45 protein-coding genes and 2 pseudogenes are annotated in these 52,228 nt (G+C 61.2%); 23 read left to right on the top strand and 24 right to left on the bottom strand.

Going from position 1 to position 52,228, the window contains the following annotated elements; all coding sequences use genetic code 11:
- The coding region (locus tag CGA21_RS27030) for an IS3 family transposase (RefSeq protein ID WP_188263828.1) at positions 1-93 on the top strand (93 nt) is incomplete at its 5' end.
- A gap of 143 nt (positions 94-236) precedes the next feature.
- Here CGA21_RS27030 and CGA21_RS30515 read toward each other — a convergent pair.
- From CGA21_RS30515 to CGA21_RS27045, 4 genes and pseudogenes are all read right to left on the bottom strand, one after another.
- Complete coding sequence (locus CGA21_RS30515) at positions 237-1,067, bottom strand: methyl-accepting chemotaxis protein (RefSeq protein WP_411157093.1); 831 nt, start codon at positions 1,065-1,067, stop codon at positions 237-239.
- Positions 1,068-1,091: 24 nt separating this feature from the next.
- Positions 1,092-2,363: pseudogene (locus CGA21_RS30520) on the bottom strand (HAMP domain-containing protein); the annotation flags it as partial.
- Between the two features lie 53 nt (positions 2,364-2,416).
- Entirely contained in the window at positions 2,417-3,739 is a 1,323-nt protein-coding gene (locus CGA21_RS27040; protein ID WP_110750629.1) for a hypothetical protein, read from the bottom strand.
- 206 nt (positions 3,740-3,945) lie between these two features.
- Positions 3,946-4,662: a glycosyltransferase family 25 protein gene (locus CGA21_RS27045; protein ID WP_110750627.1), complete on the bottom strand. Its 717-nt coding sequence runs from the start codon at positions 4,660-4,662 to the stop codon at positions 3,946-3,948.
- A 258-nt stretch (positions 4,663-4,920) separates the two neighbouring features.
- Between CGA21_RS27045 and CGA21_RS27050 the strand changes: the two genes are divergently transcribed.
- Positions 4,921-5,310, top strand: coding sequence for a c-type cytochrome (locus tag CGA21_RS27050; RefSeq protein WP_110750625.1), 390 nt, complete (start codon positions 4,921-4,923; stop codon positions 5,308-5,310).
- Between the two features lie 52 nt (positions 5,311-5,362).
- Positions 5,363-6,853 (top strand): aldehyde dehydrogenase family protein, encoded by a 1,491-nt coding sequence (locus CGA21_RS27055; protein WP_188265438.1) that lies wholly within the window; start codon positions 5,363-5,365, stop codon positions 6,851-6,853.
- 113 nt (positions 6,854-6,966) lie between these two features.
- Here CGA21_RS27055 and CGA21_RS27060 read toward each other — a convergent pair whose 3' ends face one another.
- The 3 genes from CGA21_RS27060 to CGA21_RS27070 all read right to left on the bottom strand — a co-directional run bounded on the left by CGA21_RS27060 (position 6,967) and on the right by CGA21_RS27070 (position 10,297).
- Positions 6,967-9,348 carry a DUF3772 domain-containing protein gene (locus CGA21_RS27060; protein ID WP_188265439.1) on the bottom strand — a complete coding sequence of 794 codons (2,382 nt, stop codon included), beginning with the start codon at positions 9,346-9,348 and terminating at the stop codon, positions 6,967-6,969.
- Between the two features lie 110 nt (positions 9,349-9,458).
- Positions 9,459-9,947, bottom strand: coding sequence for a DUF6644 family protein (locus CGA21_RS27065; RefSeq protein ID WP_188265440.1), 489 nt, complete (start codon positions 9,945-9,947; stop codon positions 9,459-9,461).
- Positions 9,947-10,297, bottom strand: a complete 351-nt coding sequence (locus CGA21_RS27070) for a DUF6152 family protein (RefSeq protein WP_188265441.1) — start codon at positions 10,295-10,297, stop codon at positions 9,947-9,949. The genes CGA21_RS27065 and CGA21_RS27070 overlap by 1 nt, the downstream gene beginning before the upstream one ends.
- A 202-nt stretch (positions 10,298-10,499) precedes the next feature.
- Here CGA21_RS27070 and CGA21_RS27075 point away from each other — a divergent pair, with 202 nt between their 5' ends.
- From CGA21_RS27075 to CGA21_RS27085, 3 genes are read left to right on the top strand one after another with little or no spacing between them, the layout of a single operon-like run.
- Positions 10,500-11,465 carry a tripartite tricarboxylate transporter substrate binding protein gene (locus CGA21_RS27075; RefSeq protein ID WP_188265442.1) on the top strand — a complete coding sequence of 322 codons (966 nt, stop codon included), beginning with the start codon at positions 10,500-10,502 and terminating at the stop codon, positions 11,463-11,465.
- 1 nt (position 11,466) lies between these two features.
- Positions 11,467-11,952, top strand: a complete 486-nt coding sequence (locus tag CGA21_RS27080; RefSeq protein ID WP_188265443.1) for a tripartite tricarboxylate transporter TctB family protein — start codon at positions 11,467-11,469, stop codon at positions 11,950-11,952.
- Between the two features lie 18 nt (positions 11,953-11,970).
- Entirely contained in the window at positions 11,971-13,479 is a 1,509-nt protein-coding gene (locus CGA21_RS27085; RefSeq protein ID WP_188265444.1) for a tripartite tricarboxylate transporter permease, read from the top strand.
- A 249-nt stretch (positions 13,480-13,728) separates the two neighbouring features.
- On the opposite strand, the gene grxC is transcribed toward CGA21_RS27085, so the two are convergent.
- On the bottom strand, positions 13,729-13,980 hold the full coding sequence (gene grxC / locus CGA21_RS27090; protein WP_188265445.1) for a glutaredoxin 3: 252 nt from the start codon (positions 13,978-13,980) through the stop codon (positions 13,729-13,731).
- A gap of 27 nt (positions 13,981-14,007) precedes the next feature.
- Entirely contained in the window at positions 14,008-14,526 is a 519-nt protein-coding gene (locus tag CGA21_RS27095; protein WP_110750607.1) for a carboxymuconolactone decarboxylase family protein, read from the bottom strand.
- A gap of 131 nt (positions 14,527-14,657) precedes the next feature.
- Here CGA21_RS27095 and CGA21_RS27100 point away from each other — a divergent pair, with 131 nt between their 5' ends.
- From CGA21_RS27100 to CGA21_RS27115, 4 genes are all read left to right on the top strand, one after another.
- Positions 14,658-15,470 (top strand): AraC family transcriptional regulator, encoded by an 813-nt coding sequence (locus CGA21_RS27100; RefSeq protein WP_188265446.1) that lies wholly within the window; start codon positions 14,658-14,660, stop codon positions 15,468-15,470.
- A gap of 138 nt (positions 15,471-15,608) precedes the next feature.
- Positions 15,609-18,419, top strand: a complete 2,811-nt coding sequence (locus tag CGA21_RS27105) for an amino acid adenylation domain-containing protein (RefSeq protein WP_188265447.1) — start codon at positions 15,609-15,611, stop codon at positions 18,417-18,419.
- Positions 18,420-18,516: 97 nt separating this feature from the next.
- Positions 18,517-18,897, top strand: coding sequence for a RidA family protein (locus CGA21_RS27110; RefSeq protein ID WP_033044524.1), 381 nt, complete (start codon positions 18,517-18,519; stop codon positions 18,895-18,897).
- A 1,261-nt stretch (positions 18,898-20,158) separates the two neighbouring features.
- Positions 20,159-22,156: a peptidase U32 family protein gene (locus tag CGA21_RS27115; protein WP_110750866.1), complete on the top strand. Its 1,998-nt coding sequence runs from the start codon at positions 20,159-20,161 to the stop codon at positions 22,154-22,156.
- A gap of 56 nt (positions 22,157-22,212) precedes the next feature.
- On the opposite strand, the gene katG is transcribed toward CGA21_RS27115, so the two are convergent.
- Positions 22,213-24,465 (bottom strand): catalase/peroxidase HPI, encoded by a 2,253-nt coding sequence (katG, locus tag CGA21_RS27120; protein ID WP_110750601.1) that lies wholly within the window; start codon positions 24,463-24,465, stop codon positions 22,213-22,215.
- A 492-nt stretch (positions 24,466-24,957) separates the two neighbouring features.
- On the opposite strand from katG, the gene CGA21_RS27125 reads away from it, so the two are divergent.
- Positions 24,958-25,497, top strand: a complete 540-nt coding sequence (locus tag CGA21_RS27125) for a hypothetical protein (protein ID WP_188265448.1) — start codon at positions 24,958-24,960, stop codon at positions 25,495-25,497.
- Positions 25,498-25,501: 4 nt separating this feature from the next.
- Here the strand turns inward: CGA21_RS27125 and msrA are convergent, their stop codons facing one another.
- The 3 genes from msrA to CGA21_RS27140 are packed head-to-tail and all read right to left on the bottom strand — an operon-like array spanning position 25,502 to position 27,155.
- On the bottom strand, positions 25,502-26,008 hold the full coding sequence (msrA, locus tag CGA21_RS27130; RefSeq protein ID WP_110750597.1) for a peptide-methionine (S)-S-oxide reductase MsrA: 507 nt from the start codon (positions 26,006-26,008) through the stop codon (positions 25,502-25,504).
- A gap of 53 nt (positions 26,009-26,061) precedes the next feature.
- On the bottom strand, positions 26,062-26,550 hold the full coding sequence (locus tag CGA21_RS27135; protein ID WP_110750596.1) for a copper chaperone PCu(A)C: 489 nt from the start codon (positions 26,548-26,550) through the stop codon (positions 26,062-26,064).
- The gene (locus CGA21_RS27140) at positions 26,550-27,155 is read right to left on the bottom strand and encodes an SCO family protein (RefSeq protein WP_020800942.1); all 606 of its coding nucleotides are present in this window, start codon (positions 27,153-27,155) and stop codon (positions 26,550-26,552) included. Before CGA21_RS27140 ends, CGA21_RS27135 begins: the two co-directional genes overlap by 1 nt.
- Before the next feature lie 240 nt (positions 27,156-27,395).
- Here CGA21_RS27140 and CGA21_RS27145 point away from each other — a divergent pair, with 240 nt between their 5' ends.
- Complete coding sequence (locus CGA21_RS27145; protein ID WP_110750864.1) at positions 27,396-27,596, top strand: YbdD/YjiX family protein; 201 nt, start codon at positions 27,396-27,398, stop codon at positions 27,594-27,596.
- A gap of 1,011 nt (positions 27,597-28,607) precedes the next feature.
- On the opposite strand, the gene CGA21_RS27150 is transcribed toward CGA21_RS27145, so the two are convergent.
- Complete coding sequence (locus CGA21_RS27150; RefSeq protein WP_188265449.1) at positions 28,608-28,880, bottom strand: hypothetical protein; 273 nt, start codon at positions 28,878-28,880, stop codon at positions 28,608-28,610.
- 318 nt (positions 28,881-29,198) lie between these two features.
- Between CGA21_RS27150 and nirB the strand changes: the two genes are divergently transcribed.
- The 6 genes and pseudogenes from nirB (at position 29,199) to CGA21_RS30530 (ending at position 35,247) form a co-directional block, all read left to right on the top strand.
- Complete coding sequence (gene nirB / locus CGA21_RS27155; protein WP_188265450.1) at positions 29,199-31,760, top strand: nitrite reductase large subunit NirB; 2,562 nt, start codon at positions 29,199-29,201, stop codon at positions 31,758-31,760.
- Entirely contained in the window at positions 31,760-32,134 is a 375-nt protein-coding gene (gene nirD, locus CGA21_RS27160; RefSeq protein ID WP_179056270.1) for a nitrite reductase small subunit NirD, read from the top strand. The genes nirB and nirD overlap by 1 nt, the downstream gene beginning before the upstream one ends.
- A 31-nt stretch (positions 32,135-32,165) precedes the next feature.
- Complete coding sequence (locus CGA21_RS27165; protein ID WP_083349299.1) at positions 32,166-32,606, top strand: CBS domain-containing protein; 441 nt, start codon at positions 32,166-32,168, stop codon at positions 32,604-32,606.
- 253 nt (positions 32,607-32,859) lie between these two features.
- The gene (locus CGA21_RS27170; RefSeq protein ID WP_110750862.1) at positions 32,860-33,534 is read left to right on the top strand and encodes a DUF2238 domain-containing protein; all 675 of its coding nucleotides are present in this window, start codon (positions 32,860-32,862) and stop codon (positions 33,532-33,534) included.
- A gap of 51 nt (positions 33,535-33,585) precedes the next feature.
- Positions 33,586-34,389: pseudogene (locus CGA21_RS30525) on the top strand (MCP four helix bundle domain-containing protein); the annotation flags it as partial.
- Between the two features lie 132 nt (positions 34,390-34,521).
- Positions 34,522-35,247 (top strand): methyl-accepting chemotaxis protein, encoded by a 726-nt coding sequence (locus CGA21_RS30530; protein WP_411157094.1) that lies wholly within the window; start codon positions 34,522-34,524, stop codon positions 35,245-35,247.
- Between the two features lie 134 nt (positions 35,248-35,381).
- Here CGA21_RS30530 and ilvD read toward each other — a convergent pair whose 3' ends face one another.
- Positions 35,382-37,064, bottom strand: coding sequence for a dihydroxy-acid dehydratase (ilvD, locus tag CGA21_RS27180; RefSeq protein ID WP_188265451.1), 1,683 nt, complete (start codon positions 37,062-37,064; stop codon positions 35,382-35,384).
- 376 nt (positions 37,065-37,440) lie between these two features.
- Between ilvD and mqo the strand changes: the two genes are divergently transcribed.
- Positions 37,441-39,084 carry a malate dehydrogenase (quinone) gene (gene mqo, locus CGA21_RS27185; RefSeq protein WP_188265452.1) on the top strand — a complete coding sequence of 548 codons (1,644 nt, stop codon included), beginning with the start codon at positions 37,441-37,443 and terminating at the stop codon, positions 39,082-39,084.
- A gap of 443 nt (positions 39,085-39,527) precedes the next feature.
- Here the strand turns inward: mqo and CGA21_RS27190 are convergent, their stop codons facing one another.
- A complete protein-coding gene (locus CGA21_RS27190; protein ID WP_188265453.1) occupies positions 39,528-39,980 on the bottom strand; it encodes a hypothetical protein in 453 nt (150 codons plus the stop codon).
- Between the two features lie 406 nt (positions 39,981-40,386).
- Between CGA21_RS27190 and CGA21_RS27195 the strand changes: the two genes are divergently transcribed.
- Positions 40,387-41,559: a DUF2252 domain-containing protein gene (locus CGA21_RS27195; protein ID WP_411157095.1), complete on the top strand. Its 1,173-nt coding sequence runs from the start codon at positions 40,387-40,389 to the stop codon at positions 41,557-41,559.
- Positions 41,560-41,575: 16 nt separating this feature from the next.
- Here CGA21_RS27195 and CGA21_RS27200 read toward each other — a convergent pair whose 3' ends face one another.
- From CGA21_RS27200 to CGA21_RS27215, 4 genes are all read right to left on the bottom strand, one after another.
- The gene (locus CGA21_RS27200; protein WP_110750578.1) at positions 41,576-42,070 is read right to left on the bottom strand and encodes a PaaI family thioesterase; all 495 of its coding nucleotides are present in this window, start codon (positions 42,068-42,070) and stop codon (positions 41,576-41,578) included.
- A 138-nt stretch (positions 42,071-42,208) separates the two neighbouring features.
- Positions 42,209-43,387, bottom strand: a complete 1,179-nt coding sequence (locus CGA21_RS27205) for a trans-sulfuration enzyme family protein (protein ID WP_110750576.1) — start codon at positions 43,385-43,387, stop codon at positions 42,209-42,211.
- Positions 43,384-44,760 carry a pyridoxal-phosphate dependent enzyme gene (locus CGA21_RS27210; protein ID WP_110750575.1) on the bottom strand — a complete coding sequence of 459 codons (1,377 nt, stop codon included), beginning with the start codon at positions 44,758-44,760 and terminating at the stop codon, positions 43,384-43,386. The genes CGA21_RS27205 and CGA21_RS27210 overlap by 4 nt, the downstream gene beginning before the upstream one ends.
- Before the next feature lie 346 nt (positions 44,761-45,106).
- Complete coding sequence (locus CGA21_RS27215; RefSeq protein WP_188265454.1) at positions 45,107-45,769, bottom strand: glutathione S-transferase family protein; 663 nt, start codon at positions 45,767-45,769, stop codon at positions 45,107-45,109.
- A gap of 361 nt (positions 45,770-46,130) precedes the next feature.
- On the opposite strand from CGA21_RS27215, the gene CGA21_RS27220 reads away from it, so the two are divergent.
- Positions 46,131-47,231 carry a polyamine ABC transporter substrate-binding protein gene (locus CGA21_RS27220; RefSeq protein ID WP_188265455.1) on the top strand — a complete coding sequence of 367 codons (1,101 nt, stop codon included), beginning with the start codon at positions 46,131-46,133 and terminating at the stop codon, positions 47,229-47,231.
- A gap of 111 nt (positions 47,232-47,342) precedes the next feature.
- Here CGA21_RS27220 and CGA21_RS27225 read toward each other — a convergent pair whose 3' ends face one another.
- The 4 genes from CGA21_RS27225 to CGA21_RS27240 form a co-directional block, all read right to left on the bottom strand.
- Positions 47,343-47,798, bottom strand: coding sequence for a MarR family winged helix-turn-helix transcriptional regulator (locus CGA21_RS27225; protein WP_110750567.1), 456 nt, complete (start codon positions 47,796-47,798; stop codon positions 47,343-47,345).
- 140 nt (positions 47,799-47,938) lie between these two features.
- Complete coding sequence (locus CGA21_RS27230) at positions 47,939-48,391, bottom strand: Ohr family peroxiredoxin (protein WP_110750565.1); 453 nt, start codon at positions 48,389-48,391, stop codon at positions 47,939-47,941.
- Positions 48,392-48,456: 65 nt separating this feature from the next.
- Positions 48,457-48,909 carry an Ohr family peroxiredoxin gene (locus tag CGA21_RS27235; protein WP_033044024.1) on the bottom strand — a complete coding sequence of 151 codons (453 nt, stop codon included), beginning with the start codon at positions 48,907-48,909 and terminating at the stop codon, positions 48,457-48,459.
- Between the two features lie 238 nt (positions 48,910-49,147).
- Complete coding sequence (locus CGA21_RS27240; protein ID WP_188265456.1) at positions 49,148-49,603, bottom strand: glycine zipper 2TM domain-containing protein; 456 nt, start codon at positions 49,601-49,603, stop codon at positions 49,148-49,150.
- 219 nt (positions 49,604-49,822) lie between these two features.
- On the opposite strand from CGA21_RS27240, the gene CGA21_RS27245 reads away from it, so the two are divergent.
- Positions 49,823-51,043 carry a helix-turn-helix domain-containing protein gene (locus tag CGA21_RS27245; protein WP_188265457.1) on the top strand — a complete coding sequence of 407 codons (1,221 nt, stop codon included), beginning with the start codon at positions 49,823-49,825 and terminating at the stop codon, positions 51,041-51,043.
- A gap of 35 nt (positions 51,044-51,078) precedes the next feature.
- The gene (locus tag CGA21_RS27250; RefSeq protein WP_110750559.1) at positions 51,079-51,708 is read left to right on the top strand and encodes a PQQ-binding-like beta-propeller repeat protein; all 630 of its coding nucleotides are present in this window, start codon (positions 51,079-51,081) and stop codon (positions 51,706-51,708) included.
- Positions 51,709-52,228: the final 520 nt, after the last annotated feature.

The following is a 52,228-nucleotide window of genomic DNA, read 5'->3' on the forward strand; positions in this document are numbered from 1 at the left end:
GACTACATCCACTATTACAATCACCAACGCATCAAACTGAAGCTAAACGGACTGAGCCCTGTTGAATACAGGGCTCGATCTGTTCAGGTATAGATTTACGATCGTCCAACATTTCGGGGTCAGTCCACTCTGCGTGGGAATGCCGCCAGGGACGCTCCGCGTTCCGCTTGTGGATGTGACGCAGAGCGTCACGGGATGCATTCCCACGCAGAGCGTGGGAACGATCGGTCAAAGGCTCAGATCCTGAAACTCCCCACCAATAGGTTAAGTCGCCCAGCCTGCTGTTCCAGCTCGGTACAAGCCCGCAACGTCGCCTGCAAGTTCTCCACCCCTTGCTGGTTCAGCGTGTTGATCCGAGTGATGTCGACGTTCAAGGCTTCCACCACGGCGGTCTGCTCTTCGGTAGCGGCGGCGACGGACTGGTTGACGTTGTCAATCTCGCCGATGCGTTGGGTCACGCTGCTCAATCGGCTGCCGGCGAGGTTGGCGATGCTGACGCTTTCTTCGCTGTGCTGTTGGCTTTCGGTCATGGTGGTGACCGAGTCGCGGGCACCCACTTGCAGCTCTTCGATCATCTGCTGGATCTCCAGCGCCGAAGACTGGGTGCGACCGGCCAGGCTGCGCACCTCGTCGGCGACCACGGCAAATCCGCGGCCGGCTTCACCGGCCCGGGCTGCTTCGATGGCGGCGTTGAGCGCCAGCAGGTTGGTCTGCTGGGAGATGCCCTTGATCACTTCGAGGATTTGCCCGATGTTCACGGTCTTGTCGTTGAGCACTTCGATGTTGGCGCACGACGTGCTGATTTTCCCAGACAGTTCGTGCATCACTTCAATGGTGCGTTGCACAACCTGGCGACCGTCCTCGGCCTGTTGCCGTGCACTGGAGGCCTGGTGCGAGGCATCGGAGGCGTTATGCGCGATCTCTTGCGCAGCGGCGCCCAACTGATTGATGGCGGCGGCGACACTGTTGGTGCGGCTCGATTGATCGTCGAAATTGCTCAGCGACGAATGGGAGGCCTCCAGCACCCGGCGGGCACCTTCGTTGACGCCCAGGGCTGCCGACGACACTTCGCGAATCGACTGGTGAATGCGCTCGACAAAGCGGTTGAACGCCGTGGCCAACTGGCCGATTTCATCCTGTGACTGCACTTGCAGGCGCCGGGTCAGGTCGCCTTCGCCAAGGGAGATATCCTCCATGACCCGGGTCAGCATCTGCAGCGGCCGGGTGATGCGTCGTGCCGTGTAGCCGATCAGCAACAGGCCCAGCAGGGCCGAGCCGCCACCGAGCAGCAGTTCCAGCGCAGTGCTTTGCACGGCTTGGGCGTCGAGTTGCTTTTGCAGGGTGGCGACCGGTGCCAGCAATACGTCTTGGGGCACGCCCACCAGCACGCCCCAGGGCGCAGCACCGGCAATCGGTGGCAGCGGTTCAAGGACGTTGATCTGCTGCGGGTCTTCAAACACTTTCGGCTGGCCCTGGCGCAAGGCCTCCATCACCTGGGCATTGTCCATCGGTTGCCCGAGGCGACTGACATCCTGGCTGTTGGCGGAGATCACGCCACGGGGGCTGACGATGCTGATCTGGCCATGGCCGTCGAACAGTTGCAGCGCGCTGGTTTCGCTGTTCTTTTGCAAGGCGGCGAGGTTGATGTCGAGCCCGACCACGGCGATGACCTTGCCGTTTTCCAGCAACGGGAAGGCGACGCTGGTCACCAGTTTGCGACTGCCGGACGCCTCGTCGAAGTAGGGCTCCAGCACGCAGGCCTGGCGGCTGTCGCGGGCGCAGGTATAGAAAGCGTTGTAGGGTGCGCCGCTGGGGCCTGGCTCGGTGTTGGCCAGCAGGCCTTCATCGCCGATCACCGCTTGCAGTTCGCCGGGTTTGCCTTGCACCCAGTACAGGGAGAAGCGTCCGGTCTCGTTGCTGCCCAGGTCCGGCTTGCCGGCGAAGCCTGAGTCGGCACCGTCCAGCGCGTCGGGTTCAAAAATGACATAAAGCCCGAGCAGGTCGGGCTTGTCGATCAGGGCCTGTTGAAGCTGGGTGCTCAGCTCCTGGCGCAATTGTTGGCGGGTCAGATTGCCCTGTTGCCGGAGTTGCCTGAGGTACAACAGATACCGCGACAATCCCTGGCCATATTCGTGGGTCTGCATGAAGGTGCGTTGCACTTGCATGGCCTGCACTTTACCCAGGGCCTGCATGTGTTCCCGGGCCGCGTCGGCGAGCATGTCGCTGCTGGCCCGGGCCACTTGCTGGCTGCTCTTGTGCGTCTGGTAAAGGGACAGGCCCATCAGCAAGCCCACCACCAGCACCAGGCAGAGGCCGGCGAGCAGGGCGATCTTGCTCTGGATCGTGAGGAATCTTCTGTGCATGGGAAAAGCCTTTTTCCGCGGGGGCAGCGGATGCACCACTGCCCCGGCATGACTTAGAAAGCGCTGGCGAAAATCACCTGGCTGTAGAGGTTCTTGTCGTTGTTGCCCAGCTGCGTGCCACCCTGGTCGGCGCTCTTGTCCGGCTGGAACAGCCCGATCAGCGGCATCACCGTGAGGTGGTCGTTGAGGTGCCATTCGGCGTACAGGTCGACTTCGTGGCCATCGGTATTGCCCAGGTCGCGGTCGATGGTGTCGAAGTTGAAGTACATCGCGCCGACGGTCAGGTTTTCCAAAGGCGATACGGTGAACTTGAGTTGCTGGATGCGCGAGTTGGTGTTGAACGGGCCGGCATAGTTGCCCGCTACTTCACCCTGGAACCAGGTGCCGAAGCCGCGGCTGAAGCCGTAGAACAATGTGTCGTAGCCTTCCGAGAAACGGCTGTAGCGATAGCCGGCATACGGCGTCCAGGGTGCCTCGGAAAAGGTCCAGCCGGCTTCCAGGTACCAGGCGTCTTCGGTGGCGGTGTGGGGTTTGTCCTGCTTGGCGTATTCACCGGAAAGGAACAGGTCCTTGACCCCGGCGTTGCCGGTCGCGCGCAGGCTGTAGGTCTTCATGCCATCGCGCTCGAGTTGCACGGGGGAGGCGTACTGTTCGTCGATGTCGGTGGTGTCGATGTAGGTCAGGCCGACGGTACCGGCCTCGGACACGTGCTCCAGGGTGCCGACGTACATTTCGGTCTTGGCCTGGGCGCGGTTGTTGGATTTCAACCACATCAGGTCACTGCGCCAGCCTTCCTTGCCGCCGATACGCAGCACCGCGGTCTCATCGAAGGCCTTGCGCGCCGCCAGCCAGTAGGCGCCACCGCGATTGAACTCGCCGTCGGCCAGGCCCTTGCCCAGGTTCAGCGCGTCGCCGTTGATCAGGAAACCGTCGCCGACCACGATGTTCTGGCGGCCGAAAGACAGGTCGATGCCGTCCGCACCCAGCACGGGAAACAGATCGCTCGAGCGCCAGCCGAGGTAGGCGTCTTCGAACTTGGTGGTGCGTTCCGAACCGTCGGTGAAGCCGGCGGCATCACCGTCGCCCCAGGTGCCGGAGCTGAGCAGGTTGGCCGCGCCGTAGGCGGTGCCGACCCCCGCCAGGCCCTGGTCGAAACTCAGGCCGTACTTGATGTAGCCCTCGCGCCAGGACGACGAACCTTCATCGAGACGACCCGACAGGGCGTAGTTTTCCTGGCTGTGGAAGACGCCGAAAACCGCTTCCAGGGTGGCGTTAAGATGACTGTCGTCACTGGCGTAGAGTTCGTAGGCGCTCGCCTGGCCGGCACTGATCAGCAGCGCCAGGGTCGAGAGGCGAAGCAAGGGGGACTTGAGCATGGTGTGGCATCCGTTCTTGTTCTTGAGCGCAGGGTTGCGGTCCTTCCAGATACTAATGCCGGGATTTTTTGCGCCTTGTTGCCACGGTGCCAAAGAGTTGGTTGTGCTTGCCAGATTGCACGGCGGGGTGACAGTGCACACCTGGGTGCACTGATTGAGAGGGGCGTGTGGGATTTTTTCCAGCTAGAGAGAGGCGGGGCGGGACACTATCGAATTCTTCTCAGGTTCATGGCCTTCAACTTCCTGAGCATGCCCATGACATCGCGCAGGACAGGCGTCCTGTCGAACAGGGACAGCGCATGCAAGTCCGTGCGCGAGGGCCTTTGGTAGCCCAGGTTCCAGGTGAAATAGTAGGCCTGAACGTCTTTGTTCGAATGAATAAGCGTATTGAGGGCGGCGTCATAGTGCATCGGCCCACCGTCTGGATGGCCTGGCGGGCGCTCCAGGATCTGCAGCAGGAAATCGCGCAACCGGGTAATGCATTTACCGTTTACCGCATAGAAATGCGACAAGTGTATGGGCTGGTCGACCGCTTTCCAGGTGGGCGAGCTTGAGTCGCCTTCGAACGGATGGCCAAAGTAGGCGATGTCCCACTCCATGCCTTGCAGGGACTCGATGGCCTGTTTTCCATAGTGGGAAATGCGTTTGGAAAACTGTATGTCATCCTCCAGGATCAATATGTTTTTCACGTTCAGGCGTATCGCCTCTTCCAGAATCCCCAGGTGACTCATGAAGCAGCCCCTGGCGCCGATACTTGGAAATCCGTTGTCTTCACTGGGCGTCACCGCCTGGAAAAAGCTGACTTTTTCGTGATCAAAGGGAAAACCGTTGCGCGCGAATTCTTGTACCGTTTCTACGCGGCGATCCTTTCTTGACGCGATGTTGATGATTCTGGCTCGATCGAAATAGTCGGTCACATTCATCCAGCAGTTCCTCAGCGCAGGTAATCAGGGCGGCTGGATTGCAGTATAGGCAGAACTTTGGATCAGGCTTTGCTATCGCTGATCGCACCCACCCGGCACTTTGGCAGAACCGCCAACACAACTGGCAGGCAGGGCAAAACCTGCTAGCCGGCGACCACCGACAATCGCTCTCAACCTGCCGAAGCCCATTGCCTCGGCACTTTCAGTGTTGGCGTTCGCTTTGCCAGCGAATGCGTGGATTTTCAAGGTCGTTTTCTTATGTTCACCACCCTGCGTTTGTCCCTCGTTGCTGTGTTGTCCGTCACTCTGGCGCAGGCTGCTATTGCCGCCGATTGCGCACCGCTGCAGCAGCGTGGCGCCGAAGTGTTCGCCAATGAATGCGGGGTGTGCCATGCGGTGAGCAAAGGCACGACGGGCATGATGGGGCCGAACCTGGCAGGCGTGGTGGGGCGCAAGTCCGGCTCGCTGGAAGGCTTCAACTACTCGCAAGCCATGCGCAACAAGAACATCGACTGGCAAGCCGAGAACATCGCGCAACTGATCACGCAACCCCAGGCCTATGTGCCTGGCACCTACATGCCCTACATGGGCATGGCCTCGGCGGATGATCGCCAGGCGGTGGTGTGCTTCCTCAAAGAACAACACTAATTGACGCTTTCGCCGGCAAGCCGGCTCGTCCATCTGAATTGAAAGGTGATTCATGAGCAACGTTGAAATCCTGCCGCAGGTTGCTGCATTCCTCGATCGCCAACACGGCTGCTTTATCGATGGCCAGTGGGTGTTTGCCGAAGGTCAGAAGATTACCGTGGTCAACCCGGCCACCGGGCAAACCCTGTGCGAAACCCTCGACGCACCCCTGGAGATCGTCGAGCGCGCCGTGCAATCGTCGCACCAGGCTTTCAAGTCCGGCGTGTGGTCGGGCCTGCGTCCAGCGGACCGCGAGCGCATCCTGCTGAACTTCACCCGCCTCGTGGAGGAGCATGCCGAAGAGCTGGCGCAGCTGGAAACCCTGAGCCAGGGCAAGTCGATCAACATGGCCCGCGCGCTGGACCTGAACGCCACGGTGGAGTTCATGCGCTACATGTCCGGCTGGGCGACCAAGATCGAAGGGCAGACCTTCGATGTGTCGATCCCGCTGCCGCCGGGTGCCAAATTCACGGCGTTCACCAAGCGTGAGCCAGTGGGGGTTGTGGTCGGCATTGTGCCGTGGAACTTTCCGCTGCTGATCGCCGCCTGGAAACTGATGCCGGCGCTGGCCACCGGTTGCACGGTGATCATCAAGCCGGCAATGGAAACCCCATTGACCGCCATGCGCCTGGCCGAACTGGCCCTTGAAGCGGGCATTCCGGCGGGTGTGTTCAACGTGGTGACCGGCGGCGGTGCCTCGGTCGGCGGCGTGCTGACCGCGCACCCGCTAGTGAGCAAGGTGTCGTTCACCGGCTCCACCGCCGTGGGCAAGAGCGTGGGTGTGGCGTGCATGGAAAACATGACACGTTTCTCCCTGGAGCTGGGCGGCAAGAACCCGATGATCGTGCTCGCCGATGCCGACATCGAAAAAGCCGTGCAGGGTGCGATCCTCGGTGGCTTGCTGAACAATGGCCAGGTGTGCGCGGCGGCTTCGCGCTTCTACGTGCATCGCTCGATCCACGACAAGTTCGTCGAAGCCCTGGCGGCGGCGGTCTCGGCGATGCCGATTGGCGCGGGCATGAACTGCGAGGCGGCGATCAACCCACTGGTGTCGCGCAAGCAACAGCAGAGCGTGCTCAAGCACATTGAGCTGGCCCGCCAGGAAGGTGCGCGGGTGGTGGCGGGCGGCGAGCTGCTGGAAGGCGAGGGGTTCTTTGTCCAGCCGACCATCCTCGCCGACATCGACCACAGCATGGCCGTGGCGCGCGAGGAGGTGTTCGGTCCGGTGCTGGGCGTGATGCCGTTCGACGATGAAGACGCCGTCATCGCACTGGCCAACGACAACCGCTACGGGCTGGCCGCCAGCCTGTGGACCAACGACCTGGGCAAGGCCATGAACCTGGTGCCGCGTATCGAAGCCGGTACGGTGTGGGTCAACGCCCATGTGTTGCTCGACCCGGCGATGCCGTTCGGTGGTGTGAAGCAGTCGGGCATGGGGCGTGAGTTTGGTCGTGCGGTGATCGAGGCTTATACCGAGCTGAAATCGGTGTGCATCGCTCACTGATCAACCCGTAGGAGCTGACGAGTGAAACGAGGCTGCGATCTTTTGATTGTTAAATGCAAAATCAAAAGATCGCAGCCTCGTTTCACTCGGCAGCTCCTACAAAGGCATTCGCGTTACGCTGTTGGCGGTTTCGCCAGCTCTATCCCGGCGGCACCCAGCCGCTTGAGAATCTCGAACAGCAGCTCGCTCTTGATCGCGGTGACCATGCGCGGGCTGTTGACGTAACCGGTAACGGTCAGGGTAATGCCTTCCGGCTTGAGTTGGCTGAAGCGCACCACCGGCGCCGGCTTTTCCAGAATGGTCTCGTGCTCGCTGAAGGTGTCGTACAGCAGGTTGCGTACTTGCTCGGGGTCGATGTCCAGCGGGAACATCAATTCCAGTGTCGCCACCCCCTGGGCGCTGCCGCCCAGGGTGACGTTGCGCAGGTTCTGCGAGATCAATTGCGAGTTGGGCACGATCACGATCGAACGGTCGGCCAGCTGTATTTCGGTGGCGCGCACGTTGATCCGGCGGATGTCGCCTTCGACCCCGCTGATGCTGATCAGGTCGCCGACTTTCACCGGGCGTTCGGTCAAGAGGATGATGCCGGAGACAAAGTTCTTGACGATCTCCTGCAGGCCGAAACCGATCCCCACCGACAGGGCGCTGACGATCCAGGCCAGATTGGTCCACTTGACGCCCAGAGAGGACAGGGTCAACAGGAGCACCAAGGCATAGCCGATGTTCGAGAACAGCGTGCTCAGGGAGGCGCACATGCCGGGGTCCATTTCGGTCTTGGGCAGCAGCTCATTGTCCAGCCAGCGCCGCAGCGAGCGAACCAGGTAGAGGCCGATGACCACGGCGAGCACGGCGTGCAACAGGTTGGCCGGGACGATGTTCAGTTTGCGCAGGCCGTCGCCACCGAGCATGGCGAGGATGTTGGTGGCCAGTTGTTCGAGCGTCGAGCCGATCCCGCCCACCATCAAGGTGATCAGCGCGATCAGCAACAGGGCGGCGCGACCGGCGCCGGACAGGATGACCGAAATCTGTTCCAGCCGCGTATCGCCAATGCCCAGCAGCTGCTTGAGGGTCTTGCCGGTGGAATGGCGGGGGGAAAACAGGTGTTCGCAGCTGTCCTTGAACAGCTGGGTCAGCAGATAGAAGCCGGCGAATATGATGAAAAACCACACCAGTTCGTAGGTGATGAACCGCGAGAGCGATATGTAGCCGGTGAGCAGGGCCAGGAGGGAAATCGCGATCGCGATGCTGGCGAAGGCATAGATCACCCCGGCCAACGTCCGCCCGGCTTCGGGGGCAATGCCCGCCGCAACCATGTCCCGGCGGGTTTTGTTAACGCGTAACAGCAGCATGGCGATCATGGCCGAGACGATCAGTGCGACCAGGCCACGGACCGAGATCACCAGCCCTGGGGTCATGCCGGTGACATTGGTTATCTGCGCCAGCGACACCAGCACAAGCAATGCCAGGGCCAGGCGTGTGGGGTAGGGCTTGATCGCCAGGGCGAGCGGATCGGCAAACGCTGGCAGGCGCCATGAAGGGTGCTGCGTGGATAGCAGTGCGCGACTCAGGCCGGTAATCAGCACGCAGGTATAGACGATCTTTTCGAAATCCTGGGAAAAACCGGCGAGTTGCGGCGTCAGGGGCAGCTCGCGGGTGACGGTAAAGAACAGCAACTGTAGGGCGATCCAGGCAGACAGGACCGTGGCCACCACCGAGGACAGCGCAAGGGTGCTGCGTCGCAGGCGTCCTTCCGGCATCCGGTGAATACACAACCAGGTCAGCCCGCGCTCGGCCACCCGCCGACCGAAGATCCAGAAAACCAGGGCCATGACGAGTAACAAGCTGGTCAACAGGCGTTCGCCCGGTCGCCAGGTGGCGCCAAGCGTGGCGCCGATCTGTTGGAGGAATGCGTTGAATTTTTGCCGGTCATGCTCTGGCGGATTGAACAACGTGGCCCAGAACCAGGGATTGAGCACGCTGCGGGTCCGCTGGGTCACTTCGGTTTCCAGCAAGCTGCGGCGAATGGCGGCAATCTGGATCAGCAGTTCGGCGGCGCTGGCCTTGAGGGTGGCCAGGGTATTGAGCCTGGAGTCGACGCGGTTCTTTTGCTCGTTGAGGGCTATTCGCTGATTGGCAATTTCGGCTTTCTCGGGCCCGACATCGGCCAAAGGCGTCGGTCCCAGTACACCCAGTTGCGCCTGCAACTGAGTCTGTTCGGGCAATAACAGCGCCGTGAGCCGGTCGATTTCGCGGATAAGCGCTTGAACCAGATCCTGCGGGCCCTCCAGTTGACTGTAGTTGGTGGCCAGGGAGACCTGCTGCTTGAGATTGCCGAGTTGGCCCATCAGCGCGTCCAGATCACTTTCGGAAACGCTGGCGGAGGCAGGTGTTGCAGATGCGGAAGGAGGTTGCAGCGGTTGGGCCGCCGACAGCTTTGCGGCGTTCGGCCCGAACAGTAAAGCGATGAGAATCAGCAAACTCAAGGCATGGCGCATCGGAGTGCTCGACTGGTTGTGTGTCACTCAGCCTTTGAGGTTAGGTCATGACTCAGGTTGTCGAGGCTTTTTTGATCAGACGTGCAACGGTGCAGAACCAGCGCGATCCTTCAGGTATAGGCCAGCAACCGGCCGCAGAGGATCACGCTGACCCAGAGCGCGATCGAGAACAATGCCTGCAGTTTGGCCACGGCCGGTGCCGGGTCGCCGGCATCCCACGCCGTCACGGAACGGTAGACGCCAAGATGGAACAGCACGGCGTTCAGACCCGCCGTGGCAATCAGGCACAGCTTGAGAATGAATATGTCATTGGAAGCGAAATCGTGAGGATGGGCGCTGAACATCATCAGCCCGGCCGGAACGACCAACAGCAATGCCGCAACCGACCATGGCAGGAGATGGCGGGCCAGGGCCGTCACCTGGATATTGCGCGATACGCCAAGCACCCGCAGGTCGAACATCACCACCGAACCGACCAGTATCGCGAAGCCGAGGATGTGCACCACCTCCACCAGTGGATACAGCCACAAGTCACCGCGCATGGCTGAGCCAAGCGACGAGTCATTGAGCCAGTCCAGCCAGCCCCGATTGCCTTCCATCAGCGCAACTCGATGGTCTTGTCGCCGATCGTGATGCGTTCTGCGCGTAATTCATCGGGTTTGTTGCGGTTCTGGTAACCGACCACGCTGGCTTGGGTGCCGACCGCCAGCATGTCCTTCGGCAGCCCACGGTTTTCCATGCGCGAGGGCGGTGCGAGCACCACATTCCAGGTCTTGTCAGCCGTCTTGAGGTTGATGAAACCGTGGGGGTGGGAGTAACCGGACGCTTCTATGGTGCCGCTCAGTTGCAAGGGTTTGCTGGCGTCATACTCGCTCCAGCCGTGATGGGCGAATGCCGCAGTGGCCGCCAACAACAATGCCACGCCAACGCCCTTGAGCATGTAGTTCATGACAGGTTCTCCAGTTGCCGAGGTCGCGGGTCGATGTTGCTCAGGATAGTTGGCACATTTTGGGCACTGGATCACCCCCGACCAAAAGAATGTTTCAGTCTGTGACGCAGGCTCGCCAGGCTCGACAGGCCCTGGTCGCAACCATGTTCTACGCTTACTCGCAGATGACACCCATAAAAACAATGCTGAAGGGAGAGACACCATGTCCGCTTTGCTTCGTCGCGTCGGCCATTGCCTGGCTGCGGGCCTTGTCGCTGTAGCACTCGCCACCCCCGCGCAGGCGCTGGATACCGTCAAGTTCATGGCCCCCGGTTCCGTGGGCGGCGGTTATGACCAGACGGCGCGGGTGCTCGGCAAAGCCCTGATTGAGGCCAATGTGGCCAAATCCGTCACCTTTGAGAACAAGGGTGGCGCGGGCGGTACGCTAGGGCTGGCGCAGTTTGCCAACAGCACCAAGGGCGACCCGAATGCGTTGCTGGTGGTCGGGGCGATCATGGTTGCGGGCATCGAGCAGAACAAACCGCAGATCAGCTTGAAGGACGTGACGCCGATCGCCCGTTTGTTCACCGAGTACAACGTGCTCGCGGTGCGCAAGGATTCGCCATACAAGACCCTCGATGACCTGATCAAGGACTTCAAGGCCAAGCCGACCAGCGTTACCTGGGGCGGTGGTTCCAAAGGTTCGATCGACCATATCGGCATCGCCGAACTGGCCGGCAAGCTGGATGTTCCGGTCAACAAGGTGAATTACATCGCCACCGGTGGTGGCGGTGAAATCGTTGCCCAGGCCCTGGGCGGCCAGATCAAGGTGATCACCGGCGGTTACGCCGAACTGGGTCAATACATCAAGAATGGCCAGTTCCGCGTGCTCGCCATCGGTGCCCCCGAGCGCGTGCCGGGGATCGATGCCCCCACCCTCAAGGAAAGTGGCTACGACGTGGTTATCGGCAACTGGCGGGGTGTCTATGGCGCCGCGGGCCTCACGCCCGAGCAGCGCAAGGAAGTGACTGACGCGGTGGTGGCCGCTTCCCGGAGCAAAGTCTGGCAGGACAACATCAAGACCAACGCCTGGACAGAGAGCGTGCTGACCGGTGACGATTTCGGCAAGTTCGTCGACGAAGAACACGTGCGGTTGCGCGCGATGCTGGTCAAGGTCGGGTTGCTTTGAAATGGCCGGTGCGCGCGTTGTCGTGCCGACCCAGTTGGCCATTGGCATTGGCTTGATTGTGCTCAGCGTCGTGTTGGCGGTGGGCGCCTGGCGCTTTCCGCCGGAGATGGGCTTCGTGATACTGCCGGCCTATGTCTACCCCTGGGTGGTCGCGGGGTTTCTGGGGGCGGTGGGCGTGTTGTTGAGTTATCAGGCGGCCAGCGGCGGTTTTCGCGAACTGGATAACGAACAAACCCACACCGTGGCGGGCGGCAAGGCCGGCGCGGCCTGGGTCACCGCAGGGTTGATCGGTGTGGCCGTGCTGATCAACGTCATTGGTTTCGTGCTGGCGGCCGGGTTGCTGTTTGCCTGTTCGGCGCGGGGCTTTGGCAGTCGTCATCCGCTGCGCGACCTGGCCATCGGCATGGCCTTGACCCTGCCGATCTACTGGTTGTTCAACGCCGGGCTGGGGGTTTCCCTGCCGCCGCTGGTCAACGCCTGGATCTGATCCAAGGAGATCGACAGCATGGACATTCTTGCAAGCCTGGCGATGGGGTTTTCCGCGGCGCTGACGCCCATCAATCTGCTGTGGGGCTTCATCGGCTGCCTGCTGGGCACCGCCATTGGCGTATTGCCGGGTATCGGGCCGGCGCTGACGGTGGCCCTGCTGCTGCCGATCACCGCCAAGGTCGATCCCACCGGTGCCCTGATCATGTTCGCCGGGATCTACTACGGCGCGCAGTTCGGCGGCTCCACCACCTCGATCCTGCTCAATACGCCGGGTGAGTCCTCGTCCATGGTCACGGCGCTGGAAGGCAACCTCATGGCGCGCAATGGCCGGGCAGGGCCGGCGCTGGCCACGGCGGCCATCGGCTCCTTCGTTGCCGGCACCATTGCCACCGTCCTGTTGACCCTGTTCGCACCGGTGGTGGCCAGGCTGGCGCTGAATTTCGGGCCGGCGGAATATTTCGCGATCCTGGTGCTGTCCTTCACCACGGTGTCGGCGGTGCTCGGTGCTTCCATGCTGCGTGGCTTTGCGTCACTGGGGATCGGATTGACCATCGGCCTGATCGGCCTCGACTCGACGTCGGGCATTGCCCGCTACACCCTCGGCGTTCCGGAACTGGTGGATGGCATCGAGGTGGTGCTGGTGGCGGTCGGCTTGTTTGCGGTGGGGGAGGCGCTGTACAGCCTGCTCTATCAGCAGGAGCAAGCCGAAGGGCGGCACCGCCTGACGTCGTTGTGGATGACCCGCGCCGACTGGAAACGCTCGGTGCCTGCGTGGCTGCGGGGCACGCTGATCGGTTTCCCGTTCGGCTCGATTCCCGCTGGCGGCGCGGAGATCCCGACCTTTCTGTCCTATTCCGCCGAACGCAAGCTGAGCAAATACCCGAAAGAGTTTTCGGCCAACAAAGGCGAGGGCGCCATCGAAGGCGTGGCCGGCCCGGAAGCGGCCAACAACGCGAGCGCCACCGGCTCGCTGGTGCCATTGCTGACCCTGGGCATCCCGACGTCCGCCACGGCGGCGATCCTGTTGGCGGCGTTCCAGAACTACAACCTGCAACCGGGGCCGATGCTCTTTGAAACCTCCGCCGACCTGGTCTGGACCCTGGTGGCCTCGCTGTACATCGGCAACGTCATCCTGCTGATATTAAACCTGCCGTTGGTGGGCCTGTGGGTCAAGCTGCTGCAGATCCCCCGGCCTTACCTCAACGCCGGAATCCTGGTGTTCGCCACCATCGGCGTCTACGGCATGCGTCATTCTTCCTTCGACCTGCTGCTGATGCTGGCCATCGGTTGGGCTGGAGTGCTGATGCGGCGTTTCGACTTCCCGGTCGCGCCAGTGATCGTCGGCATGCTGCTCGGCCCGATGGCCGAGAAGCAGTTGCGCAATGCCTTGTCGATCAGCGAGGGCGACTGGACGATATTCCTGACCCAGCCCATCTCGGCGGCGTTCATGGCCCTGACGTTGTTGGTGCTGGTGGTGCCACCGCTGTTGCATGCACGTGGTATCAAGTTGCATGAGGATGACTGAGATGTCGGTCCCTCTGTAGGAGCGAGCATGCTCGCGAAAAACCTGAGAGCACCGCGGGGTGCCAGGCTCCCCGCGTCATCGTTGCAGACCATCGCGAGCGAGCTCGCTCCTACAGGGGGCGGCCAACATCTGTAGGAGCGAGCATGCTCGCGATGAACCCGAGAGCGCCGCGGGGTCCCAGGCTTCCCGCGTCATGATTGACGACCATCGTCGAAACGCCGCCCGGAACATGCTCGCTCCTACAGGGAGTCAGGCCAGCATGGACACCAGGGCACCCTGCCGATCGAGTCTGGCCAGGTCGTCGAAGCCGCCGATGTGCATGTTGTCGAAGAAAATCTGCGGCACGCTGCGCCGGCCGCTGCGGCTGAGCATTTCTTCGAGTTTGCCAGGGGTGCGCTGAACGTCGATCTCCTGCGGTGTCACGCCTTTGCCGGCCAGCAGTGCCTTGGCGCTGCGGCAGTACGGGCAGGTGTCGGTGGTGTACAGGGTTACCGTCTTCATGAAATGTTTCCTCTGCAGCAGAAGGGTTCAGGCGCCGATAGCCGGAAAGTCGATCTCGGTCAGGGCGACGTTGTTCAGGTAGTTGGTCAGCGTTTGCGAAGCGACATGGGCGATCACTTCGATGATTTTCGCGTCATCGATCCCAGCGGCGCGGGCCGCGGCGATCTGCTCGCGGTTCAAGTGCCCACGACTCTCGGTGATTTGCCGGGCGAGCAGCGCGTAGGCATCTAGCTGGCCTTCACGGGCACTGAGGATCTCCTCGCTGGAAAGCCCTGCCTTGCCGGCAAACAGCGTGTGCGCCGCCAGGCAGTAGTCGCAGCCGTTGACCTGGGAGGTCGCGAGGAAGATCGCTTCCTTCTGCGTGGCGCTCAAGGACGTCTTGCCCAATGCCGCCGAATTCTGCAGGTAGGAGGCCAATACCGCGGGGGCGTGGGCCAAGACCCGGAACACGTTGGGCAGGAAGCCGATTTTTTTCTGCACACCGTCGAGCAATGGGCGGGTGGTGTCGGTGGCGTGTTCGAGGCTGAGAGGGGAAATGCGTGGCATGGTGATTCTCCGTAGTCGATGCGCGAGATGCGCTGGGTACGAAATGAATGCTAGAGAATTGACTTGGTGTATTTGGTGCAAATCGTCGAAGATATGCGACAGATCGTCCAAAACTGTTGCCTGAGGCCCTTATGGATCGCCTGTCCACCTTGCTTGCGCATTTCGGCGTCAATGCCGGGACCTTTCACAGCGGTACGTTTTGCGGCGCGACGGCGTTCGATGGCCACCAGGCCTGCGGTCATTTGCATTTGCTCCAGGCGGGGGCGCTGTCCTTAAGGCTTGCGGACGACCGTGAGCTGCACATCACCGAACCGACGCTGATCTTTTTTCCCCGGCCGTATCGTCACCGCCTGCTGGCCACAGAGGACAGCGAGGCACAGCTGGTCTGCGCGTCCCTGGACTTCGACGGGGGCGCAGGCAACGCCCTGGCGACGGCTCTGCCGGATTACCTGGTGCTGACACTGGATGAAATCCCGACCCTGGCCAGCACGCTGCAATGGTTATTCAACGAAGCCTTCGACGGTACCTGTGGTCGCCAGGCGGTGATGGACCGGCTGTTCGAACTGGTGGTCATCCTGTTGTTGCGGCACATCCTCAACAGCGGCAGTCAGTCGCCGGGCATGATGGCCGGCCTGGCCGATCCCCGCCTGGCGCGCTCCTTGAGCCTCATGCACGAGTCGCCTGGCAAGGCCTGGAGCGTGGCCGAACTGTCGGTGGCGGCCAACATGTCCCGGGCCAGTTTCGCCGAGCACTTCAAGCGGGTGGTGGGGCAGGCCCCGGTGGATTACCTGGTGAGCTGGCGCATCAGCCTGGCGCAGAAACGCCTGCGTGAAGGCAAGCCCATTGCCTTGATCGCCGAAGAGGTCGGTTATGAAAGCCCGTCGGCACTGGCCCGGGCTTTTCGCCGCAAGACCGGGGTCAGCCCGCGGCAATGGCGAGGCTAACGGCTCAGGGTTGGGCGCTTGTTGGTCGACGCACTGGCGGGCCACGACAGCTATGCTAGCGTCTTGGGGGGGAATTTCTCGTTTGCGAGTGTCCCGTCGTGTCTACGTCGTACAGACCATGGGGAGTCAACCAATAACATGCAGGATGCGCGCCCAAACCCGACGCTGGATCTGGAGTATTGTGTCGAACGTCCGATATTCGCGGACTTCCTGCAGCACGCTGGACGAACGCCCGATGCCGTGGCGGTGGTTTCTCATGACGCCACATGCAGTTACGGCGAACTGGAAGCGATAAGCCAACGCCTTGCGTGCTATTTGCTCGACCAGGGCGCGCGGCCATCCGACCGTGTGGTGATCGTCTCCGGTCGCTGTGCCGGCCTGGTCTACGCCATGCTCGGTGCCTCACGGGCCGGCTTGACATTCACCGTGGCGGACATGGCCTACCCCCGCGTGCGCATCGAACAGATCATCCAGACGCTGCAGCCGACCGTGGTCCTGGTCTGTGGCGAAGCGGCCTTCGAACTTGAACCCCAGCGTTCGTCCGTCGTACGCGTGGTCAATATTCCGGAAATGCCCGGCGACGCGCTGCAGGCGTTCGCCGTCGAGCCGAAGGACTTGCCCGAGGTCAACCCTGCAGACCCGGCCTATATCACCTTCACCTCCGGCAGTACCGGCGAGCCGAAGGGAATTGTCACCCATCACGCGCCCCTGGTGCATTTCATCGAGTGGCACAGCCAGCGTCATGGGTTGACCAAAGACAGTTGTTTTTCCCTGCTGTCGGGGCTGGGCCACGACCCGGTCTACAGGGACGTGTTCACGCCGCTTTCCATTGGCGCCAAAGTGATCATCCCGGCCCAGTCGACCGTGATCGATCCAGCGGCATTGGCCAGGTGGATACACCATCATGGGATCTCCATCATTCATCTCACGCCGCCTTTGGGCAAACTCATTGAAACCGGGGCGAAGATCAGTGGCTTGCAGTTCAATGAGTTGCGCTATCTGTTTTGGGGCGGGGATGCCTTGAGCAACACCCTTTACGAACAAATACGCACCATCGCGCCCAACGCCGTCAGCGTCAACTTCTATGGCACGACCGAAACGCCGCAGGCAATGGCTTACCATCAACTCGATCGCGCGCTAGACAATGCCAGGATCCCGCTGGGCAAAGGCATCGAGGGTGCGCAACTGTTGCTGGTCAATGAAGCCAATCAGTTGGTCGGCGAGGGCGAAGTCGGAGAAATCCTGATACGCAGCCCTTATCTGTCCCTGGGGTACTACGGTGATGCAGCGCTGACCCGGGAAAAGTTCGTGGTCAATCCCTTCACCCATGCCGAGGGTGATATCTGCTATCGAACCGGCGACCTGGGCACTTATCTTGCCGATGGCAGTGTCATGTTCCGGGGGCGTGGCGATAGCCAGGTCAAGATTCGCGGCCATCGCATCGAACTCGCTGAAATCGAAGGCTCGATCTCCAGGCATCCGCGGATCAAACAATGCGTGGTGCTGGCCGATCACGACCGTTCAAATGTGAAGCTGGTGGCCTGTTGTGTGTCAGCCGAGCCTGTTTCATCGGGCGAGTTGCGTGAGCATGTGGGGCGGCAGTTGCCCGACTACATGGTGCCGGCGTTGTTCGTATTCGTGGAGAGGATTCCACTGACGCCGAACGGCAAGATCGATAGGCGGGCGTTGCAGCTGCTTGTCGATAACCAGGCGACGCCGGTCAATGCCAGCCAGGACCTGTCGCCGCTGGCGCTGAGGTTGACCCAGGCCTGGGCCGAAATTCTTGAAGTGCCGCGCATCGATCCAGACTTGACGTTCGTGGAGCTGGGTGGGGATTCGCTCTCGTTCGTCCAGGCTTCGATGGTGCTCGAAGAGCTCATCGGTCATCTGCCCGATCAATGGGAAATGATCCCGGTACTCGAGTTGTGTGAACTGGCCAGCGACACCAAGGCCTCGCGGTTTTCGATTCGGGCGATGGAAGTGCCGGTATTTTTGCGCGTGGTTTCCATCGTGTTGATTGTGATGGGGCATTTCCAGGTCGTTGAACATTGGCCGATGTTCGGCGAAACAATGGCCTTGTTCCTGGTTTCCGGGCTCAGCCTGGCAAGGTTTCAATTCAAGGCCATCAAGGAGTCCGGCAGCGTGCGCACGCTGGTCAAGTCCGTTGCCAGTATCGCGGTGCCCACGATCCTGTACACGGTGTTGGTGCAGGTGCTGTTCGACACGGTGCATTGGCAATCATTGCTGCTGATTTCCAATTGGTATTCGCCCTACCTGATCGGCAACTTCGTCTATTGGTACATCGAAGTACTGGTGCAGATGCTGCTGATCATCGGGTTCGTCCTGTCGTTCGAGCGCGTCAGGAACATCATCAGCGCCGACCCGTTTCGCTGTTTCGTCATAGCGACTTGCGTGTTGGCGTTGGCGGACGTGCTGATCAGTCGCTATGTGTTCGATGCAAGCGCGCTGTTCAATCGTGTGCCACAGCATTACCTGGCGATCATGGTGCTCGGAATGGCCATCCACAGTGCCAATTCGACCACCCAGAAGTGGATCGTCACGCTGGTTGCCATCGTGGTGGTGGGTTGGCAGGACATGCAGGCAATGCTGGGGTTTGGACCACTCGCTGCCGACGTCTGGAGCCATATCGATATCGCCGTGCCTGCCGCTCTCCTGGTGATCTGGGTCCGCGCCATTCCCGTGCCCGGCCTGATGGCGAGGGGCATGGCATTGATTGCCTCCTCGACGCTGTATATCTACCTGACGCACTTCCAGTTCCAGTCGGTGGCCCGGCGCATCGGCGATTATCCGCTGCTCGGGGTGGTTTTCGCTGTCGTCGGGGGCGTCGTGGTGGCTTATGCCTGGAACAAGGTCGTGCGCTGGGTAATGATGCGTGGCAACGGTGAGGGCAAGAAACGTCGCGCGGATAAAGTCGAGCGGGTGGCGTGAGGGTTCCGTAAACTGGCGGCGCAACAGGCGTTGCCGCATGAATGCCGCGGCTGACATGCGTGCGCCGCCGCCTTACCACCTCCAACAAGAGACCCCCATGGCTAACCAAGACCTGACCTTCGTTCCCGATCCCGATGCGGACTCCATCTCCTCCGACGTCGCCGGTTTCGCCGGCATGCTGGTCTCCACCCAGATTCCGACCCGTGCCGATGGCAGCCTTGAACTGGGCGACATCACCCTGCAAAGCGAGTGCACCCTGCAGGCGCTGAAAGTGGCCCTGGAGCGCGCCGGCAGTTCCATGGACCGGGTGCTGCACCTGACCATCTACCTCACCGACATGGCCGACCGCGCCGCTTTCAACGAGGTCTACAAGCGTTTCTTCGCCAAGCCATGGCCCGTGCGTGCGGCTGTGGGCGTGGCGTCGTTGGCGGTTGAGGGCATGCGGGTGGAAGTTACGGCGATGGCTGCGAAGGCCTGATCGCAATATCTTTTGCGTTTGCCTTTGTAGGAGCCAGCGGTGCGGCGGTCCGACTTGCCGGCGAAGAACGATAACGCGGTTTAATTGGGTACATATCCATTGCTGCGGTAACGGCCACCTATGGTTTCGCCCTTACGGCGACTCCCTTTTTCAAACGCCGGAGTGCCGGCCCAGCAAAAAGGAAGCAAAAGGCTTTGCCCCACCACTCGGTGCCTCGCTAGGGCTCGGCATGCCAGAACGAAGGCATTGCTCCGTGGGTCGCCGCGATGGGCCATCCCTGGCCCAGCGCGGCTAAACCGGCGTCCTGCCGGTTTCCCCACTGCGCAATGCCTGCGTTCGGCCATCGTGGTTAACGGGGCGCCTGCGATCAACAGCAAAGCGAGGCGGCCTTAAAGCCGACCTGCTTTTTAGGTGATGCCTGTGTTTTGATCGTTCCCACGCTCTGCGTGGGAATGCCGTTAGGGACGCTCTGCGTTCCATTGACGACGCGTTAATTGAGCCGTGCGCAACGGTGATGCGGGGCGTCAGAGGAAGTCCTGTGTGTGAGATTTATTGTCGGAGTACATATCCATTGCTGCGGTAACGGCGGCTTATGGTTTCGCTCTTACAGCGACTCCCTTTTTCAAACGCCAAAAAGGAAGCAAAAGGCTTTGCCCCACCACTCGGTGCCTCGCTAGGGCTCGGCATGCCCTCTCTCCGGCATTGCTCCGTGGGTCGCCGCGATGGGCCATCCCTGGCCCAGCGCGGCTAAACCGGCGTCCTGCCGGTTTCCCCACTGCGCAATGCCTGCGTTCGGCCATCGTGGTTAATGGGGCACCCAGATCAAAAGCCAAAGCGAGGCGGCCTGACAGCCGACCGGCAAGGATGCCGGTTTAGCCGCGCTGGGCCATGGATGGCCCATCGCGGCGACCCACGGAGCAGGACCGGAGCGAGGGCATGCCGAGCACTAGCGAGGCACCGAACGCCAGGGGCAAGAGCCCTTGGTTACTTAGGGCCGGGCGGCGTTCCGTTTTTCCAAGTGACTCGCTGTAAGAGCGAAACCATAGGTGGCCGTTACCGCAGGAATGGATATGTACACCGTAAAAATAGATTCGCCTATAAGGCCGCCTTCGCCGGCAAGCCGGGCTCCTACAGGGTTTTTGCGGTACACGCGATGTTGAAGGCAGCTCCCGAACCCGCCACCTGGCAGTACACGGGTGCCCCGCGCTCATTTCACCGCTACAATGCGCGCCTCGACCGTGACAGCCTGACTAAAAAATATATGTCCCTGCCCAAACATCACCTGGAATTGCTCAGCCCCGCCCGTGACGTGGCCATCGCCCGTGAGGCGATCCTGCATGGCGCCGACGCCGTTTACCTCGGTGGCCCGAGTTTCGGCGCGCGCCACAACGCCTGCAACGAGGTGAGCGATATCGCCGCGCTGGTGGAGTTCGCCCATCGCTACCACGCCCGGGTGTTCACCACGATCAATACGATCCTGCACGACAATGAACTGGAGCCGGCCCGCCAGCTGATCCATCAACTGTACGATGCCGGTGTCGACGCGCTGATCGTCCAGGACCTGGGTGTGATGGAGCTGGACATCCCGCCGATCGAGCTGCACGCCAGCACCCAGACCGATATCCGTACCCTGGAGCGGGCGAAGTTCCTCGACCAGGCCGGCTTTTCGCAATTGGTACTGGCCCGCGAGCTGAACCTGCAAGAGATCCGCGCCATTGCCGACGAAACAGAGGCGGCGATCGAGTTCTTTATCCACGGTGCGTTGTGCGTGGCGTTTTCCGGCCAGTGCAATATCTCCCACGCGCAGACCGGCCGCAGCGCCAACCGCGGTGACTGCTCCCAGGCCTGCCGCCTGCCGTACACCCTCAAGGACGAGAAGGGCGGGGTGATCGCCTACGAGAAACACCTGCTGTCCATGAAGGACAACAACCAGAGCGCCAACATTCGTGCGCTGGTGGAAGCTGGCGTGCGCTCGTTCAAGATCGAAGGGCGCTACAAGGACATGGGCTACGTGAAGAACATCACCGCCTACTACCGCCAGCGCCTGGACGCTGTGCTCGAAGACCGCCCGGACCTGGCCCGCGCCTCCAGCGGCCGCACCGCGCATTTCTTCCTGCCCGATCCGGACAAGACCTTCCACCGAGGCAGTACCGACTACTTCGTCAGCGAACGCAAGATCGACATCGGCGCGTTCGACTCGCCGACCTTCACCGGCCTACCCGTGGGCGTGGTGGAAAAAGTCGGCAAGCGCGATCTGCTGGTGGTTACCCACGAGCCGCTGTCCAACGGTGACGGCCTCAACGTACTGGTCAAGCGTGAAGTGGTGGGCTGGCGCACCAACATCGCAGAAGCTAAAGGCGAGTTCGAAGAGGATGGCGAGAAGCGCTATCGCTACCGCGTCGAGCCTAACGAGATGCCCAAGGGCTTGCACCAGTTGCGCCCGAATCACCCGCTGAGCCGCAATCTGGATCACAACTGGGCCCAGGCGTTGCAAAAAACCTCGGCCGAGCGCCGGATCGGTCTGTCCTGGGTCGCCCGCTTGCGCGAGGAGCGCCTGGAACTGACCGCCACCAGCGAAGAGGGCGTCAGCGCCAGCGTTGTCCTGGACGGGCCATTCGGTGTGGCCAACAAGCCGCAGCAGGCCCTTGAGCAACTGCATGACCTGCTGGGGCAATTGGGCACCACCGAATACCACGCCACCGACATCAAGCTGGATGCACCGCAGGCGTACTTCATTCCCAACTCGCAGCTCAAGGCCTTGCGTCGCGAAGTGATCGAGGTGTTGACCGCTGCACGCATCCAGGCCCATCCACGGGGTGGCCGCAAAGCCGAGACCAGCCCGCCGCCGGTGTATCCGGAGTCGCACTTGTCGTTCCTGGCCAACGTCTACAACCAGAAGGCCCGCGACTTCTATCACCGTCACGGGGTCAAGCTGATTGATGCGGCCTACGAGGCCCATGAAGAAACCGGCGAAGTCCCGGTGATGATCACCAAGCACTGCCTGCGGTTCTCCTTCAACCTGTGCCCCAAGCAGGCCAAGGGCGTGACGGGCGTGCGCACCAAGGTCGCCCCGATGCAGTTGATCCACGGCGACGAAGTGCTGACGTTGAAATTCGACTGCAAGCCGTGCGAGATGCACGTGATCGGCAAGATGAAGGGGCATATCCTCGATCTGCCGCAACCGGGCAGCGTGCAACAGGTCGTCGGGCACATCAGCCCCGAGGACCTGCTCAAGACCATCCATCGCGCACCGCACTGAGACCTTCGAGCGCGCAGTCAAGGCTGCGCGCTCGTCAACTCACCCTACGGGGTTGCTCACCTCAGGTCGAAGCGGTCCAGGTTCATCACCTTGGTCCAGGCCGCCACGAAGTCCTTCACAAACTTTTCCTCGCCGTTGCTGGCATAGAACTCCGACAGCGCGCGCAATTGCGAGTTGGAGCCGAAGACCAGGTCGACTCGCGTCCCCGTCCACTTTTTCTGGCCGGTCTTGCGATCGCTCGCTTCAAACTCTTCCTGGGCGTCCGACACCGGTTTCCACTCCACGCCCATGTCCAGCAGGTTGGTGAAGAAGTCGGTGGTCAGTGCCTCGGGCCGCGTGGTGAAGACGCCGTGGGAAGTCTGTCCGACGTTGGTGTTGAGCACGCGCATGCCGCCAATCAACACGGTCATTTCCGGCGCGGTGAGGGTCAGCAACTGTGCCTTGTCGATCAACAGCGATTCTGCCGATACGCGGTATCGACCCTTGAGGTAGTTGCGGAAGCCATCGGCAATCGGTTCGAGAAAACCGAAGGATTCGACATCGGTCTGTTCCTGGGAAGCGTCCGTGCGCCCCGGCGAGAAAGGCACCGTGATCGTGTGCCCGGCATTTTTAGCGGCCTGTTCAACGCCTGCACAACCGGCGAGCACGATCAGGTCCGCCAGGGAGATCTTCTTGCCACCGGCGTTGAATTCCTGCTGGATGCTTTCCAGTTTCGACAGTACCCCCGCCAATTGCTCGGGTTGGTTGGCCTGCCAGAATTTCTGTGGGGCCAGGCGCAAGCGCCCGCCGTTGGCACCGCCGCGCTTGTCCGAACCGCGGAAGCTGGATGCCGCGGCCCAGGCCGTCGAGACCAGTTGCGAGACCGACAGGCCCGAGGCCAGCAGTTTGCTTTTCAGGGCCGCGATGTCGCTGTCGTTGACCAGCGGATGATCGACTGCAGGTATCGGGTCCTGCCACAGCAGTTCTTCATTGGGCATTTCCGGGCCAAGGTAGCGCGAGAGCGGGCCCATGTCGCGGTGCAGCAGCTTGTACCAGGCACGGGCGAACGCGTCGGCCAGTTGATCGGGGTTCTGCAGAAAACGCCGTGCAATCGGTTCATAGATCGGGTCGAAGCGTAGCGCCAGGTCCGTGGTCAGCATGGTCGGGTTGCGACGCTTGGTTGGATCGTGCGCGTCAGGAATGATCCCGGCGCCAGCACCGTTTTTCGGCGTCCACTGATGGGCGCCTGCCGGGCTCTTGGTCAATTCCCATTCGAAACCGAATACGTTCTCCAGGAAGTTATTGCTCCATTTCGTCGGCGTGGTGGTCCAGGTCACTTCCAGGCCACTGGTGATGGTGTCGGGGCCTTTGCCGGTGCCAAAGCTGTTCTTCCAGCCCAGCCCTTGCATTTCGAGGCCAGCGGCTTCGGGTTCGGCACCGACATTGTCGGCAGGGCCAGCGCCGTGGGTCTTGCCGAAGGCGTGGCCGCCGGCAATCAGCGCCACGGTTTCCTCGTCATTCATGGCCATGCGGCCGAAGGTTTCACGAATGTCCTTGCCGGCCGCCACCGGGTCAGGATTGCCTTCCGGGCCTTCCGGGTTTACGTAGATCAGGCCCATTTGCACGGCCGCCAGCGGGTTCTCCAGATTGCGTCCTTGCTCGGTACGGCTCTCCTCATTTTCCCCGGGCTCAGCGACAAGTGGGCCTTCGCCGGGCTCCTGCATGGCTTTTTGCGCCTTGTCGTAGCGTACGTCGCCCCCCAGCCATTTGTTTTCCGAGCCCCAGTAGACGTCCTCGTCCGGTTCCCAGACGTCAGGCCGGCCGCCGGAAAAGCCAAAGGTCTTGAAGCCCATGGTTTCGAGCGCGACGTTACCGGTCAGGACGATCAGGTCGGCCCAGGAAATGTTGTTGCCGTACTTTTGCTTGATCGGCCAGAGCAGGCGGCGGGCCTTGTCCAGGCTGACGTTGTCGGGCCAACTGTTGAGCGGCGCAAAGCGCTGCTGGCCAGAGCCGGCGCCGCCTCGGCCATCGCCGGTACGGTAGGTGCCCGCGGCGTGCCAGGACATGCGCACGAACAGCGGTCCGTAGTGTCCGAAGTCCGCAGGCCACCAGTCTTGAGAGTCTGTCATCAAGGCGCTCAGGTCACGCTTGAGCGCGGCAAAATCCAGGGCCTTGAACGCCTCGGCGTAGTTAAAACCCTCGTCCGCAGGGGAGGACAGGGACGAGTGCTGGTGCAGGATATTCAGATTCAGCTGGTTCGGCCACCAATCGCGGTTCGTGGTGCCACCACCAGCGGCATGATTGAACGGGCATTTCGTTTCAGTTCCCATCTGTGAGCTACCTTTGGTCGTGTTCATTCAGCCATCGTTGCCTTCAGGGCACGATGGCGGTGAGTGAAATCAATGACTCAGGCTGTTGGCCCAGCAAGTCGATCAACTGATCATCGTGGCCAAATGGGCATCTCCGGCACTGGCAAGCGAATTGCCAACGGGATGACCCACGGTATGCCTAGTCGGTTTCTGACTCCCGCTTTATCTTCTTATCAGGTCTCGACCGGCCAGACGGCACCGGCGTTAGATAAGGCTAGACCGCCCTTGGGCAGACGGCTAATAGCTGGAGTATTTGTAGCCGATAGGCGGAATCTTTCAAGGCGTCTTCGATTGCTGTCGGGCACCGCTCAGTTCCTTCCCACAACGCGGCTGAAATCGTGCCCTCTAGGGCGGCGTCGGCTTGATAGCTATTTGCCACATCAGCCGACCACTGGCATGGCGAACAGCACCATCCTGTGCCTTACTCGGGAATCGGTCCGGGGAGGGCAGTGGATGCGACATAGAGGCGCACAATTCTGGCTTTGGCTCGATAAACGCCTGCCCGTCAAAAGCTACGAAGACGTACTGGGTGACGGCAGGCAAATCGAGGTCCAGGCGCGCATTACCCCGCAGGGCATCACCCAGGTATTCATCGGGATCTACGCCGCCAATGGTTCATCGATTTGCGAAGAATTTCATGACCGCAGCCTGCGCGAGCCGTTTGCGCTGGCGCTGCAGTGGGGTGGTCAGCGGGCCAGGGCGATTCTCCTGGAGACCCAGCCGTTCATCGCGCCCCATCGAGCACAATTGACCTTGAGCACGGTCATCACTGACGAAACGGTATTGGCCTTGCGTCGTCTGGAGATGAGCAAGTACGAGCGCTTGAAAATCATGGCCGACGATGCCCAGGCCGAATACACGGCGGCACTGTCGGCCATGCTGGAGCTGATGCGTTCACCCAAAGTCGATCCCCAAGTGTGGGACGAACACAGTGAACGGTTGCGCCAGGCCATTGATCGACGGGTCTGCGTACAACGCAGTTATCTGTCTTGATTGACTATTTACGTCTGGGCAGTGTCCAGTTCGGTCGTATGAAGTGGCAGGTGTAACCGTTGGGGTAATGCTCGAGGTAATCCTGATGCTCGGGCTCCGCTTCCCAGAATGGGCCGGCGGGCGCTATTTCCGTGACTACCTTGCCGGGCCAGAGGCCGGAGGCGTCAACGTCGGCCACGGTGTCTTCGGCGATGCGTTTCTGCTCGTCATCCAGGTAAAAGAGTGCCGAACGATAGCTCGTCCCCAAGTCATTGCCCTGGCGGTTTCTGGTGCTCGGGTCATGGATCTGGAAGAAAAACTCGAGGATCTGGCGATAGCTGATCTGCTCCGGGTCGAAGACGATTTCGATCGCTTCGGCGTGGGTGCCATGGTTGCGATAGGTGGCATTGAGTACATCGCCCCCCGAGTAACCGACCCGCGTGGAAATAACCCCCGGGTAGCGTCGAAACAGGTCCTGCATGCCCCAGAAGCAGCCACCAGCGAGGATGGCGGTTTCAGTGTTCGTCGTCATCAGTACGCACCTCCCATCAAAGAGCGGCCTCCATGGCGGAGGCCGTCAGACCCTCAATGCATCTTGCTGTGATCCATATTGCCATGATCCATCGTATTCAGTGCCTTTGCTGGCGCGTTCACCTGGATCGTTTCTTTCTCGCCCTTGGCGTTTTCCACGGTCAGGGTCAGGGGCACGCTGTCGCCTTCCTTGATCTGGCCCGTCAGGTCCATGAGCATGACGTGGTAGCCATGGGGATCGAAGCTCACCGCCTTGCCGGCCGGCAATGCCACGGACTCGACCTGCTGCATGCTCATTACATCGTCCTTCATGCTCGACTGGTGAATCTGCACGGTCTTCGCCACGGGCGACTGCACGCTGAGCAGCTTGCTGTCGCTGTCGGCCTGCAAGGTCATGAAGGCGCCGCTCGAAGGCTGGCCGGCCACCGTCGCCCTGACCCAGGCATCATTGACCCGGGTTTGCGCGGACACCTGCCACGCCATGCCGATCAGGGCCATTCCCAGTACAAGTTGCTTGATACGTGGTGCGCAAAACGAAGTCATCAGCAAACCTCCATGACGGTGAGCAGGTCTTCTGCGCACTCTTGAGCGGTAAGGGACGCGGACAGGCCGAGGCGCAAATTGCCACGGGAGTCGAACACGAAGCTGGTCGCGGTATGGGACAGGGTGTAGGTATCACCGCTTGGGACTTTTTCGAAGAATACGCCGAACTCCTTGGCGGTGGCGGCGGTTTCTTCCAGGGTGCCATACAGCGCCTCGAAACTCGGGTCGAAGGCCTTTACGTATTTGTCGAGCAACTCGGGTGTATCGCGCTCAGGGTCCAGGGTGATGAAGATCACTTGCAGGCGCTCGCCATCGCGGCCCATCAGTTTTTTCGCCTGGGCGGCGCGGGCCAGCGTGGTCGGGCAGACCGCCGGGCATTGGGTGAAGCCGAAGAAGATCATCGGCATCATGCCCTGGTAGCTGCCGAGCATCCGGGTTTCGCCCTCGGTGTCCTTGAGCTTGAAGGAGCGGCCCATGATCTTGTCGCTCAGGTCCTTGCCGTACTTGAACGACAGCTTGCTGCTGTCATCGCAGCCGGCAAGCAGGCCGAGGCTCAACAGGCTCATGCCTTGCAGGACTGTGCGGCGGGAATACAACGTACTCATGGAAAAAAGCTTCCTGTGTGCAACAGAGAAAACACAGTGCCTGACGGATCAGGCGAAAAAAAGCGCAGGGATGTTAACAAACTGTTGCCCGTTGGCGCTCAATCGATGGCCAGCCGGTCATGCGCCAAAAGGTCGCGGGGGCTTGGATACATGAACATACAAATGGCCTGGGAGCGGACATATTGCAGATACATGAGTGGGTTTGAATCGGGCTGTCCAAATCTTTTTGAGAGCAGTGCCATGTTCCGAAAACTGCAGCAAGCCGCCGGTTTCCTTAGCCAGAGCGCGCGTTTGATGGTGGGCGTTCCCGATTACGATAACTATGTCGCGCAAATGGCGATCAATCATCCGGGCGAGCCGGTGATGAGCTATGAGGCGTTTTTTCGTGAGCGTCAGGACGCGCGTTTTGGGCGTGGGAAATGTAATACGCGGTGTTGCTGACGCTTTACTGTGGGAGCTGGCTCGCCGGCGATGGCGGCCTTATAGCCGACCAATCGCTCGCGGATGTACCCGATCTACTGTAGGAGCCGGCTTGCTGGCGATGTCGGCATGACAGCCGACGATTTTCTAGCGGCTGTACGCGATCTACTGTGGGAGCGAGCCTGCTCGCGAAGGCGGCCTGACAGCCGACCTATTGTTTGTTGACGGAGTACATATCCATTCCTGCGGTAACGGCGGCTTATGGTTTCGCTCTTACAGCGAGTCACTTGGAAGAGCCCCAAGTAACCAAGGGCTCTTGCCCCTGGCGTTCGGTGCCTCGCTAGGGCTCGGCATGCCCTCGCTCCGGTCCTGCTCCGTGGGTCGCCGCGATGGGCCATCCATGGCCCAGCGCGGCTAAACCGGCATCCTTGCCGGTTTACCCACTGCGCAGAACCTCCACTCGGCCTCTCGATGGGGCAAGAAAATCAAAAGCCAAATCAAAAGCAACAGCCAAAGCGAGGCGGCCTGACAGCCGACCTGATGGCAGGTCTGTCCGCATTCCCCTGTGGGAGCGAGTCTGCTCGCGATGAACGTCCAGACATCGCGTTCATTCAGACAGGGCGCGTTATCGTTGACGTCCATCGCGAGCAGGCTCGCTCCCACAGGGGATCAGGTACAGTCGTAAAAGTCAGGTCGGCTGTCAGGCCGCCTCGCTTTGCTTTTGATCGCGAGCGCCCCGTTAAACCACGATGGCCGAACGCAGGCATTGCGCAGTGGGGAAACCGGCAAGGACGCCGGTTTAGCCGCGCAGGGCCATGGATGGCCCAGCGCGGCGACCCTTGTAGGAGCGAGCATGCTCCGGGCGGCGTTCCGACGAAAAACCTGAGAGCGCCACGGGGAGTCAGGTTTCCCGCGTCATCGTTGACCCCCATCGCGAGCATGCTCGCTCCTACATAAGGGCGAAACCATAAGCCGCCGTTACCGCAGCAATGGATATGTACTCCAACAACATCGCCCACAGGCTTCGACGCATCATGGATCAACGTTGGTAGAAGCGCCGATGGCAATCGTCACAGGTTGACGGACAGGCTCATGGCGTGAGGGGGTAAGAAAATCAAAAGCCAAAGAAACGACGAGGCGGCCGCTGGGCACCTGACACCCCTCGGCGCTCTCAGGTTCATCGCGAGCATGCTCGCTCCTACAGGTTTTGCGCACTTTTAAAGCGCGGTGACCGAAAGCGTGCACCAGTGCGAAGCGGGTTGCCGATGCATTTTTCTCTGCAAAATTTACCAATGGCAGCACCATTCATTTCACCACAAACCCGCCAATCTGGCGGCCAGCAAGGACTAAACACTCACGTCTGCACCACCATGATGTCTTCTTGCGTTCGGCTGGCACAAACCCTGCATTAACCCCATCAAGCCCCTCTGAAAAAGATGGGCAGCCCTCTCGGTCAACGACGATCGACTGGCCGCACAGGTCGTGGGCAACATCGGTGGATCAGGCATGGCCGTCTGGTTTTCAACACCGCAAAAGAACAGGCAAAGACGCCTGGAACCGCAAGGTTTCAGGCGTTTTTTTTTGCTTTTTTTCACCGTGATGGGCTTAGGGCAGGTGTCGTTTATGAATTCCAATGTAGCCACTTTGAACAAACAGCAAACGCTGGTCGTAATCGGCAATGGCATGGTCGGGCATCATTGTGTCGAGCAGTTGATCGAACGTGGCGCCCTTGACCGCTATCGGTTGCACGTCTTCAGCGAAGAGCCAATGCGTGCCTACGACCGCGTGCATCTGTCCGAGTACTTTTCCGGTCGCGACGCCGAGTCGCTGGCACTCAGTGACGCGGCGCTGTACGAGACGCCCGGCGTCACGTTGCACCTGGGCGTGCCGGTGCTGGAAATCGACCGTGCCCGGCGCCAGGTGTTCACTGCTCAAGGTTGCGTGGCCTACGACAAGCTGGTCCTGGCCACCGGCTCCTATCCGTTCGTGCCGCCGATCGAAGGCGCCGAAGGCGATTCGCGCCTGGTCTATCGCACCCTGGAAGACCTCGATGCCATTCGAGCCGCGGCGGCCAATGCCCGGCGCGGTGTGGTGGTCGGCGGTGGCTTGCTGGGCCTTGAAGCCGCCAACGCCCTGAAAAGCCTGGGGCTCGAAGCGCACGTGGTCGAATTCGCCCCGCGCCTGATGCCGGTGCAACTGGATGATCTGGGTGGCCTGGCGCTCAAGGCGCAGATCGAGCGCCTTGGCGTTGGCGTGCACCTGTCCCGGGCCACGCAATCGATCAGCGCCGGCGAGCAGTACCGCTACCGGATGAATTTTGCCAACGACGAATTCCTCGAAACCGACCTGGTCGTGTTCTCCGCCGGGATCCGTGCCCAGGATGCCCTGGCCCGCCATTGCGCGCTGGAGATCGGCCCCCGCGGTGGCGTCGTGATCGACGACACCTGCCTGAGCTGTGACCCGAACATCTACGCCATCGGTGAATGCGCGTCCTGGAACGGCAGCCTGTTCGGCCTGGTCGCGCCGGGTTACCAGATGGCCCGCAGTGTCGCCGCGCGCCTGTGTGACGATGCCGCCGAGCCGTTCCAGGGTGCCGACATGTCGACCAAGCTCAAGCTGCTGGGCGTCGACGTTGGCTCCATCGGCGACGCCCACGCCAATACGCCTGGCGCGCGCAGCTATCAGTTCATCGACGAAACCACGGCCAGCTATCGCCGCCTGGTGGTGGATGCCAGCGGCAAACACGTGCTCGGTGCAGTGCTGATCGGCGACAACAGCTATTACGACACGCTGCTGCAATACATGCAGAACGCAATCGCCTTGCCGGCCGAACCCGCCGCGTTGATCCTGCCGTCGTCCGAAGGCGCGCCGACCCTCGGCCCTGGCGCCTTGCCGGAAACAGCCACTGTCTGCTCGTGCCACAACGTGACCAAGGGCGCCATCTGCTCGGCCATCGATGGTGGTTGCACCGACCTCGGCCTGCTCAAGTCGCAGACCAAGGCCTGCACCGGCTGCGGCGGTTGCGCTGGGTTGCTCAAGCAAGTGTTCGAACATGAGCTGATTGCCCGTGGGGTCAGCGTCGACAAGAGCCTGTGCGAACACTTCGCCTACACCCGCCAGGAGCTGTATGCGCTGGTACGGGTAGAAGGGGTGATCAGCTTCGAAGAATTGCTGGCCAAGCATGGCCGTGGCCACACCGGTTGCGACGTGTGCAAGCCGGCGGTGGGCTCGATCCTGGCGTCGTGCTGGAACCAGCCGATCATGGACCCGTCGCTGGTGCCGCTGCAGGACACCAACGACACCTTCATGGCCAACATGCAGAAGAACGGCACCTATTCGGTGGTGCCGCGCATTCCCGGTGGCGAGATCACCGCCGACAAGCTGATTGCCATAGGCGTCGTAGCGAAGAAATACGACCTCTACACCAAGATCACTGGCGGCCAGCGCATCGACCTGTTCGGCGCCCAGTTGCACCAGTTGCCGGACATCTGGGGCGAACTGATTGAAGCGGGCTTCGAAACCGGCCACGCCTACGGCAAGTCGACCCGCACGGTGAAATCCTGTGTCGGCAGCACCTGGTGCCGCTATGGCGTGCAGGATAGCGTGCAAATGGCCCTGACCATTGAGGATCGCTACAAGGGCCTGCGTTCGCCGCACAAGCTCAAGTTCGCGGTGTCCGGTTGCACCCGTGAATGCGCCGAGGCGCAAAGCAAGGACGTCGGCGTGATCGCCACCGAGAAGGGGTGGAACCTCTACATCGCCGGTAACGGCGGCATGCGCCCGCGCCATGCCGAGCTGTTCGCCACCGACCTCGATGACGCGACCCTGATCCGCTACATCGACCGCTTCCTGATGTTCTACATCCGTACCGCCGACAAGCTGCAGCGCACCTCGGTCTGGCGCGAAAGCCTGGAAGGCGGCCTGGATTACCTCAAGGACGTGATCATCCACGACAGCCTGGGCCTGGGCGCCGAGCTCGAGTCGCAGATGCAACTGGTTGTCAATCGCTACGAATGCGAGTGGGCCAATGCCCTCAAGGACCCGGAAAAGCTCAAGCGCTTCCGGACCTTCGTCAACGATAAACGCCCGGATCCGGACATCCACTTTGTCCAGGAGCGCGGCCAGCGCCGGCCGATCATGGCGGCTGAACTCAACCTGATCCCTGTTACCGAGGAGAGTGTCTGATGAATCCGTCCAATACCCTACGCGTTGAAGCCCCTGCGTCTGTCGTCTGGCAATCGGTGTGCAGCCAGCAGGACCTGGTCAATGACTCAGGTGTGGTGGTGTGGCTGGACGGTGCCCAGGTGGCGCTGTTCTACCTGCCGGGCATGGAAGGCAAACAACTCTATGCCATCGACAACCACGACCCCCAATCGGGGGCCAATGTCATCGGCCGCGGACTGGTCGGCAGCATCAAGGGCGACCTGGTCGTTGCCTCGCCGATCTACAAGCAGCATTTTCGTCTTGAGGACGGCAGTTGCCTGGAGTACCCGCAACAGCGCTTGCGGGTCTGGCCGGTGCGGTTGAACGAGGGGTTGGTGGAAGTCGCAGTGGCCTGACGTTGCAGGCCATTTACATCAGGAGACGAACATGAAGACAGCCGCACAGTTGCTCAAGCTCAAGGTCGTGGAGAACCAGCAGGTGCACAGCATCGCACCCGACGCCATGGTGTTGGAGGCCGTGCAGAAAATGGCCGAAAAAAACGTGGGCGCATTGCCGGTGATCGAAAAGGGCCAGGTCGTCGGAGTGATCAGCGAGCGCGACTATGCGCGCAAGGTGGTGCTGCTGGGGCGTTCGTCAGTGGGCACGCCGGTCCGGGCGATCATGAGCTCGCCGGTGGTCACGGCCGACAGCCAACAGAGCATCGAGCATTGCATGGCGGTCATGACTGACAGCCATTTGCGGCATCTGCCGGTGGTGGAAAACGGCGAGCTGATCGGTTTGCTGTCGATTGGCGATCTGGTCAAGCAAGCCATTGTCGAACAGGCCGACTTGATTCGACAGTTTGAGCATTACATTCGCGGGCACTGAAAACAGCCTCGAAATCAGCGCAGCACGAAAGGGGACGGATCGGCGGGTAGACGCCCATTCGTCCCCTTTTCCCGGGATCACCCCCACATCAGAACTGTTATGAGTGATCGGAGCGACCGGGTTTATATATCTCGTCGGTCATCGTACAACCTAGCATGAGTCAAAGGAAAAAAGCGAACTTGCGGCGAGGGTTCCTCTCGAAGTTAAAAGTCCCTATGGATCTTGAATTCACGGGTGTCGAGGAACTCACATGATGCAGCCCAGGGAACATCCGCGATACGAATTGACGCTGTTGATTCTGTTCATGCTGATTGTCATTGCGCTGGGCTATTCCCCACGTAGCCGGGTGGATTGGGCGCTGGAAAACATGCTTGCGCTGCTGCTGGTGGGGGCATTGGTGGTGTTCTATCGCCAGTTTCGCCTGTCGGCGGCCTCCCTTACGCTGGTATTCGTGTTCTTGTGCATTCACGAACTGGGCGCGCATTACACCTATTCCCTGGTGCCCTACGATCGTTGGTGTTCAGCCCTGACCGGCATCAGCTTCGACAAGAGCCTTGGCCTGCACCGTAATCACTACGACCGGCTGGTTCATTTGAGCTACGGGCTGTTGATGGCATGGCCCATCCGCGAAGTGCTGTTGCAGCTGACACCGTTGCGCGGGCGCTGGCTGTTCTTCATGGCCCTGAACATCATTTTGTCGACCTCGGCCGTCTACGAACTGGTGGAATGGATTGGCGGGGCTTACTTGGGTGACGACACGGCAAAAGCCTTTGTCGGCGCGCAAAACGACCCCTGGGATTCTCAAAAGGACATGGCGCTCGCCGTCGCTGGCGCATGGGTGAGTTTGCTGTTGGTTTCACTGCGACATACGGCAGAAAAAGCCGCTTTACCTACCGCATGTCGTAAAAACAGAAATCAGTGGGGATAGCCTTCAATTCGCGCAGCGACCCGTCGATAACCTCTTGAGACGCCATTCGCGATGGCCGTTTGGACCATCGACATACGTGCCAGAAAGAGGAACCACAGAGTGTCCATAAAACTGCGTTTGCTGCTGCTGATAGGGACGGGGTTGCTCACCGCGTTGATCATGGGCCTGGTCGGTTACCTGGGGACTGCCCGGATGGCGGATGCGGTGCAGGAAAACGAGGTTGGCATGACCGTGCTGCGCAACCACATGGAAGCCGACATGATGCACGACGCGCTACGTGCCGACGTGTTGTCCGCGATGTTGGTCGGGCTGGGTAAAAGTACCAGCAGCAAGGCCGAAGTACGCACGTCCATCGAAGAGCACGCGGCACACTTTCGCGAAGTGCTCGGCGACAACCTGAACCTGGCGGTCAACGCCACCCTCAAAGACGCGTTGAACAAGATCAAGCCCAGCCTCGACACCTACATCGCCGCGGCCGAGCGCATTGTTGGCATGGCCCTGGAAAACCCCGAGGCCGCGCAAAAAGAACTCGGCTCCTTCAACAGCGTGTTCAGCCAACTGGAAGACCAGATGGCCGCCGTCAGCGAGCTGATCGAAAGCAACACCCAAAAGACCAGTGCCGGGACCCGTCAAGCGCTCGGCAGCGCCAACCTGGCCCTCGGCACCGTGCTTTTCGCCAGCCTGTTGTTGCTGCTCGTCCAGGGACGCTGGGTGATCCTGAGCATCATGAACCCCTTGCAAACGGCCAGCCGCATCGCCGAACGCATCGCCCATGGCAACCTGAGCGAGACGATTGCAGTACCCGAGCGCAAGGACGAAGCCAGCACCCTGATCCGCAGCCTGGCGACCATGCAGCGTGATCTGCGCGCCATGATCGAGGTGGTGCGCAGCAATGCCCATGGCGTCAGTGGCATGAGCACGCGACTGAGCAATGGTTGTCATGAAGTAGCCGGCAGCAGCCAGCAACAGAGCGCCGCCGCCAGCACCATGGCCGCCGCCGCCAGCGAAATGACCGCGAGCATCGAGGAAATCACCCGGCACGCCGAGCGCGCGCTGGACATGGCCAACCAGGCCGAGGCGCTGGCCAAGGATGGTGGGCGGGTGATCCATCAGGTGGTCAGCGACATGGACGGCATCGCCCGTTCGGCGCAGCAGTCGGCACAGGTGATCCGCACCCTGGACAAGGAATCCGAAGGGATTTTCAGCATCATCCAGGTGATCAAGGGCATCGCCGACCAGACCAACCTGTTGGCGCTCAACGCCGCCATCGAAGCCGCCCGCGCCGGGGAGCAGGGCCGTGGTTTTGCCGTGGTGGCCGATGAAGTTCGCAGCCTGGCGGGCCGTACCAGCGCTTCGACCCAGGAAATCGCCGCCATGGTCTCGCGCATCCAGCAAAGCACCCGAGAAGCGGTGATCAGCATGGAGGAGGGCGTGTCCCAGGTCGACAAGGGCATGGCCGTGACTGCCGACGTCGAGCGTGCCATCCGCGAGATCCTCGAGGCCACCCTCAACACCACGCAATTGGTCAACGACATCAGTCGCACCATCGGCGAGCAGAGCCTGGCCAGCAATGAAATCGCCCATCAGGTGGAGATGATTGCCGGGATGTCCGAGGGCAACAGCAAGGTGATTGGGCAGACTGCCTTGACGACGGATGAGTTGTCTTCGCTGGCGGGGCAACTGTCGCAGTCGGTGGATCGCTTCCGCCTTTGATACATCCTTTCATTTTGTACTGCCTTCAAGGGCCCCTTCGCGAGCAAGCCCGCTCCCACATTTGAAATGCATTCCAAATGTGGGAGCGGGCTTGCTCGCGAAAGCAGTCGATCAGACAACACAAAACCGAATTTTTAAAGATACTTATCCGTCACCGCCCCCTCCGAAGCACTGGACACCGTCTTCGCATACTTGGCCAACACCCCGCGCTTGTACTTCGATTCCGGCCGTATCCAACGGCTCTTGCGCTCGGCCAGTTGAGCATCGGACACATCAACGGTGATCTGCCGGCTTTGTGCATCGATGGTGATCCGGTCGCCATCTTCGACCAGCGCTATCGGCCCGCCTTCAAACGCCTCCGGTGTGATATGCCCCACCACGAAGCCATGGGAGCCACCGGAAAAACGCCCGTCGGTGATCAGCGCCACATCCTTGCCCAAACCCTTGCCCATCACCGCCGATGTCGGCGAGAGCATTTCGCGCATGCCCGGTCCGCCCTTGGGCCCTTCGTAGCGAATCACGATCACATCGCCCGCCTGCACTTCGCCATTGAGGATGCCGGCCAGGGCGCCTTCCTCGCCGTGGTAGACCCTGGCCGTGCCTTCGAAGCGCAGGCCTTCCTTGCCGGTGATCTTGGCTACGGCCCCGGTGGGCGCGAGGTTGCCGTGCAGGATCACCAGGTGCGAGTCCTTCTTGATCGGCTGATCGAAGGGCAGGATCACGTCCTGGCCAGCGGGGTAGTCGGGCACGTTTTCGAGGTTTTCCGCCAGGGTCTTGCCGGTCACGGTCATCACATCGCCGTGCAGCATGCCAGCGGCGAGCATGCGCTTCATCAAGGGCTGGATGCCCCCAATGGCCACCAGCTCGCTCATCATGTATTTGCCACTGGGGCGCAGGTCGGCCACCACCGGTGAAATCTTGCCCAGCTCGACGAAGTCGTCCAGGGTCAGCTCGACATCCACTGCATTGGCCATGGCCAACAGATGCAGCACGGCATTGGTCGAGCCGGCGAGGGCGATCACCACGCGGATGGCGTTTTCAAAGGCCTTGCGGGTCATGATGTCCCGGGGCTTGAGGTCCAGCTTGAGCAATTCCATCACCTGCTGGCCGGCGCGGAAACTGTCCGAGGCCTTGTCGCTGCCAACGGCATCCTGGGAGCTCGAACCGGGCAGGCTCATGCCCAGCGCCTCGATGGCCGAGGCCATGGTGTTGGCGGTGTACATGCCACCACAGGAGCCGGGGCCGGGAATGGCCACTTCCTCGATCTGCTTGACCTGGATCTCGCTGATGTCACCGCGCGCGTGCTGGCCCACGGCTTCGAACACGGAGATGATGTCGGTGTGGCCGGCGCCGGGGCGGATGGTGCCGCCATAGACGAAGATCGAAGGTCGGTTGAGCCGCGCCATGCCGATCAGGCAGCCTGGCATGTTCTTGTCGCAACCCCCCACGGTCACCAGCCCATCGAAGCCTTCGCAGCCGACCACCACCTCGATGGAATCGGCGATCACCTCGCGGGACACCAGTGAATATTTCATGCCTTCGGTGCCGTTGGCGATGCCGTCGGAAATGGTGATGGTGTTGAAAATCACGCCCTTGGCGCCCGCGGCATTCGCGCCTTTTTCCGCTTCGATCGCGAGTTTGTCGATGTGCATGTTGCACGGCGTGACCATCGCCCAGGTGGAGGCGATGCCGATCTGTGGTTTCTTGAAGTCTTCGTCGGTAAAACCCACGGCACGCAGCATGGCGCGGGCGGGGGCAGCCTCCACGCCGTCGATTACCTGGGAGGAATGTTTGCGCAGATCGTCTTTATCGCTCATGGCTCTTGCCCACCTGCTCGATTGAAGACCAGTGAGTATAGTCGCCCATCCACGGCATCCATCACGCGCGGGCTGGGCTTGTCGTGATATTCTTCGCAACAACTTGGTTTGATCTATTCAGTTTTCCTGTCCTTGAGGCGGGCGAGCAGAATCACTGTCGCTCAAGTAGCTGAAGCCAAAAAAGATAAAAAGTCAGTTCAGTAGGGACATATAACTGGGGTCGATGCGGTCCATCGGCCTTGTGTGCCCACCTTCCAGCCGTCATGTGCAGCCGTTATGTACGAGAACCCGCGACAGACTTGCCTGAATGCCGTGAGACAAGCGGCTTGCGATCGCGGTTGGAAGGGTGGATGGCGTTTTATCATAGGTGCTACAGATGTTTAAGAAAGTGAACACGGCCCTGCTGGGGCTGGCCTTGTCGTTGGGGATGACGACAGCCCAGGCCGAAGATGCCAAGAAAGTCGACGTGCTGTTGATCGGCGGCGGCATCATGAGCGCAACCCTCGGTGTGTGGCTCAATGAGCTGGAACCCGGCACCTCGATGGAAATGATCGAGCGCCTCGACGGCGTCGCCCAGGAAAGCTCCAACGGCTGGAACAACGCCGGTACCGGTCACTCTGCCCTGGCCGAGTTGAACTACACCCCGGAAGACGAGAAAGGCAACGTCTCGATTCCCAAGGCCGTTGAAATCAACGAAGCGTTCCAGATCTCCCGTCAGTTCTGGGCCTGGCAGGTCCAGCAAGGTGTGCTGAAGAACCCGCGTTCGTTCATCAACTCCACACCGCACATGAGCTTCGTGTGGGGCGATGACAACATCAAGTTCCTGAAAAAGCGCTACGAAGCCCTGCAGGCAAGCCCGCTGTTCGCCGGCATGCAGTACTCCGAAGACCCGGCCGTGATCAAGAAGTGGGTCCCGCTGATGATGGAAGGGCGTGACCCGAACCAGAAAATCGCGGCCACCTGGTCTCCGATCGGTACCGACGTGAACTTTGGCGAAATCACCCGCCAGTTCGTTGCACACCTGCAAACCACGCCGAAATTCGACCTGAAACTGTCCAGCGAAGTGCAGGACATCAGCAAGAACGCCGACGGCAGCTGGCGCGTCAGCTACAAAAACCTGAAAGACGGCAGCAAATCCGAAACCGACGCCAAGTTCGTGTTCATCGGCGCTGGTGGCGGTGCCCTGCACCTGCTGCAGAAGTCCGGCATTCCTGAAGCCAAGGAATACGCAGGCTTCCCGGTGGGCGGCTCGTTCCTGGTGACCGAGAACCCGACCATTGCCGAACAACACCTGGCCAAGGCCTACGGCAAGGCTTCGGTTGGCGCACCGCCGATGTCGGTTCCGCACCTGGACACCCGCGTGCTGGATGGCAAGCGCGTGATCCTGTTTGGCCCATTCGCGACCTTCAGCACCAAGTTCCTGAAGGAAGGTTCGTACCTGGACCTGCTGACCACCACCACCACGCATAACGTGTGGCCAATGACCAAGGTCGGCATCAAGGAATACCCGCTGGTCGAGTACCTTGCCGGTCAACTGATGCTGTCGGACGAAGACCGCCTCAACGCCCTGAAGGAATACTTCCCGAACGCCAAGGCCGAGGACTGGCGCCTGTGGCAAGCCGGCCAGCGCGTGCAGATCATCAAGCGTGACGAAGCTGCCGGTGGCGTACTGAAACTGGGCACCGAAATCGTCGCCTCGCAAGACGGCACCATCGCCGGCCTGCTGGGCGCGTCCCCGGGCGCTTCCACTGCCGCACCGATCATGCTGACCGTGCTGCAGAAAGTGTTCAAGGACAAGGTCGCGACCCCGGCCTGGCAGGAAAAACTGCATCAAATCGTGCCGAGCTACGGCACCCAGCTCAACGCCAATCCGCAAAAGGTTGCCGAGGAATGGGCCTACACCGCCAAGGTGCTGGAACTGACTCCACCACCTGCGATCGGCCAGGCTGTGGCTCCGGCTGTCGAGGCTGAAAAAGCCAAGGCACCGAAAGAGAATGCTGCGGCGGACATGGCGCTTTAACTGAGCGCTTGATCAAAAAGCCCACTGAGCCAGGGATGGCCAGTGGGCTTTTTTGTAACCCCTGCAACAAATCCCCGTACCTTTAGGAGCGAGCATGCTCGCGATGAACCTGAGAGCACCGCGGGGTGCCAGGCTTCCCGCGTAATCGTTGACGACCATCGTCGGAACGCCGCCCGGAGCATGCTCGCTCCTACAGGTTCATTGGCTCCATCTGTTTCATCTGATCCGTATTTTTCAGCGCTTTCTGACGCTGTAATGCAATCAGTTCGAGCCCCACAATGACGGCAAGTTGCGCAGCGGTAGCCGCGGTGCACCGCACTTTCGAAATGTTGGAGGCTCTATGGGCAAGATGGCGATTTTCCTCGGTGGTTTTCTGGTGTTGACCATTCTGATTGGCGTGCTAGCAACGATTTCGCCGGTCTGAGGCCAGAGGCTACGCGTGCCTAGGTCGCCGGACCTTGTTGCTTGATGTTCCCACAGAAAATATCGACGTTGCCGTCTGTCGATGCGGTTCGCACGACGATGTGATAGTCACCGGACAGCAAGACAGGCAGGGCCACAGGCACGCTTCTGGAAAACGACCAGCCGCGAATCGGCTGGCGTTCGGTGTTGACCTTGTCATTCATGGCGTACGCGACGGGGCCGGGTTGCTGGCAGCTGCCCTTGTTGATGAAGCTGTAGAGACGCAGGGGCAGGGCGGCACCGCTTGGTACACCACTGATGAAGAAACTCAGCCCGGTTTGTTGGTCCCACTCGGACAACGTGACATTGCCGATCTGACCGGTGTTCTGCCGGGTGGGATCCAGGGTAACCGACACACTCTGCCTGGATGAGGTGGCGCAGCCGAACAGGCTGGCGCAAATCAACAGCGCCGCCAGTGAATGTCTGAGCTTCATGGCCAAACTCCTGTGTTGAAAAACGGCAAGTGGAGATTAGCGGGTATCGCTCATTTTTCGAGCGCTGAGTGGCTGTCGATTTTGCCGCAATCGATGCGCACAGATGTGAAACCGGTTCTAGACTTTGACCGTCAGCCATCTGTCGAGAATCGTTGGCCAAGGAGTGATCATGCCTCCCCGCAAAAACAAGCCCGCCAAAGCCAAAAAAAATACCGCGGTCATTGAAGAACCGGTGTTTCGCTCGCGCAAGGAACGCCTGCACGCGGGTGAACGATTAAGCCAGAACCTGCCCCATGCGCTGCACGCCGAGTGGAAACCGCCACGCAAGCATCGCGATCCGATCGAGCTGCTGGAAGCGTCCAACCGTTATCGGCTGGCCAACCTGATACCGGTGCGCTACGGGCGCATGTTGCGCAGCCCGTTTGCTTTTTTGCGTGGCTCAGCGGGCTTGATGGCGTACGACCTGGCCAAGACCCCCACCACGGGGATCGAGGTGCAAGCCTGTGGCGATTGCCACCTGTTGAACTTTGGCTTGTTCGCCACCCCCGAACGCAACCTTATTTTTGACATCAATGATTTTGACGAAACGCTTCCCGCGCCTTGGGAATGGGACGTGAAACGCCTGGCGATCAGTTTTGTAGTGGCGGCCCGCGATAACCGGATCAGCGATAAGGTGGCACGGGGCATCGCCATGGAGTGCGTACGTGTTTACCGTGAGCGCTTGCGTAAACTGTCGAAGTTGAGCCCGCTGGAGGTCTGGTATGAGCGCCTGGATGCCCAGACGATCATCGACACCGCGCCCACGGCCGAGATCCGGAAGTTTCGCGAACAAGTGATGGCCAGGGCCAGGGTGCGGGTCGGCGAGTATCTTTATCCAAAAATCAGCAACGAAGTGGCAGGGCGCCGACGGCTGATCGATCAGCCCCCGATCCTTTATCATGTGGATGAACCGGACTTCATGCAGCGAGCCCGTGCAGCGCTGCAGGCTTATCGATTGTCGCTACCCCATGAACGGCGTGTGTTGTTCGATCGATATCGCCTCGAAGACATTGCCGTCAAGGCGGTCGGGATCGGCAGCGTGGGTACCTACTGTTTCGTCGGCCTGTTCTTCAGCGCAGAAAACCAGCCGTTGCTCCTGCAATTCAAGGAAGCCTGCCCTTCCGTGCTGGCGCCTTACGCCGGCAAGAGCGAGTTCGAAAACCAGGGGCAGCGCGTCGTCACCGGGCAGCGACTGATGCAGTCCTCCAGCGATATTTTTCTGGGCTGGACCCGTGGCCAGAAAGGTCGTGATTTCTTTGTACGCCAGATGCGCGACATGAAAATGTCGGCCCCGATTGAAGGCATCACGCCAGCGCGCTTGAAGCGGTATGCCCAATGGTGCGGCCAGACGCTTGCCAGGGCCCACGCCAAGTCCGGGGACGCAGCGCTCATCAGCGGCTATCTGGGCAAATCGGATAGTTTCGACCAGGCCATCGGCAAATTTGCCGTGACCTATGCCGATCAGAATGCCAAGGACTATGCCGCGCTGCTGGCTGCGTACAAGTCCGGGCGGATCACCGCGCTCATGGAAGAAGAGTGACCGGCGACTGGGGCAACTACCGCCCGTGCGCGGTGTCTGCCAGTTGCGCGGTATCGACCCGTACGAAAATGGAGTCGCCCACTGCCGTCAACACATCGCCGGCGAAGACTTCGCAGATGACCCGTGTCTTGCGTCCGACTTCACCTTCCACTCGCGCCCGCAGGGTCAGCGGGATACCCATGGGTGTCGGCTTGATGAACTTGATGCCGAGGTTGCCGGTGACGCAACTGATGCGCGGCAAGCTTGCGGCATCGCGGTTTTCCGCTCGGTAGTGATAAGCCATGACCGCCCAGTTGGAGTGGCAGTCGACCAACATGGCGATCAGTCCGCCGTAGACCAGGTCCGGCCAGCCGCAGTATTTGGCATCGGGTACGTGCTCGGCCATGACATGCACGCCGTCCTCATGCCAGTAGCTCTTGATGTGCAGCCCGTGGGGGTTGCTGCTGCCGCAGCCGTAGCAAACGCCATCGGGCGCGGCGGCGTCTTGCAGGGAGGTATCGTGGTTGGACATGTGTCGATGTTCCGAAATATTCAAATTATTGTCTGTAGGAGCCAGGCTTGCCGGCGAACCGGACGCCGCGGTGTATCTGTCGCACCGCGTTATCGTTCTTCGCCGGCAAGCCTGGCTCCTACAGGGGGTTGTGTAACCCTAAATCCGGGCTAGCGCCTGCGCCAAGTCTGCACGCAAGTCTTCGATATCCTCAACCCCCACGGACAACCGCACCAGCGCATCGCCAATGCCCAACTGCGCGCGGGTTTCCACCGGGATGGTGGCGTGGGTCATGATCGCCGGGTGTTCGATCAGGCTTTCCACGCCGCCCAGGCTTTCGGCCAGGGCGAAGATATGCACGCTTTCCAGGAAACGCCGGGAGCCGGCCAGGTCAGTGTTCAAGTCGACAGAGATCATCCCGCCGTAGCCGCGCATCTGCTGCCGCGCCAGCTCATGCTGCGGGTGCGAGGGCAGGCCGGGGTAATAGACCCGGGCGACTTGCGGTTGACGTTCCAGCCAATGCGCCAGATCCAGCGCATTGCTGCAGTGGCGCTCCATGCGCAACGCCAGGGTCTTGACCCCGCGCAGGGTGAGGAAGGCGTCGAACGGTCCGGCGATGGCGCCCACCGCGTTCTGCAGGAACCCCAGGCGCTCGGCCAGTTCGGCGTTTTGCCCGACCACGGCGATGCCGCCAATGACGTCGGAGTGGCCATTGAGATACTTGGTGGTCGAATGCAGCACGATGTCGAAGCCCAGTTCCAGGGGGCGTTGTATCCACGGGCTGGCAAAGGTGTTGTCCGCCACGCAGATGATGCCGCGGTCGCGGCAGGTGCGGGCGATGGCGGCAAGGTCAGTGAGGCGCAGCAGTGGATTGCTCGGCGTCTCGACCATGACCATGCGTGTGTCGTCCTGCAAGGCGGCCTCGAAGGCGGCGAGGTCGGTCAGGTCGACAAAGCTGAAGCGATGTCCGGCACTGCGCTGGCGCACCTTGTCGAACAGGCGGAAGGTGCCGCCGTACAGGTCATTTCCGGAGACGATGTGCGAGCCGGCGTCGAGCAGTTCCAGCACCGTGGAAATGGTCGCCAGGCCCGAGGCGAATGCAAAGCCCCGGGTGCCGCCTTCGAGATCGGCGACGCAGCGTTCCAGCGCCCAGCGCGTCGGATTGTGTGAACGTCCGTAGTCCAGCCCCTTGTGCACGCCAGGGCTCTGCTGCAGATAGGTGGAGTTGGCGTAGATCGGCGGCATCAGCGCGCCGGTCGACGGGTCCGGCGCTTGCCCTGCATGGATCACGCGGGTGGCGAAGCCCCGTGGCGGGGCATTTTCATCGTGCTGACTCATGGCAGGGATCTCCGCAGGTGATTGAGCATGTCGGTTCGGGTGATCAGGCCGTGGAAACCTGAGGCATCCTGGATGATCGCCACCAGTCCTCGGCCCAGTTCCGCCTCCAGATCCGCCAGTGAGGCGTCGGGGGCCAGGGTTTGCAATTTGTCGGTCATGGCGCTGGAGACGGTCTTGCGAAAGTGCGTAGCGTCTTCATGCACGCCCAGCAGGATGTCCGACTCGTCGATTACACCGACCAGTTGCTTGCCGCTCACCAGCACCGGCAGTTGCGACACATCCGCCAGGCGCATGCGCTGGAACGCGGTGAGCAGGGTGTCGTCGGGGCCGACGCTGATCACCCGGCCGTCCTCGAAGCGCCGCGCGATCAGGTCGCGCAGGTCGCCGTACTGCTTGCTTTTCAGCAGCCCTTGATCGTTCATCCACTGGTCGTTATAGACCTTCGACAAGTAACGCGTACCGGTGTCGCAGACGAAGCTGACCACCCGTTTCGGTTGGGTTTGCTCGCGGCAGTAGCGCAATGCGGCCGCTAACAGGGTGCCGGTCGACGAACCGCCGAGAATGCCCTCGGCGCGCAGCAACTGGCGGGCATGATCGAAGCTTTCCTCGTCGCTGATCGAGTAGGCGTGGCGCACGCTGGACAGGTCGGCAATCGACGGAATGAAGTCTTCGCCGATGCCTTCGACGGCCCAGGAGCCAGGTGTGCCGAGGGTGCCGCTGCGGCTGTATTCGGCCATCACTGAGCCGACCGGGTCGGCCAGGACCATTTCCAGTTCCGGTTGCACACGGCTGAAGAACCGGGTCAGCCCGGTCAGCGTGCCGGCCGAACCCACGCCGACCACGATGGCATCGACATCATGCTGGGTTTGTGCCCAGATCTCCGGTGCGGTGCTGCACTCATGGGCCAGTGGGTTGGCCGGGTTGTTGAACTGGTCGGCGAAGAAGGCGTCGGGGATTTCGCTGGCCAGGCGCCCGGCAACGTCCTGGTAGTACTCCGGATGGCCTTTGCCGACATCGGAACGGGTGATATGCACCTCGGCGCCCATGGCCTTGAGGTGCAGGACCTTCTCGGTGGACATCTTGTCCGGCACCACCAGCACCACCCGATAACCCTTGGCGCGGCCGACCAGTGCCAGGCCCAGGCCGGTGTTGCCGGCCGTGGCTTCGACGATGGTGCCACCGGGTCGCAGGCGGCCGTCGCGTTCGGCGGCATCGATCATGGCAAGGCCGATGCGGTCCTTGATCGAACCGCCGGGGTTCTGGGATTCGAGCTTGAGAAACAGCGTGCACGGGCCGGTATCGAAACGGCTGACGCGCACCAGGGGCGTGTTGCCGATCAGTTCGAGTACGGCGGGGCGGGAGTCTTGGGGCATGTCGTCACCTCGTTGCGCTAGCACCATGGATGGACAAGAAGACGGCGGCGAATCATCGCACCGGTCTTGAAATTGTTGTGTCTGGACCATAGGCCGGGATCGCCAGACTCGCAACCGTGCGGGTGAAAGTGCCCTTCGGGATGTATTTAAGAACTGGGTAGAGCCCTGTAGGAGCGAGCACGCTCGCGAAAAACCTGAGAGCACTGCGGGGTGTCAGGCTCCCCGCGTCATCGTTGACCTCCATCGCGAGCATGCTCGCTCCTACCAGTGCGAAGCCGTTACCGCAGGAATGGATATACACCCACGTAGCGGGCCAATCGAGCCCTGCGGTGTGCGCATGAGGTTGTTAGCGAAAGCGTTGGGGAATGGCCTCGGCAAACGGATAGAAGGCGAACCAGGGCCTGGCTTCGTCGATGACGCGTTGGAATGAGGGCCGTTGTACCAGCCTGTCGAAATACCCGCTCAGGTGCTGGCAATCGACGGGGAAGGGCACCAGGGTACTGGCATAGAACAGGGCCGGGGCCGCCGCGCAATCGGCCAGGCTGAAGTCCGGGCTGGCCACCCAGGTTCGCGAGGCCAGCTGGCGCTCGAGCATGCCGTAGGCCGTGGTGAGCATGGCCCGTTCCCGGCTCAGGTCGCCGTTCGTCGCGCGAATGCGATCGGCGACTATCTGTTGCAACGGTCCCTGCACGTACTGGTCGAAAAACCGATCCCACAGGCGTACTTGCAAGGCAGTTTCCCAATCACCGGGCAGCAGGCAGCGCCCACCTGCATGGAAGCGGTCCAGGTATTCGATGATGACACTCGATTCCGCCAGCCCCTGCGGGTACGTGTAATCGCGGATGACCGGGAACTTGCACAGGGGCCATAACGCCTCGAGCTCCGCGCGGTCTGCTGCACTGGAAAGATCGATGACTCGCCGTTGGAAATCGATGTCGTACTCGTAGAGTGCGATCAGCACTTTGTGGCAGAACGACGAAAGCGGGTGGTAATAGAGGGTCAGCGGCATCGGTCAACTCCTCGGGCGGGAAGGCGCCCCATGGGGTGATTGCTGTGACAGGCAGATTAAGTCGCAGGCACGGTGTTCGCCAGCCCTGCGGGTTTGCGCCGTATTCCAGGCTGTCGAAAACGTTGCGCATAGCGACCGTGGGCTATGCTCCCGGACACCGATAATGGCCATTACGATCTCCTTTTGGCCAACCCCGCGCTGTGAACCTGCCGGGCTGTCGGCAAGAATCGAAACCGGTGGCTGATGCGCAAGAGCCTCCCATCGATAACTATGAACCCGATCTTCCTTGCCTTGGCTGTTTTGCCGGGCGCTGCCGTGTACAGCACATAAAAACCATCGAGCTGACTTGGGGAATTGATCCATGGACACAATCAAACGCCTATTGGGTGCCACCGTTTGCGGCCTGACGCTGCTGGCCAGTGCCGTACATGCCGAGCAGCGTGAATTGCGGGTGTACAACTGGGCGGACTATATCCTGCCGTCCGTGCCCAAGGACTTCGCCGAGAAAACCGGGATCAAGGTCACCTGGGACACCTTCGACACCAACGAATCCCTGGAGGCCAAGCTGCTGACCGGCAACAGCGGCTATGACCTGGTGGTGCCGTCGAATCAGTTCATCGAAACCCAGATCAAGGCCGGTGTGTTCCAGAAACTGGACAAGACCAAGCTGCCCAACTGGAAACACCAGGACCCGGCGCTGCTCAAGTTGCTGGACAAGAACGACCCTGGCAATCAGTACGGCGTGCCTTACATGTACGGCACCGTGTTGATCGGCTTCAACCCGGCGAAGGTCAAGGCCGCCCTGGGCGAGAATGCACCGGTGGACAGTTGGGACCTGGTGTTCAAGCCCGAGAATATGGAAAAACTCAAGGCCTGTGGTGTCGCCATGCTCGACTCGCCCTCCGAGATTCTGCCGCTGGCCCTGCATTACCTGGGGCTGGACCCCAACAGCCAGAACCCCGAGGACTACGAAAAGGCCAAGGCGCTGATGCTGAAGATTCGCCCTTATGTCACCTACTTCAACTCGGCCAAGTACATGACCGATATCGCCAACGGTGACATTTGCGTGGCCATCGGCTACTCCGGCAGCTTCTACCAGTTCGGCAACCGCGCCAAGGAGGCCGGCAATGGCGTGGTGGTCGATTGGCGCTTGCCCAAGGAGGGCGCGCCGATCTGGTTCGACACCTTTGCCATTCCCAAGAGCGCGAAGAACGTCGATGAAGCCCACGCGTTTCTCAACACCTTGCTCGACCCGACCGTCATCGCACCGATCAGCGACTTCCTCGGTTACCCGAATGCCAACAAGGACTCGCTGGCGCTGATCAACAAGGAGATCACCGGCAACCCGAACCTGACGCCGACCCCCGAGGCCCTCAAAACCCTGTACGTCGTGCAGCCGTTGCCGCAGAAGCTGGAGCGGGTGCGCACGCGGGTGTGGACGGCCATCAAGTCGGACAAATAACCCTCAATCCTGTAGGCGCGAGCAGGCGCCGGGCGACGATGCACCTGAGAGTGCCCCGTGGTGTCAGATGCCCCGCGTCATCGTTGACCACCATCGCGAGCATGCTCGCTCCTACACGGCTTTGGTGGTGCGGATAAGGTTGTTGCGCAATTTCACGATCGCCTGCTGCATCTGCACGAAATCGTCGGGATCCAGGCCGGTTTGCGGAAAGCCGTCTTCCGTCAGCTCTGTGCGCAACTGGCGACCGGCGTCGGTCAGGCTGATTCGTACCTGGCGTTCGTCTTCCGGGTCGCGCTGACGCAGCAGGTAACCCATCGCTTCGAGCTTTTTCAGGATCGGGGTGAGGGTGTTGGATTCCAGGAACAGTTTTTCCCCGAGGCTGCCGACGGTCTGGTTGTCCTGCTCCCACAGCGCAACGAGGGTGATGTATTGCGTATAGGTCAGGCCGAGTCGTTCCAGCATCGGCTTGTAGGCCTTGCCGAAAGCGAGGTTGGTGGAATAGACCGCAAAACACAGGAAATCGGAAAGCTTGAGGTCCAGGGCGGACGTCTTGTCGGTGGTTTTCATGGGTGCTCTCTTTGGGCAGGCTGCGACGCTGGAATTATACATCGTATGCGATGGTGTCGGAAGTGCTCTAAACCTCCGGGTCCCGCCCCCCAAGCGGCCGGTTACCGGGGATAACCCTGGCGAACCGGCCGTGCGGTGCATCACGCGGTCTGGACGTTGATGCTCACGTCGATGTTGCCGCGGGTGGCCTTGGAGTACGGGCAGATCGCATCGGCGTTGTGCGCCAGTTCGGTCGCGACTTCATGTGACAGGCCTGGCACCCGCAGGGTCAGTCGGGCCTGGAGAAAGTAGGCTGCACCGGTCTGGCCCAGGTCGACTTCGATGTCCACGGCCGTGTCGGCGGGCAATGTCACCTTCGCCTGTTGGGCGGCCAGGCCCACCGCAGCGATGTAGCAGGCCGACCATGCTCCGGCGAAGAGTTGCTCGGCCTTGGGGTGCGGTTGTACGCCGGTGAACACATGTGCCGGTGTGACGCTGCCAGGGGACGACAATTCGATGTCGAGGTTGCCGTTATGGCCGCGCGAGGTGGTGCCGGTGCTGCTCAGGGTGGTGTGGGTCTTGCCGGTGGCCAGGACTTTTTCGATCTTGCTCATGATGAGTTCCTCAAGTTTACTGTGGGTATAGTATTCGCATGCGCTAGAATCGCATGCGATATTAATTATGCGGTAATGACGTTCAGGGCAACGTCGATATTGCCGCGCGTGGCCTTGGAATAGGGGCAGATGGAGTCGGCGATATGCGCCAGTTCCGTTGCAACGTCCTGTGCCAGCCCCGGCACGCGCAGGGTCAGTCGGGCCTGGAGGAAGTACGCTGGACCCGTCTGGCCAAGGTCCACTTCGATGTCGACCGCCAGATCCGCCGGCAGCGCGATGTTGCGCTCTGCGGCCACCAGGCCGACGGCCGCGGTGTAGCAGGCCGACCAGGCCCCGGCGAACAATTGCTCGGCTTTCGGGTGCGGCTGGGTGGCGGCGAACACATGGGCTGGCTGGGCAGAGCCTGGGGTCGACAGTTCGATGTCGAGGTTGCCGTTGTGGCCGCGCAAGGCATTGCCGGCGCTGCTCAGGGTGGTGTGGGTCGTGCCGGTGGCCAGGACTTTTTCGATCTTGCTCATGGGTCAATCCTCAAGGGTGCGGTCAGGTTGTATGTATTGTCGTGCGCGCTTAGATCGCATCCGATGGAAATAATAGTCCTCCAGATCTCAATCGACGTCAAGCGGTATTTTCATGCCCGGACGACGGACGGTCGAAGCGAATGATGCCCGCCTATTCAGAAAGAAAAATGCCCCGAGCTGTTCAGGCTCGGGGCATCAGCATTGACGCGTGACCATCGATTTCGGGTGCAACAGGTGATCAGCTTTGCGGCACTACCCGGGCTTCGTTGCCGGTGCCTTCGATATAAACATTCTGGCCTTTGCTCAGTGCGGCATTGACCGGCTGGGTCACCGAGACCAGGACGCCGCTCTTGGTACGCACGATAATCTGCTGGGCCTGTTGCGGTTGATCGTATCTTTTCTTCTCGGCGTAGTTGCCACCCGCCGCACCTGCAAGGGCGCCCGCGACCATGGCGACATCTCGCCCGGTGCCCGACCCGATCAGGCTACCGATGCCCACGCCCGCGAGTCCGCCAAGGATGGCGCCGACGCCGCTGTCGTGGTTGGTCTGCATCTGCGTCATGGTGATCTGCTCGATTTTTCCTGAGCGGATTTCCATCTCGCCGGCGCCACCGCTGCCAGCATCGACGGCGGTGCAGGCGCAAAGCACTAGACTTACAAGCGTGATCGTTAACCAGGAAGCGATGTTTTTCATGTTGAACTCCATCATCCGGGGGAAGCGGTTCGTTCAAACGCATCAGTGCGCGTTTGACGAAGGAGACTAGCACAGGGCCCTCGACGCGCTGGCCTGTGGCGGCGGGCCTGGCTGTACTGCCGAGGGCACGCGCGCATCTGCCGGATACGCTCACTGAGGGGTGAGATAGACTCATACGGGGCTTATCACGGCAGGAGTGACACGCGTGGCAGGACTGCAATGGATTCGCTGATCACCGCCGCAGCGCAGGCGTTGGCGGCGGGCGATCCGCTGGGTGCGCTGGACCGGATCGCGCTGCGCGAGGATGCGCCCGCGCTGGCACTGCGCGGTATCGCCATGGCGCAACTGGGGGATTTGGTGCGGGCCAAAGCGCTGGTACGCAGGGCCTCGCGGGCCTTTGGGCCGAAAGAAGTCGTGGCGCGGGCACGCTGCACCGTCGCCGAAGCCGAGATTGCACTGGCGTCGCGGGATCTTGGTTGGCCGGTGAAGGCGCTGGAAGCGGCGCGGGTCACGCTGCAAGCCCACGGCGATCTTATCAATGCAGACCACGCGCGTTATCTGGGCATCCGTCGCTTGTTGCTGATCGGCCGGCTCGATGAGGCCCATGGGCAACTCGTTGACCTGGACCCGGCGACGTTGCCGCCACCCTTGCGGGCGACCCATGAGCTGGTCGTGGCAGGGATCGCGATGCGCCATCTGCATTCCCAAGCCGCACGGGCCGCGCTCGCCAGGGCCGAACTCGCCGCGCAACTCGCCGGCATTCCCGCGCTGTCTGCAGAAGTCGAAAGTGCATCCTCCATTCTCGACAGCCCCGCCGCGCACCAGCTCGTGCGTGGTGAAGAACGGCCTCTGTTGCTGGACGAGGTGGAAGCGCTGCTCGCCTCGACTTCACTGGTGGTGGACGCTTGCCGCTATGTCGTACGCGGCGCGGGCATGTCGGTTTCCCTGTCCAGGCGTCCGATCCTGTTTTCCCTGGTGCGAACACTCGCTGAGGCCTGGCCGGGCGATGTGCCCAGGGAGACCCTCATCGCCCAGGCCTTTCGGTTGAAGCTCAGTGATGAATCCCATCGAGCCCGGCTGCGGGTTGAAATCGGACGCTTGCGCGCGGCGTTGAAACCCTTGGCGACGGTGATCGCCACCCGACGCGGGTTCACATTGGTTGCTCAGGTTTCACCGGACGTGGTGCTGCTCACGCCACCGGTCGAAGAAAAGTATGCAGCAGTATTCGCCTTGCTTGGCGACGGCGAGTCCTGGTCGAGTTCGGCCCTGGCCCTGGCGTTGGGTAGCAGCCAGCGCGCGGTGCAACGCGCGCTCGAAGCACTGGCAGCCAAGGGCAAGGTGCAGTCGTTCGGACAGGGACGGGCACGGCGCTGGGTGACCCCGCCGGTGCCCGGTTTCGCGACGACCTTGTTACTCCCGGTTCCGCTGCCCGGTGGCTAGGATGATCCCGTCAACCCCTTTGGAGGAACACCGAGATGAAACAGTCAGCCGCCAAAATTGTGCGTGAATATGGCCCCTTTGCCGACGTCGCCGATGTGCACGGCGTCACCTGGGACGGCCGGCAGGTGTGGTTTGCGACCACCGACAAGCTCTACGCCCTGGACCCCGACAGTGGAAGTACGGTGCGCTCCCTCGATGTTGCTGCGCATGCCGGGACCGCCTTCGATGGTAAGCATCTGTTCCAGATTGCCGAGGACCGCATCCAGAAAGTCGATCCTCGCAGCGGAGAAATCCTGGCCACGATCCCGGCACCCGGCGGTGGCAACGATTCGGGGCTGACATGGGCCGAAGGCTCATTGTGGGTCGGTCAGTACCGCGAACGGAAAATCCACCAGATCGACCCCGAGACCGGGACTGTCCTGCGTACCCTGCAATCCAACCGTTTTGTCACGGGGGTGACCTGGGTCGAGGGCGCGCTGTGGCATGGCACCTGGGAAGACGAGGAGAGCGAATTGCGCCGCGTCGACCCGAACACCGGCGAAGTCCTGGAGAGCCTCAGGCTCCCTGATGGCATTGGGGTGTCGGGGCTTGAGTCAGACGGTGGCGAGCGGTTCTTCTGCGGGGGCGGTAGCAGTGGGCGGGTGAGGGTGGTGCAGCGGCCCTGATGGGTTGATTTGGATTGGGTGTATATCCATTGCTGCGGTAACGGCTACCTAGGGTTTCGCACTTACTGTAGGAGCCAGGCTTGCCGGTGAAGGCGTCCTGACAGACGATGATTGTCTTTCAGGTGTGCATATCCATTGCTGCGGTAACGGCCACTTAGGGTTTCGCCCTTACGGCGAGTCACTTGGAAGAGCCCCAAGTAACCAAGGGCTCTTGCCCCTGGCGTTCGGCCCCTCGCTGGGGCTCGGGGTACCCTCGCTCCGGTCCTGCTCCGTGGGCCCGCCGCGATGGGCCATCCTTGGCCCAGCGCGGCTAAACCGGCATCCATGCCGGTTTACCCACTGCGCAGAACCTCCACTCGGCCTCTCGATATAGGTTGTCCGTTCCTTTCCTCCTCCATACTTCGGTGTCTGGAAGTCAGTTTTGATCAGGGAAGGAACATGCACCTGTGGGCTACGAATATGCCTCTCAAGCACGTGATGATTACCCCCTCACTTTCGAGCCCCCAGGTGCGCTTGCGCC

This window comes from Pseudomonas sp. PSB11 (genome assembly GCF_014596605.1).
In the GTDB taxonomy this organism is placed as follows: Bacteria; Pseudomonadota; Gammaproteobacteria; order Pseudomonadales; family Pseudomonadaceae; genus Aquipseudomonas; species Aquipseudomonas umsongensis.

Bases quoted from the DNA above. Each gene is read 5' to 3' on its own strand.
- CGA21_RS27040 (WP_110750629.1), bottom strand. From the start codon at position 3,739: ATGCTCAAGTCCCCCTTGCTTCGCCTCTCGACCCTGGCGCTGCTGATC.
- CGA21_RS27045 (WP_110750627.1), bottom strand. From the start codon at position 4,662: ATGAATGTGACCGACTATTTCGATCGAGCCAGAATCATCAACATCGCG.
- CGA21_RS27050 (WP_110750625.1), top strand. From the start codon at position 4,921: ATGTTCACCACCCTGCGTTTGTCCCTCGTTGCTGTGTTGTCCGTCACT.
- CGA21_RS27055 (WP_188265438.1), top strand. From the start codon at position 5,363: ATGAGCAACGTTGAAATCCTGCCGCAGGTTGCTGCATTCCTCGATCGC.
- CGA21_RS27060 (WP_188265439.1), bottom strand. From the start codon at position 9,348: ATGCGCCATGCCTTGAGTTTGCTGATTCTCATCGCTTTACTGTTCGGG.
- CGA21_RS27065 (WP_188265440.1), bottom strand. From the start codon at position 9,947: ATGGAAGGCAATCGGGGCTGGCTGGACTGGCTCAATGACTCGTCGCTT.
- CGA21_RS27070 (WP_188265441.1), bottom strand. From the start codon at position 10,297: ATGAACTACATGCTCAAGGGCGTTGGCGTGGCATTGTTGTTGGCGGCC.
- CGA21_RS27075 (WP_188265442.1), top strand. From the start codon at position 10,500: ATGTCCGCTTTGCTTCGTCGCGTCGGCCATTGCCTGGCTGCGGGCCTT.
- CGA21_RS27080 (WP_188265443.1), top strand. From the start codon at position 11,467: ATGGCCGGTGCGCGCGTTGTCGTGCCGACCCAGTTGGCCATTGGCATT.
- CGA21_RS27085 (WP_188265444.1), top strand. From the start codon at position 11,971: ATGGACATTCTTGCAAGCCTGGCGATGGGGTTTTCCGCGGCGCTGACG.
- grxC (WP_188265445.1), bottom strand. From the start codon at position 13,980: ATGAAGACGGTAACCCTGTACACCACCGACACCTGCCCGTACTGCCGC.
- CGA21_RS27095 (WP_110750607.1), bottom strand. From the start codon at position 14,526: ATGCCACGCATTTCCCCTCTCAGCCTCGAACACGCCACCGACACCACC.
- CGA21_RS27100 (WP_188265446.1), top strand. From the start codon at position 14,658: ATGGATCGCCTGTCCACCTTGCTTGCGCATTTCGGCGTCAATGCCGGG.
- CGA21_RS27105 (WP_188265447.1), top strand. From the start codon at position 15,609: ATGCAGGATGCGCGCCCAAACCCGACGCTGGATCTGGAGTATTGTGTC.
- CGA21_RS27110 (WP_033044524.1), top strand. From the start codon at position 18,517: ATGGCTAACCAAGACCTGACCTTCGTTCCCGATCCCGATGCGGACTCC.
- CGA21_RS27115 (WP_110750866.1), top strand. From the start codon at position 20,159: ATGTCCCTGCCCAAACATCACCTGGAATTGCTCAGCCCCGCCCGTGAC.
- katG (WP_110750601.1), bottom strand. From the start codon at position 24,465: ATGGGAACTGAAACGAAATGCCCGTTCAATCATGCCGCTGGTGGTGGC.
- CGA21_RS27125 (WP_188265448.1), top strand. From the start codon at position 24,958: ATGCGACATAGAGGCGCACAATTCTGGCTTTGGCTCGATAAACGCCTG.
- msrA (WP_110750597.1), bottom strand. From the start codon at position 26,008: ATGACGACGAACACTGAAACCGCCATCCTCGCTGGTGGCTGCTTCTGG.
- CGA21_RS27135 (WP_110750596.1), bottom strand. From the start codon at position 26,550: ATGACTTCGTTTTGCGCACCACGTATCAAGCAACTTGTACTGGGAATG.
- CGA21_RS27140 (WP_020800942.1), bottom strand. From the start codon at position 27,155: ATGAGTACGTTGTATTCCCGCCGCACAGTCCTGCAAGGCATGAGCCTG.
- CGA21_RS27145 (WP_110750864.1), top strand. From the start codon at position 27,396: ATGTTCCGAAAACTGCAGCAAGCCGCCGGTTTCCTTAGCCAGAGCGCG.
- CGA21_RS27150 (WP_188265449.1), bottom strand. From the start codon at position 28,880: ATGGTGCTGCCATTGGTAAATTTTGCAGAGAAAAATGCATCGGCAACC.
- nirB (WP_188265450.1), top strand. From the start codon at position 29,199: ATGAATTCCAATGTAGCCACTTTGAACAAACAGCAAACGCTGGTCGTA.
- nirD (WP_179056270.1), top strand. From the start codon at position 31,760: ATGAATCCGTCCAATACCCTACGCGTTGAAGCCCCTGCGTCTGTCGTC.
- CGA21_RS27165 (WP_083349299.1), top strand. From the start codon at position 32,166: ATGAAGACAGCCGCACAGTTGCTCAAGCTCAAGGTCGTGGAGAACCAG.
- CGA21_RS27170 (WP_110750862.1), top strand. From the start codon at position 32,860: ATGCAGCCCAGGGAACATCCGCGATACGAATTGACGCTGTTGATTCTG.
- CGA21_RS30530 (WP_411157094.1), top strand. From the start codon at position 34,522: ATGGCCGCCGCCGCCAGCGAAATGACCGCGAGCATCGAGGAAATCACC.
- ilvD (WP_188265451.1), bottom strand. From the start codon at position 37,064: ATGAGCGATAAAGACGATCTGCGCAAACATTCCTCCCAGGTAATCGAC.
- mqo (WP_188265452.1), top strand. From the start codon at position 37,441: ATGTTTAAGAAAGTGAACACGGCCCTGCTGGGGCTGGCCTTGTCGTTG.
- CGA21_RS27190 (WP_188265453.1), bottom strand. From the start codon at position 39,980: ATGAAGCTCAGACATTCACTGGCGGCGCTGTTGATTTGCGCCAGCCTG.
- CGA21_RS27195 (WP_411157095.1), top strand. From the start codon at position 40,387: ATGTTGCGCAGCCCGTTTGCTTTTTTGCGTGGCTCAGCGGGCTTGATG.
- CGA21_RS27200 (WP_110750578.1), bottom strand. From the start codon at position 42,070: ATGTCCAACCACGATACCTCCCTGCAAGACGCCGCCGCGCCCGATGGC.
- CGA21_RS27205 (WP_110750576.1), bottom strand. From the start codon at position 43,387: ATGAGTCAGCACGATGAAAATGCCCCGCCACGGGGCTTCGCCACCCGC.
- CGA21_RS27210 (WP_110750575.1), bottom strand. From the start codon at position 44,760: ATGCCCCAAGACTCCCGCCCCGCCGTACTCGAACTGATCGGCAACACG.
- CGA21_RS27215 (WP_188265454.1), bottom strand. From the start codon at position 45,769: ATGCCGCTGACCCTCTATTACCACCCGCTTTCGTCGTTCTGCCACAAA.
- CGA21_RS27220 (WP_188265455.1), top strand. From the start codon at position 46,131: ATGGACACAATCAAACGCCTATTGGGTGCCACCGTTTGCGGCCTGACG.
- CGA21_RS27225 (WP_110750567.1), bottom strand. From the start codon at position 47,798: ATGAAAACCACCGACAAGACGTCCGCCCTGGACCTCAAGCTTTCCGAT.
- CGA21_RS27230 (WP_110750565.1), bottom strand. From the start codon at position 48,391: ATGAGCAAGATCGAAAAAGTCCTGGCCACCGGCAAGACCCACACCACC.
- CGA21_RS27235 (WP_033044024.1), bottom strand. From the start codon at position 48,909: ATGAGCAAGATCGAAAAAGTCCTGGCCACCGGCACGACCCACACCACC.
- CGA21_RS27240 (WP_188265456.1), bottom strand. From the start codon at position 49,603: ATGAAAAACATCGCTTCCTGGTTAACGATCACGCTTGTAAGTCTAGTG.
- CGA21_RS27245 (WP_188265457.1), top strand. From the start codon at position 49,823: ATGGATTCGCTGATCACCGCCGCAGCGCAGGCGTTGGCGGCGGGCGAT.
- CGA21_RS27250 (WP_110750559.1), top strand. From the start codon at position 51,079: ATGAAACAGTCAGCCGCCAAAATTGTGCGTGAATATGGCCCCTTTGCC.